50 protein-coding genes and 5 pseudogenes (2 of these 55 running past the window's edge) are annotated in these 57,671 nt (G+C 58.8%); 25 read left to right on the top strand and 30 right to left on the bottom strand.

All coding sequences use genetic code 11. The features are described from left to right. The 9 genes and pseudogenes from CKV99_RS00830 to hpt form a co-directional block, all read right to left on the bottom strand. On the bottom strand, positions 1–554 hold the 5' portion of the coding sequence (locus tag CKV99_RS00830) for a 6PGD fold domain-containing protein (RefSeq protein ID WP_092259950.1). It extends 139 nt beyond the left edge of the window; only the first 554 of its 693 coding nucleotides appear in the window; its start codon is at positions 552–554; the stop codon falls past the left edge of the window. After that, on the bottom strand, positions 551–1,561 hold the full coding sequence (locus CKV99_RS00825) for a DUF6779 domain-containing protein (RefSeq protein ID WP_092259948.1): 1,011 nt from the start codon (positions 1,559–1,561) through the stop codon (positions 551–553). The genes CKV99_RS00830 and CKV99_RS00825 overlap by 4 nt, the downstream gene beginning before the upstream one ends. Before the next feature lie 10 nt (positions 1,562–1,571). Next, positions 1,572–2,039 carry a DUF3180 domain-containing protein gene (locus CKV99_RS00820; protein ID WP_092259946.1) on the bottom strand — a complete coding sequence of 156 codons (468 nt, stop codon included), beginning with the start codon at positions 2,037–2,039 and terminating at the stop codon, positions 1,572–1,574. Next, on the bottom strand, positions 2,036–2,524 hold the full coding sequence (gene folK, locus CKV99_RS00815) for a 2-amino-4-hydroxy-6-hydroxymethyldihydropteridine diphosphokinase (RefSeq protein WP_092259944.1): 489 nt from the start codon (positions 2,522–2,524) through the stop codon (positions 2,036–2,038). The genes CKV99_RS00820 and folK overlap by 4 nt, the downstream gene beginning before the upstream one ends. A gap of 18 nt (positions 2,525–2,542) precedes the next feature. Next, positions 2,543–2,944, bottom strand: coding sequence for a dihydroneopterin aldolase (folB, locus tag CKV99_RS00810; protein ID WP_092259942.1), 402 nt, complete (start codon positions 2,942–2,944; stop codon positions 2,543–2,545). Beyond that, the gene (gene folP, locus CKV99_RS00805; RefSeq protein ID WP_231910122.1) at positions 2,937–3,863 is read right to left on the bottom strand and encodes a dihydropteroate synthase; all 927 of its coding nucleotides are present in this window, start codon (positions 3,861–3,863) and stop codon (positions 2,937–2,939) included. Before folP ends, folB begins: the two co-directional genes overlap by 8 nt. A gap of 3 nt (positions 3,864–3,866) precedes the next feature. Then, positions 3,867–4,370, bottom strand: a pseudogene (folE, locus tag CKV99_RS14620) (GTP cyclohydrolase I FolE); the annotation flags it as partial. A 228-nt stretch (positions 4,371–4,598) separates the two neighbouring features. Further along, positions 4,599–7,013 (bottom strand): annotated as a pseudogene (gene ftsH / locus CKV99_RS00800) (ATP-dependent zinc metalloprotease FtsH); the annotation flags it as partial. Between the two features lie 94 nt (positions 7,014–7,107). Then, positions 7,108–7,698 (bottom strand): hypoxanthine phosphoribosyltransferase, encoded by a 591-nt coding sequence (gene hpt, locus CKV99_RS00795; RefSeq protein WP_092259982.1) that lies wholly within the window; start codon positions 7,696–7,698, stop codon positions 7,108–7,110. A 580-nt stretch (positions 7,699–8,278) separates the two neighbouring features. Between hpt and CKV99_RS14915 the strand changes: the two genes are divergently transcribed. After that, complete coding sequence (locus CKV99_RS14915; protein ID WP_256232256.1) at positions 8,279–8,401, top strand: hypothetical protein; 123 nt, start codon at positions 8,279–8,281, stop codon at positions 8,399–8,401. A gap of 32 nt (positions 8,402–8,433) precedes the next feature. Here CKV99_RS14915 and tilS read toward each other — a convergent pair whose 3' ends face one another. Both tilS and CKV99_RS00785 read right to left on the bottom strand, forming a co-directional pair. Further along, on the bottom strand, positions 8,434–9,330 hold the full coding sequence (gene tilS, locus CKV99_RS00790; protein WP_092259938.1) for a tRNA lysidine(34) synthetase TilS: 897 nt from the start codon (positions 9,328–9,330) through the stop codon (positions 8,434–8,436). 14 nt (positions 9,331–9,344) lie between these two features. Further along, positions 9,345–10,715 (bottom strand): D-alanyl-D-alanine carboxypeptidase/D-alanyl-D-alanine-endopeptidase, encoded by a 1,371-nt coding sequence (locus tag CKV99_RS00785; RefSeq protein WP_231910121.1) that lies wholly within the window; start codon positions 10,713–10,715, stop codon positions 9,345–9,347. Between the two features lie 65 nt (positions 10,716–10,780). Between CKV99_RS00785 and CKV99_RS00780 the strand changes: the two genes are divergently transcribed. The 3 genes from CKV99_RS00780 (at position 10,781) to CKV99_RS00770 (ending at position 13,156) form a co-directional block, all read left to right on the top strand. Continuing rightward, positions 10,781–11,269 carry an inorganic diphosphatase gene (locus CKV99_RS00780; RefSeq protein ID WP_092259934.1) on the top strand — a complete coding sequence of 163 codons (489 nt, stop codon included), beginning with the start codon at positions 10,781–10,783 and terminating at the stop codon, positions 11,267–11,269. Between the two features lie 487 nt (positions 11,270–11,756). Continuing rightward, positions 11,757–12,851, top strand: a complete 1,095-nt coding sequence (locus tag CKV99_RS00775; protein ID WP_092259932.1) for a tyramine oxidase subunit B — start codon at positions 11,757–11,759, stop codon at positions 12,849–12,851. Positions 12,852–12,862: 11 nt separating this feature from the next. Continuing rightward, on the top strand, positions 12,863–13,156 hold the full coding sequence (locus tag CKV99_RS00770) for a rhodanese-like domain-containing protein (RefSeq protein ID WP_092259980.1): 294 nt from the start codon (positions 12,863–12,865) through the stop codon (positions 13,154–13,156). A 127-nt stretch (positions 13,157–13,283) separates the two neighbouring features. On the opposite strand, the gene CKV99_RS00765 is transcribed toward CKV99_RS00770, so the two are convergent. After that, positions 13,284–13,586 carry a hypothetical protein gene (locus tag CKV99_RS00765; protein WP_092259930.1) on the bottom strand — a complete coding sequence of 101 codons (303 nt, stop codon included), beginning with the start codon at positions 13,584–13,586 and terminating at the stop codon, positions 13,284–13,286. Between the two features lie 38 nt (positions 13,587–13,624). On the opposite strand from CKV99_RS00765, the gene CKV99_RS00760 reads away from it, so the two are divergent. Beyond that, positions 13,625–13,849, top strand: coding sequence for a DUF2283 domain-containing protein (locus CKV99_RS00760; protein ID WP_092259928.1), 225 nt, complete (start codon positions 13,625–13,627; stop codon positions 13,847–13,849). Between the two features lie 220 nt (positions 13,850–14,069). Here the strand turns inward: CKV99_RS00760 and CKV99_RS14165 are convergent. After that, positions 14,070–15,296 (bottom strand): annotated as a pseudogene (locus CKV99_RS14165) (IS3 family transposase). A gap of 279 nt (positions 15,297–15,575) precedes the next feature. Between CKV99_RS14165 and CKV99_RS00740 the strand changes: the two are divergent. From CKV99_RS00740 to CKV99_RS00730, 3 genes and pseudogenes are all read left to right on the top strand, one after another. Next, positions 15,576–16,018 (top strand): annotated as a pseudogene (locus CKV99_RS00740) (ATP-binding protein); the annotation flags it as partial. Positions 16,019–16,503: 485 nt separating this feature from the next. Further along, positions 16,504–16,947, top strand: coding sequence for a MarR family winged helix-turn-helix transcriptional regulator (locus CKV99_RS00735; RefSeq protein ID WP_177178131.1), 444 nt, complete (start codon positions 16,504–16,506; stop codon positions 16,945–16,947). Beyond that, positions 16,947–20,834: a Pls/PosA family non-ribosomal peptide synthetase gene (locus tag CKV99_RS00730; protein WP_092259918.1), complete on the top strand. Its 3,888-nt coding sequence runs from the start codon at positions 16,947–16,949 to the stop codon at positions 20,832–20,834. Before CKV99_RS00735 ends, CKV99_RS00730 begins: the two co-directional genes overlap by 1 nt. A 143-nt stretch (positions 20,835–20,977) precedes the next feature. Here the strand turns inward: CKV99_RS00730 and CKV99_RS00725 are convergent, their stop codons facing one another. The 4 genes from CKV99_RS00725 to ppk2 form a co-directional block, all read right to left on the bottom strand. Next, positions 20,978–22,201 (bottom strand): alpha/beta hydrolase, encoded by a 1,224-nt coding sequence (locus CKV99_RS00725; RefSeq protein WP_092259916.1) that lies wholly within the window; start codon positions 22,199–22,201, stop codon positions 20,978–20,980. A 158-nt stretch (positions 22,202–22,359) separates the two neighbouring features. Next, positions 22,360–23,625: an alpha/beta hydrolase gene (locus CKV99_RS00720; RefSeq protein WP_092259914.1), complete on the bottom strand. Its 1,266-nt coding sequence runs from the start codon at positions 23,623–23,625 to the stop codon at positions 22,360–22,362. Between the two features lie 101 nt (positions 23,626–23,726). Next, positions 23,727–24,482 carry an enoyl-CoA hydratase-related protein gene (locus tag CKV99_RS00715; protein ID WP_092259912.1) on the bottom strand — a complete coding sequence of 252 codons (756 nt, stop codon included), beginning with the start codon at positions 24,480–24,482 and terminating at the stop codon, positions 23,727–23,729. After that, entirely contained in the window at positions 24,475–25,374 is a 900-nt protein-coding gene (ppk2, locus tag CKV99_RS00710; RefSeq protein WP_092259910.1) for a polyphosphate kinase 2, read from the bottom strand. Before ppk2 ends, CKV99_RS00715 begins: the two co-directional genes overlap by 8 nt. Positions 25,375–25,535: 161 nt before the next feature. On the opposite strand from ppk2, the gene CKV99_RS00705 reads away from it, so the two are divergent. Next, complete coding sequence (locus CKV99_RS00705; protein ID WP_092259908.1) at positions 25,536–25,991, top strand: hypothetical protein; 456 nt, start codon at positions 25,536–25,538, stop codon at positions 25,989–25,991. Positions 25,992–26,099: 108 nt separating this feature from the next. Here CKV99_RS00705 and CKV99_RS14525 read toward each other — a convergent pair whose 3' ends face one another. From CKV99_RS14525 to groL, 3 genes are all read right to left on the bottom strand, one after another. Next, positions 26,100–26,231 carry a porin gene (locus CKV99_RS14525; RefSeq protein ID WP_197697201.1) on the bottom strand — a complete coding sequence of 44 codons (132 nt, stop codon included), beginning with the start codon at positions 26,229–26,231 and terminating at the stop codon, positions 26,100–26,102. 100 nt (positions 26,232–26,331) lie between these two features. Beyond that, positions 26,332–26,550, bottom strand: a complete 219-nt coding sequence (locus CKV99_RS00700; RefSeq protein ID WP_092259906.1) for a PorH family porin — start codon at positions 26,548–26,550, stop codon at positions 26,332–26,334. A gap of 449 nt (positions 26,551–26,999) precedes the next feature. Then, the gene (gene groL, locus CKV99_RS00695) at positions 27,000–28,637 is read right to left on the bottom strand and encodes a chaperonin GroEL (RefSeq protein ID WP_092259904.1); all 1,638 of its coding nucleotides are present in this window, start codon (positions 28,635–28,637) and stop codon (positions 27,000–27,002) included. Between the two features lie 196 nt (positions 28,638–28,833). Here groL and CKV99_RS00690 point away from each other — a divergent pair, with 196 nt between their 5' ends. The 7 genes from CKV99_RS00690 to CKV99_RS00660 all read left to right on the top strand — a co-directional run bounded on the left by CKV99_RS00690 (position 28,834) and on the right by CKV99_RS00660 (position 37,008). Further along, the gene (locus CKV99_RS00690) at positions 28,834–30,159 is read left to right on the top strand and encodes a dipeptidase (RefSeq protein ID WP_092259902.1); all 1,326 of its coding nucleotides are present in this window, start codon (positions 28,834–28,836) and stop codon (positions 30,157–30,159) included. 326 nt (positions 30,160–30,485) lie between these two features. Continuing rightward, a complete protein-coding gene (locus tag CKV99_RS00685) occupies positions 30,486–33,503 on the top strand; it encodes a Na+/H+ antiporter subunit A (RefSeq protein WP_092259978.1) in 3,018 nt (1,005 codons plus the stop codon). After that, the gene (locus CKV99_RS00680; protein ID WP_092259900.1) at positions 33,504–33,995 is read left to right on the top strand and encodes a Na(+)/H(+) antiporter subunit C; all 492 of its coding nucleotides are present in this window, start codon (positions 33,504–33,506) and stop codon (positions 33,993–33,995) included. Next, positions 33,988–35,820, top strand: a complete 1,833-nt coding sequence (locus CKV99_RS00675; protein ID WP_092259898.1) for a Na+/H+ antiporter subunit D — start codon at positions 33,988–33,990, stop codon at positions 35,818–35,820. The genes CKV99_RS00680 and CKV99_RS00675 overlap by 8 nt, the downstream gene beginning before the upstream one ends. Before the next feature lie 2 nt (positions 35,821–35,822). Continuing rightward, complete coding sequence (locus CKV99_RS00670; protein WP_092259896.1) at positions 35,823–36,332, top strand: Na+/H+ antiporter subunit E; 510 nt, start codon at positions 35,823–35,825, stop codon at positions 36,330–36,332. Beyond that, on the top strand, positions 36,333–36,608 hold the full coding sequence (locus CKV99_RS00665; protein ID WP_092259894.1) for a monovalent cation/H+ antiporter complex subunit F: 276 nt from the start codon (positions 36,333–36,335) through the stop codon (positions 36,606–36,608). Between the two features lie 10 nt (positions 36,609–36,618). Then, entirely contained in the window at positions 36,619–37,008 is a 390-nt protein-coding gene (locus tag CKV99_RS00660) for a monovalent cation/H(+) antiporter subunit G (protein WP_408607566.1), read from the top strand. Positions 37,009–37,053: 45 nt separating this feature from the next. Here the strand turns inward: CKV99_RS00660 and CKV99_RS00655 are convergent, their stop codons facing one another. The 4 genes from CKV99_RS00655 to CKV99_RS00640 form a co-directional block, all read right to left on the bottom strand. After that, on the bottom strand, positions 37,054–37,965 hold the full coding sequence (locus CKV99_RS00655; RefSeq protein ID WP_092259890.1) for a hypothetical protein: 912 nt from the start codon (positions 37,963–37,965) through the stop codon (positions 37,054–37,056). A 465-nt stretch (positions 37,966–38,430) separates the two neighbouring features. Beyond that, on the bottom strand, positions 38,431–39,567 hold the full coding sequence (locus CKV99_RS00650) for a glutamate--cysteine ligase (RefSeq protein ID WP_092259888.1): 1,137 nt from the start codon (positions 39,565–39,567) through the stop codon (positions 38,431–38,433). Beyond that, positions 39,567–40,403, bottom strand: a complete 837-nt coding sequence (locus tag CKV99_RS00645) for a LytR C-terminal domain-containing protein (RefSeq protein ID WP_143063457.1) — start codon at positions 40,401–40,403, stop codon at positions 39,567–39,569. Before CKV99_RS00645 ends, CKV99_RS00650 begins: the two co-directional genes overlap by 1 nt. A gap of 10 nt (positions 40,404–40,413) precedes the next feature. Then, positions 40,414–40,647 carry a DUF3263 domain-containing protein gene (locus CKV99_RS00640; protein ID WP_231910119.1) on the bottom strand — a complete coding sequence of 78 codons (234 nt, stop codon included), beginning with the start codon at positions 40,645–40,647 and terminating at the stop codon, positions 40,414–40,416. A gap of 16 nt (positions 40,648–40,663) precedes the next feature. On the opposite strand from CKV99_RS00640, the gene CKV99_RS00635 reads away from it, so the two are divergent. From CKV99_RS00635 to cls, 6 genes and pseudogenes are all read left to right on the top strand, one after another. After that, positions 40,664–41,236: a peptide deformylase gene (locus tag CKV99_RS00635; protein WP_092259881.1), complete on the top strand. Its 573-nt coding sequence runs from the start codon at positions 40,664–40,666 to the stop codon at positions 41,234–41,236. 23 nt (positions 41,237–41,259) lie between these two features. Beyond that, positions 41,260–42,288 carry an N-acetylglutamate synthase, CG3035 family gene (locus tag CKV99_RS00630; RefSeq protein WP_092259879.1) on the top strand — a complete coding sequence of 343 codons (1,029 nt, stop codon included), beginning with the start codon at positions 41,260–41,262 and terminating at the stop codon, positions 42,286–42,288. Positions 42,289–42,844: 556 nt separating this feature from the next. Beyond that, complete coding sequence (locus CKV99_RS00625; RefSeq protein WP_408607546.1) at positions 42,845–43,408, top strand: ATP-binding cassette domain-containing protein; 564 nt, start codon at positions 42,845–42,847, stop codon at positions 43,406–43,408. Positions 43,409–43,745: 337 nt separating this feature from the next. After that, a pseudogene (locus CKV99_RS00615) lies at positions 43,746–44,289 on the top strand (response regulator transcription factor). Between the two features lie 89 nt (positions 44,290–44,378). Beyond that, complete coding sequence (locus CKV99_RS00610) at positions 44,379–45,176, top strand: exodeoxyribonuclease III (RefSeq protein ID WP_092259875.1); 798 nt, start codon at positions 44,379–44,381, stop codon at positions 45,174–45,176. A 1-nt stretch (position 45,177) separates the two neighbouring features. Further along, positions 45,178–46,659 carry a cardiolipin synthase gene (cls, locus tag CKV99_RS00605; RefSeq protein WP_231910118.1) on the top strand — a complete coding sequence of 494 codons (1,482 nt, stop codon included), beginning with the start codon at positions 45,178–45,180 and terminating at the stop codon, positions 46,657–46,659. A 112-nt stretch (positions 46,660–46,771) separates the two neighbouring features. On the opposite strand, the gene CKV99_RS00600 is transcribed toward cls, so the two are convergent. The 5 genes from CKV99_RS00600 to CKV99_RS00580 form a co-directional block, all read right to left on the bottom strand. Beyond that, entirely contained in the window at positions 46,772–47,695 is a 924-nt protein-coding gene (locus CKV99_RS00600) for an HAD family hydrolase (RefSeq protein WP_092259871.1), read from the bottom strand. A gap of 48 nt (positions 47,696–47,743) precedes the next feature. Next, a complete protein-coding gene (locus CKV99_RS00595) occupies positions 47,744–49,513 on the bottom strand; it encodes a glycoside hydrolase family 3 protein (RefSeq protein ID WP_092259869.1) in 1,770 nt (589 codons plus the stop codon). 175 nt (positions 49,514–49,688) lie between these two features. Next, on the bottom strand, positions 49,689–50,423 hold the full coding sequence (locus CKV99_RS00590; protein WP_092259866.1) for an ABC transporter permease: 735 nt from the start codon (positions 50,421–50,423) through the stop codon (positions 49,689–49,691). Next, positions 50,424–51,383, bottom strand: coding sequence for an ABC transporter ATP-binding protein (locus tag CKV99_RS00585; RefSeq protein ID WP_092259864.1), 960 nt, complete (start codon positions 51,381–51,383; stop codon positions 50,424–50,426). Beyond that, complete coding sequence (locus CKV99_RS00580) at positions 51,376–51,843, bottom strand: NUDIX domain-containing protein (RefSeq protein WP_092259862.1); 468 nt, start codon at positions 51,841–51,843, stop codon at positions 51,376–51,378. The genes CKV99_RS00585 and CKV99_RS00580 overlap by 8 nt, the downstream gene beginning before the upstream one ends. Positions 51,844–51,924: 81 nt before the next feature. Here CKV99_RS00580 and CKV99_RS00575 point away from each other — a divergent pair, with 81 nt between their 5' ends. The 3 genes from CKV99_RS00575 to CKV99_RS00565 are packed head-to-tail and all read left to right on the top strand — an operon-like array spanning position 51,925 to position 56,856. Then, positions 51,925–53,439 (top strand): hypothetical protein, encoded by a 1,515-nt coding sequence (locus tag CKV99_RS00575; protein WP_092259860.1) that lies wholly within the window; start codon positions 51,925–51,927, stop codon positions 53,437–53,439. Then, complete coding sequence (locus CKV99_RS00570; protein ID WP_092259858.1) at positions 53,439–54,428, top strand: glutamate ABC transporter substrate-binding protein; 990 nt, start codon at positions 53,439–53,441, stop codon at positions 54,426–54,428. The genes CKV99_RS00575 and CKV99_RS00570 overlap by 1 nt, the downstream gene beginning before the upstream one ends. Continuing rightward, positions 54,421–56,856, top strand: coding sequence for a serine/threonine protein kinase (locus tag CKV99_RS00565; RefSeq protein ID WP_092259856.1), 2,436 nt, complete (start codon positions 54,421–54,423; stop codon positions 56,854–56,856). The genes CKV99_RS00570 and CKV99_RS00565 overlap by 8 nt, the downstream gene beginning before the upstream one ends. A gap of 61 nt (positions 56,857–56,917) precedes the next feature. Here the strand turns inward: CKV99_RS00565 and CKV99_RS00560 are convergent, their stop codons facing one another. Continuing rightward, positions 56,918–57,671: the 3' portion of an acetate kinase gene (locus tag CKV99_RS00560; RefSeq protein ID WP_092259854.1), read on the bottom strand. The gene runs 443 nt beyond the window's last position; only the last 754 of its 1,197 coding nucleotides appear in the window; the start codon falls outside the window, past its right edge; its stop codon occupies positions 56,918–56,920.

Genomic DNA, 57,671 nt, shown 5'->3' with positions numbered 1-57,671 from the left:
TCTTCCACAGCAACAACAGGCCGCAGCGGGCTAGAGTCGGCAGGAATCAACACCTCAGCCAACTCCGGGTTGCCCAGCGTATCGACGAGCATTGCGCGCGCATCATGTGCCATCTCCACAGCCAAATCGTGGTACTCCAACGCGGTGCGGATAGCCAGGCGCTGCGCATCAGAAACAGGGATAGACGTGCCACCACACTCCCCAACAAGCAGCTCGATGATGGTCTCACCGAGTTCATCGGTGGCCGCGGTGAGCCACTTATTGTCACCAATGTCATGTGCCGCCAGCACGATCGCGCCAGAAACTTCGATCGGGTCAAGTACCTGCACGCCAGCTTCAAGGCTTGTGTGAATATACATTTGGCCGTGGCGCGCATGGGGAGCGATCGCTTCGACCACCTGTTCAAGACCTCCGTCAACGTCAATCACAACCAGGTCAAACAGCCCTGAATCATCCGGATCGATGCCACAGGTGATGGTGTGGCCGGCCGATTCCAACTCGTTTGCTAACGTTTGCCCACCAATCACGCCTACGTTGAGGCGGGGTGCGCTCACTCTTGTTCAGCCTTCCTCACACGCTCCATTAGTTCAGCCACAGAGATGCCACCCGCGTTTTCATCACTACGGCGACGGCGTGGGCGCGCTGGCTGCGGGTCCGGTTCCGGCTGGGGTGCGGGCATATCGACGATTGGCTCACCCCACGGCTCAAACCGCTGCGCTGGCTGCGGGTCCGGTTCCGGGTGCGGTTCCGGTTCCGGCTGGGGTGCGGGGTCCGGCTGCTGATGCCGGGGTTGTGACTTGCGCTCGCTGATCAGCTGAGCCAGTGGATTCGACTCGCGATTCGACGGCTGTTCATAACCACCAACTCGCCCGGCCACCGCCTCTGCGGACGGCGCACGATGAGCAGGAGGATGCTCTACGCTGTCACTAGTGCCTGTTTTATTTTCGTCGTCCGCCACGTCCTCTACAACGCCGATCTCAGTCGTATCCACCAGGGAGGGTCGCGTAACAGGCTCCTTCTTCGGGGTTTCATCCTCTGGGATGAGTTCAGACTCGACAGGTGTGTCGTCGATAAGCGAGGCCGTCTCTACAGCCTCCGCCATCGCCTGCAGCTCATGCACCCGACGGGCATCCGCCTGCAAAGTTGCAGGTTGTTCTCCCCACTCCCGGCCAGCAAGCTCCTCAAGCTGGGCTCGCAGCGCTGAAATCTCTCCCTTGATTTCCCTGAGCAGCTCGCTCTCAAGGGAAGGTTGGCCTGTCTGAACGCGCACTAGTTCCAGGGAGGTCTGACTATTTTCCAATTCGGCGGCAGTGGCTTTCAGTTCGGCCTCGTGTGCCCGGTGAGCAAGCTCTAGCTCACGCTCTGCCACTAGTTTGTCCTTGCGGTAGCGGGTCACCATGAATGCGCCGAGGGCCGCCGCCCAGAGTGCTGCAATGAGCGCTAGTTTCAACCCTGCGTTGGAGTCCGTGAGCAGCATGACGACGGTCGCTACAACAGCCAAGCCCACGAGCACCCAGATCAGCAGGTGCACGGGGTCTTTTGAGCGATTGTACTCAGTCATAGTGACAACTCTATCCAATAACCTCGCCATCGGCGGGAGGCGACACCTCGCACGCCCGTTCCAACATGACACCAGCGATACTTAAAGCCACCCCACCGATTGCCCCAGCAAGTACTCCTGGAAGGTCGGCCTGGGCTGCTGCCAGCATCCCGGCGTTCGGGATCACGTATGTGGCCACGCCAGCATATCCCCCTCCAACGATCGCGCCGGTCCACGCGCTGGCTTTGCCGATCACCATAAAATTGGCCACCATCATCGGGTTGAGCTGCGAGCGATCAAGGCCGATTAATCCTTCGTCGCGGCGCCTTTTCACCCAATAAGTGAGGAAGGCGCACACTACGGCCATGATCCACAAGGCCGCGGACGCCACCGGGGAAATCGAGGTAAAACTGCCGTAAAAACCCCATGTCAGAATGGCAGCGGCGGCGGCGGTGAATAAGCCCGCCCCGATAAGTCCTGAAATAGGTGTGCGTGTCACCGGTGTACCAACCTAATCTGTTCGACTTCGTTGGCATCCAGCGCTTCAATCAGTTCTGCTACTGGCCTGCCGCCTAGTGTGGCGTCTGGCTGCGCGTCCAACCACGGCACGAGCACGAAAGCACGCTCGTGGGCGCGCGGGTGCGGCAAGGTGAGGTCTGGATCGTCGCTGGTGATTTCGCGCTTATCGACGACCACCTGAACAATGTCTACGTCAAGGGTGCGTGGACCCCAGCGGACTTCACGGGTGCGGTTGGCCTCGTTTTCTAGTTCTTGGCAGCGGGCCAATAATTCCTCGGGGGTTGCGTCGAGGTCAACGACAAGGATTTGGTTGAGAAAATCGCTCTGCTCTACGGGCCCCCATGGCGGTGTGGCGTACACTCCTGAACGGGCGACGATCGCATCACCGAATCCTTGGGTCACCCTTTCAAGGTGTACCCAGGAGTCTTCCAAGTTGGAACCGATCGACAATACTGCTCGTATCATTCTTCGCCCCTTTCTGCCCTAGCCGCGTGCTTTCGCGGGCACGAATGTTGGCCCCGTTTTGCGTGACCGGCGAGCGACCACCGCCACATCATCGAACACCAGTGGGATCGGGGCGTGTGGCTTATGCAGTGTGACCTCTATTGAATGGAGCTGCCCGTAGCGTGCGATGGCGGTTTCTGCGATCTCGGTGGCTACCGTCTCGATGAGCTGGCGCGGGGTGCCTCCTGCGATATCGTAGGCAAGCTGCGCTAGTTCGGCATAGTTGATGGTTTTGTTCAGGTCATCGCCTGCTGCGGCGTCAGCAAAGTCGAGCCAGCAGGTGATATCGATCGTGAACGCTTGGCCATGTTTGGTCTCGTGTTCGATCACTCCGTGGTGTGCGTAGACTTTCAGCCCTGTTAGTTGGATGCGGTCAGCCATTGTTACCCTCTGTTCCCGTGCGCACGCCAGCCACGCTTTCTTTTGTTCCGGTGCGCGCGCTAGCGCGCACGCCAGCGCGCACGCTTGCGGCTACATCAACCGCATCGCGCGAGACAGCTACTTCGTGTACACGCACACCCCATGCGCCAAGGTGGGCGGATATCGTGGTGACTGCTGCGGTTGCCGGGTCGGCATCAAGGGGGCCATGGTCGAGGCCACGGGCAGCGCGGATTTCGGTGAGGAACCGTTTCCGGCTTGCACCTACCAGCAGAGGGAATTCGCCTGCGATAAATTCAGGTAGTGCGTTGAGAAGCGCCCAGTTATCAGCCGCGGTTTTTGCAAAGCCGAGGCCCGGGTCCAGCACGATCTGGTCATGTTCCACACCGGCTGCCAGAGCATTATCGACGAGGCGCTGGAGTGTTTCGTGGACATCACGCACAACATCCCCACCATGGTCGGCTGCACCTGCTGCATCACCGAATTCACCGGATTGCACTGTCCGCCAGTGCATCAGGCACACCGGCAAACCGGTGTCAGCCATGACCTTGTACATCGCGGGATCGGCCAGGCCCCCTGAAACATCGTTGATCATGTGCACTCCGGCATCGGCAGCTGCTTGGGCGGTTGAGGCCCGCATTGTGTCCACAGACGTGGAGATGCCTTCGTCGTTAAGCGCCCTGATCAAGTCCGATGCACGCTGCGCCTCAAGCTCGGGCGGGACGCGTGTGGCGCCGGGGCGGGTGGATTCCGCGCCTACATCAATCATGTCGGCACCTAGGCGGATAAGCTCGCGTGCGTGCTCAACGGCCTTGTCCAGCTCAATCCACTTTCCGCCGTCCGAAAATGAGTCGGTGGTGACGTTCACGATGCCCATCACCATGGTGCGGTGAGGCGGGGTGAGATCGGCTACTGTAATCATGCTTTACCTCCGGATTAAGCTGAGAACCTCGGCGCGTGAGGCCGCGTTTCGTTTGAATCCTCCGCGCACCGCACTTGTTGTTGTGATTGCGCCTGGTTTGCGAATTCCACGCATGCCCATGCACATGTGTTCACATTCAATGACCACGATAACGGATTGCGCATCGAGCTTATCGACGAGGGCGTCAGCGATTTGGCTGGTCAACCGTTCCTGCACCTGGGGCCGTTTTGCATACAAATCCGCTAAGCGAGCCAGCTTTGACAAGCCGGTCACTTTGCCCTCTTTGTTGGGGATATAGCCGATGTGGGCCTTGCCGTAAAACGGTACAAGGTGGTGCTCACAGGTGGAATATATCGGGATGTCACGAACGAGCACCAGCTCTTGGTGGTCCTCAGCAAACGTGGTGCCAAGCACCTCGGTGGGATCTTCGTGGAGTCCAGCGAAGATTTCCGCGTAGGCGCGGGCGACTCGCCCAGGAGTGTCCTGCAGACCTTCACGTTCTGGGTCCTCCCCAATAGCGATGAGCAGTTCCCGCACGGCGGCTTCGGCCCGAGCATGGTCGAACTCGGCGATCGCAGGAATATTGGTGCTGTTATCCACTCTATCCATTCGGTCAGTCCTTCCGATGCTTTCCTGGATCGCCATAACCGGCGGGATCAGCGTGGTCCCCATCGGGAAGCTGTGGCTCAGGCTCGTTCGGGCGGGCGACATCGGCCGGGTCAACCTTTGGCATCTGTGTGGTTTTTCCTCAGACGGCCACGCATGGTCGGGGCGTTCGTGCTCCGGCAGGCGGAACCCGATCTGCTCCTCCGGCTCCAGAGTGCTGGATTGTTTCGGTTGGCCTGCGCCGTAATTCTTGATACCTGGGTGCTCCGCGGGGCGCTGCGGCGAATTCGGTTGGTCCGGCTGGGCAGGCTGGACCGGCTGGACCGGCTGGTTCGTACCATCCTGTCCTGGCCAGGCTCCGCCGGGCACGTGCCAGTTCGCGGGTGGTTGCTCACCGCCGTAACGCGGTGGGACCTGCGGCCCCGCAGTACCGGGCTGTCCGGGCTGTCCGGGCTGGCCCGGCTGGCCCGGCCAGCTGCCCGCGTTTATGGAGGTCGAGCCTGTACCTGCCCACTTCGGCGCGGTGGAGTCACGCTTGGCGCGCTCGGCACGCTCCTTTTCACGCTTGGCTCGAGCTGCCCGTGAGGCCTCCAAGAGAGAGAACTGCTTCGGTGGCTCTTCCCCACGCTCCTCGGCCAGCTCCACCGGAGTCTTTACAGGCTCATAACCGGGTTGCTGGGGGAAGCGCTCGTCGAGAAGCTCCAAGCCCGAAGGCTGCGGATCAATATCGTCGAAGATCACCTCGAGGTCAGGCCGGCGCAACGTCTCCTTCTCCAGCAGTTTAGTAGCCAAAGTATCCAGGTAATCGCGGTGATCACGCAAGATGGCGTAGGCGCGCTCATGTGCGGCGTCGATCAGCGCGTGGACTTCCCGGTCGATCGTCTCCGCAACATGTGGCGAATAGTCCAACGCACCGCCGGCACCATGGCCAGAGAAAGGATCACCCTGCTCCTCGCCGTACTTCACGGTGCCCAGCGTAGAGCTCATGCCATACTCGGTGACCATGGCCCGTGCAATTTTGGTGGCCTGCTCAATGTCAGCGGAAGCACCCGTGGTCACTTCACCGAAAACAAGCTCCTCTGCCGCGCGCCCACCCATGGCGAACACGAGGCGGGCATAGAGCTCATCGCGGTTGTACATGCCCTTATCGTCCTCAGCGGCAGTCATCGCATGCCCGCCGGTGCGACCACGGGCAAGAATGGTCACTTTGTAGACGCGTTCAATATCTTTCAGCGCCCACGCCGATAGCGTGTGGCCGCCTTCGTGGTAGGCGGTAATCTTCTTCTCGCGCTCCGAGATCACGCGCGAGGAGCGGCGTGGGCCACCAATCACGCGGTCGGTCGCTTCCTCCAGCGCGTCAGCAGTAATCACGTTGCCACCAATGCGGGCAGTAAGCAGTGCCGCCTCATTGAGCACGTTCGCAAGGTCAGCACCACTCATACCGGCAGTACGTTTTGCAAGCGAGTCGAGGTTGGCGTCGTCGGCAAGCGGTTTGCCCTGCGCATGCACCTTGAGAATCTGCGCACGCCCAGCCAAATCCGGATTAGTAACAGGAATCTGGCGGTCGAAGCGGCCAGGGCGCAACAGCGCAGGATCCAAGATATCGGGGCGGTTCGTCGCCGCCATCAAAATCACACCCTCGCGGTCACCAAAGCCATCCATCTCCACCAACAACTGGTTCAGGGTCTGCTCGCGCTCATCGTGGCCACCGCCCATGCCGGAGCCACGCTGGCGGCCCACGGCATCAATCTCATCGATGAAGATGATGCACGGCGAGTTCTCACGCGCCTGCTTAAACAGGTCACGCACACGCGACGCACCCACGCCCACGAACATTTCTACGAAGTCAGAGCCCGAAATCGTGTAAAACGGCACCCCGGCCTCACCCGCAACCGCTCGCGCTAATAACGTCTTACCCGTACCCGGAGGGCCGTAGAGCAACACGCCACGCGGAATCTTCGCACCCAGCCGTTCGTAAATCGTGGGGTCTTTGAGGAAGTCAACAACCTCTTGCAGCTCGTCGACGGCGTCGTCGGCACCTGCGACATCCTCAAATGTGGTGTCAGGGTTGTCCTTGGTCATTTCCTTGGCTTTGGACCCACCAATTCCAAATATTCCGCCAGACTGCATGCGGTACATGAAGAAGAACAGCAGGCCGAAGATCAGGATCATCGGCAGCATGAAGCCCAACATGCTCATCAGGAAGGATTCCTGGGTCACATTAGTGGTGTACTTCTCAGCGCCAGAGTTAGCCACCGCGTCAAAGACCTGCGGGGTGGTGCGCGCCGGGTACTGCGCCATGATCTCCTCGACGCCCTCACGTTCTTCTACCGTGATGGGTTCATTCAGGGTTATCCGCAGGCGCTGCTCGCGGTCATCAATCTGCACCTCCTTCACGTTCTGGTTCTTGAGTTGCTCCATGGCAACCGAAGTTTCCACGCGCTGGAAGCTGCGAGTTTCATCCCCAAGCAGGGTGAAGAGGTACAAAATCATCAGCACTACGGCTGCGATGATGCCGTAGCGCACCACTTTACTGTTTTTCATTGATTACTTTCGTTAACCGGAAAAGTAGCTATTGGGTCTAACGCAGATCTCCGGTGATTCGTTCCCGTGTCTTGCGGTGCGCGCACGCCCCTGGTTAATCATTGTCGCTATACACACGCGGATGGAGCGTGCCGACGAAAGGCAGGGCACGATACCGTTCCGCATAGTCCAAGCCATACCCAACCACGAACTCGTTAGGAATGTCGAACCCAATATCCAGCAGCTCCACGTCCGCTGTTTGGATCTCTGGTTTGCGCAGCAACGTGATCGCCCGCAGGGAGCGCGGATTACGGCCCCGCAGGCTCTTCATCAGCCAGCTCAGCGTGAGGCCAGAGTCGATGATGTCTTCAACGATGAGCACATCGCGATCTTGGATATCTTTGTCCAGGTCTTTCAGAATGCGAACCACACCAGACGAGGTGGTGGAATTACCGTACGACGACACCGCCATGAACTCCACCTCCGACGGAATTGACAGCGCGCGAGCAAAATCGGTGAGCATAAACACCGCACCTTTAAGCACACAGACCAAGATCAAATCTTTTTCGCAGTCCCGGTACTTCTCGCTGACTACGTCGGCAAGCTCCTGGATGCGTTTCTGAATCTCTTCTTCGGTGATCAACACTGCCTCAATGTCGTCGCCGTAGTAGTTGGCCGGTACGTTGAAGTCTTTCTTGTCATGCATCTTAGTCATGGGCGCCCTCAATTATCGCTGCTTAGGTGCTGGTGAGAACCATCCGGATAATGCCACCCGGATCGTGGCTTTCAGTGTAGTGATTACCATGTGTATTCTCCCAAAGGGCGCTCCGCACAGCTGGGGCTGACTCGTGTCCGGGTGGCAGGTTATTCTAAAGAATATGACCGACTCGCCACAGATGGCATCCCCATGTACCCCGACCATGTACCCCGCTTTTCGCCACCACAGTCGCCCATACCGACCCTGATACAACCACCCGGGTTCCCGCTCTCAAGGAGGGGGTTCCGCGATTTTTGTTTATTGCCCCATTACAGCGGATTTCTAGGCGGCGCTGCTACTGAGACACTCCTCGACGTGGACTCTATCCAAAAACTCTATCGAGAAACTCTATCGAGAAACGAGGCTACCATGCCCGTGATCCGCGGAAAGACAAAGTGGGCCCGGGATTCCACTTCCGCATCGTTGCATTGATTGCCGAGGTATCGCGGATCAGAGATGGAAGTAACGATAGGTTGGCAGAACCGTGATAAAGGTCTCGAAAGCCTATTTCGATCAGATACATTCCCTGATGAACACCAGTTTCCCGCTGGCACAATCCGAGTCCCACATGGTCGAAGACGCCAGCGACACTGCCTTGGCTCGATGGCGCATCCTCAACTCGGGATTGCGCAAGGAGTTCTGGCCGCGCTGAATTCGGAGCCTAGTCAGCTCCATAATTTCGCCCTACCTACGTAGCGCAACTAGCTGCCCGTTGCGGCGTACAACGGCCAGGCCCCCACCCACAGGAATAGGGCCTTGCCCGCGCCAGTCGGTGCACAACCGCGCGATATCGCTTATCGACGACGCACTGGGCGCTGCCCCCATTTCATGCAGCCAGGCCGCAATTTTGCGGTGGCGAAGTGCTGGGTGGTCGTCGGCAAGCTCGGAGCAATCGGTGGTGGGGGCAACCAGCGGGGCCAGGAAATCCTCCGTGGCGGCTAGCTGGTGGGCTGCCCGTGCGAGCGGGGCTGTGGCGTCGCCGCCGAGGATGTCTGCAAGGAGGGGCAGAACCTCGTGACGGATGCGTACTCGGCGGTAGGCGCGATCTTGGTTCATCGGGTCGTCCCAGAAGTCCAGGCCTAGCTCGTGGCATGCGCCCACGGTGTCGGCGCGGCGTAGATCAAGCATGGGCCGTACGATCTGGCCGGTGCGTGGGCTCATGCCGGCAGGATGGGAGCGCAGCGCTGTGAGCAGGAGCGTTTCGGCTTGGTCGTCTGCTGTGTGGCCCACCCAGACATCGCGTCTGTCAGCCACTTCGTGCAACGCGGCGTAGCGGGCTGTGCGGGCCTGGGCCTCCACGTTGCCCGGCGCGACGGTAACACGTATGACCTGGGCGTCGACGCCTAGAGCGCGGGCCTGATCGGCGGCATGCTGGGCAACTTGCGCCGAGTTTTCTTGCAGCCCGTGGTCGACAACAACGGCCTCCACGTTTTTGTTTTCGGCCGCTGCTGCCGCCACGAGTGCCAGCGAGTCCGGCCCGCCCGACAGTCCGATCACCGCGGGTGTGTCCCAGGGCCGCACGGCGCGTCGACACGCGAGGAAGTGGGGCGAGTGGCGGGGCCAAAACGGTGTGTCGGGCACGTGGGGCTCCGCTTCTAGAAGTCGCGCAGAGCGGACGCCATGGTGTCCATCGCCCGGCGCGCGGGGTCAATCTCCACACCATTGGAGAGGAAGGCGAAGGTGTACACGTTGCCTTTGTCGCTGGTGACGGTGCCGGCCAGCGCATTAACACCGGTGAGTGTGCCAGTTTTGGCGCGTACCCAGCCTTTGCCTTGGAGGTCGCCATAGCGGGTGGTTAGGGTGCCTTCGCCGCCGGCGACGGGCAAGGTAGTTAGCAGGAGTGCGAGGGTGCCTCTTTCTCCGCCGACCGAGCTTGCGAGGGCGCCTCCTTCGTCGGCGCCGGAGGTTGCGACGTCGCCTCTTTCTCCGCCGACCGAGCTTGCGAGGTCGGCGCTGCGCAGGAGGATGTCGTCGATAAGCGCGGGTGTGATGTTGTTGAGGGTGGACAGTCCGGAGTTGTCGGCGAGTGTCACCCCGGTCAGGTCGTAGCCGTGTTCTCCCAGAACATCGAGGGTGTGTTGCGGGGCGTTGAGTACGGTTGCGTTTCCGCCGACGCGGGCGGCTGCGACTTCGCGCCCGATGGCTTCTGCCATGACGTTGTCGGAGTTTTTCATCATCACGCGCAGCCGCTCGATCAGCTCAGGCGAGTGCACTTCGGCGATCACTTCGGCACCCTCTGCTGCCTCGGAGTAGCCCACGGTGGCCGCGCCTACCTTGCCCGCGACGGCCTGTGCCACATCGAGTGCTGGGGTGTGGGAGCGGGGCACGTCGCCCTCTGTCGCGCCGATGCGTCCGGCGTTTATCATCACGGGCTGCAGGGGTGCCACGTAGCCGGCATCGACGTTGCCAGGGTCCCATTCGGGCATCATTTCTTGCTGTCCGGACCATGCTCGCGTATCGACGAACACAGCGTTTGCCTGCCCGATCTGCTCGGCGAGCTGCGCCACTGTGTCCTCGGTCAACCACACGTCGCCTGCGGCTTTGATTACTACGTCGCCCTCGTTGGCGCCGCGTACCACCTGGGTGGTGATCCGGTCGGCCGGGTCCAAGGTGTACAGCGCGGCCGCTGTGGTGAGCACTTTCGTTGAGGATGCTGGGGTGAGCGGTTGGTCGGAGGAGGCGTCGAAAAGCACTTCGCCGGTGAAGGCATCGGAGACGCGGGCGTGGAATGTTCCCAAGGCGGGGTCGTCGGCAAGTGCTTGCAATGTGGCGGTGAGCTGATCGCGGTTGATGGTTTCGGGGGTGGCGGGGACCAGCACGTCGGCGGCTTCGGGCATGGCGTAGGCGGGTGCAACTTCGAGCTGGGAAAGCTCGGAATGCACGTAGTACCCGGTTCCGGCGACCGCGCCGACGGCGCCGAGTGCGACTACTGCTGCGATAGCTGTCACTGTTTTCTTGCCACTCACAAGCAACCAGCATACGCAAGGTAGGCTTGGAGTTGATTTTGCACCTACCAATGAAGGAGTACGGCATGGCCGTTGAAGTCACCATTGAGATCCCGAAGGGCTCGCGCAACAAGTACGAAATCGATCACGAGACCGGCAGGGTCCACCTCGACCGCTACCTGTTCACCCCCATGGCCTACCCGGCTGACTACGGCTATATCGAGAACACGCTTGCCGACGACGGCGATCCCATGGACGCTCTGGTCATTCTGCCGGAGTCTGTGTTTCCTGGCGTGATCGTTGAAGCTCGCCCGATCGGTGTGTTCAAGATGACCGACGAGGCCGGCGGTGACGACAAGCTGCTCTGCGTTATCGACGATGTGCGCTACGAAAAGTACCAGGACATTTCTGATGTGGACAAGTTCCTGCTGGATGAGATCGAGCACTTCTTTGTCCACTACAAGGACTTGGAACCAAATAAGGAAGTTTCTGGTTCTGGCTGGGGTGACAAGGCTGAGGCCGAGAAGATCCTGCAGGCTTCCATCGACGAATTTAAGCGCGCCGGCGACAACTAATCCGACCACGAAGTTTTCGTCGCTTTTCGACGAGCACAGCTCCGGCGACGGCCCTTGTCGACGAGCACCGCTGCGGCCCTGGTTTATACCGGGGCCGTTTCTTTTGGCCTGCCCCGTTTTGCTCCCCCTTCCCCTTTCTGCGCCCCCTTCCCCTTTCTACGCCCGCCCCCTTTTTTGCTTCCCCTGTCGTAAAAGGAAGTAATCACACTTTGAGGTTTGTCACTCCGGCCCCAAAAATCAGCCGAATCTGTGCATCCTCAATGTGTGATTACTTCCTTTTACGCTGTTGCAGTAGGCGGCGGGCCGCCACCGCGCCGCCCCCGCCTCGCCATCGATGATCCCCAACCGGACTGGCGTGTCTCTCACAGGGCAAATGAGGAGTAGGTAGCCTCACGCTTATACCAAATTTCAACCATTTACTTTGTGGTAAGAGGTCTTAGCTGTTTCTGATACTTCCATCGATTTTCTCTACCTCGACGAACAAGACATGATTGATGCCGGCGTGACAGATATTGCGCGCTGCGTGGATGTGATGGAAGAAACCCTGATCCTGGTGCGCGATGGAGACTTCCGCATGGCTGGGGCTAACGCCATGTCTCATGGTGCAATGATCAGTTTCCCGAAAGACCCAGCGCATACGAATATGCCTGCCGACGGGCCGGACCGCCGCTTTATGGCGATGCCTGCTTATCTCGGCGGCCGTTTCGGCACCACAGGCGTAAAGTGGTACGGCTCGAATATCGCCAACCGTGGGAAAGGTCTGCCGCGTTCGATCCTGATGTTCCAGCTTAATGACACTGATACGGGCGCGCCCCTGGCATATATGTCTGCCAACCTCTTGTCGGCGTATCGCACTGGCGCAATCCCCGGTGTTGCTGTGAAGCACTTAGCGCGCGAAGATGCCCAAACCATGGGTGTGATTGGCCCGGGCGTAATCGGCCGTTCGGTCACCCAGACCACCCTGACACTGCGCCCGAGCATTACCCGCATTGTGGCTAAGGCGCTTGACGACGCGGACGTGCAGCGCTTCGCCGACTACATCACACCTCGCTTCCCGCAGGTCACCGAGATTGTCTCCGCCGCATCTTATGAGGAAATCGCCCGTGAATCCGACGTCTTGACCGTCACTGTAACCACCAACGGCTCCGGTTCATCCGCCTACCCTTTCTTAAAGAAGGAATGGATCAAACCCGGTGCGCTTCTGCTGCTGCCTGCCGCAGTACGTTTCGACGACGATGAACTCATCCAGGGGGATGCCCGCATGGTGGTTGATGCGTGGCGCTTGTACGACGCCTGGGCCGAAGAGTACGGAGTGGAAGCATATGAGCGACTGGGGATCGTCGGCACGCACTGGCATGATCTAATGCGCGCCGGCCGTCTTGCCGCAGACCGGATTGAGGAGATAGCAGATATCGCGTCGGGGCGTCGCCTCGAACGGACTAGTGCTAACCAGATCTTCCTCTATTCTGCTGGCGGGATGCCCGTGGAGGACGTAGCGTGGGCAACCGACGTGTACCGTAATGCGGTGAAAAAGGGAATCGGTACCAAGTTAAACCTGTGGGATAAGCCCGCGTTGGCATAAACTTGGCGGACATGAAAGAAGTAACCGTTAAAGAAGTCCCCGACAATGCACAGCTGATCGATGTCCGCGAGGTTGACGAGTTCGCCGAGGTCCACGCGAAGGGTGCGGTGAATCTGCCACTGAGCAACTTCGCCACTCTCTCGGACAAGATCGACCCTTCCCAGCCGATCTATCTCATCTGCCGTTCCGGCGGCCGCAGCGCGCAGGCCGCCGAATACTTGGAGAGCGTTCGCGGTTGGGAGAATATCCACAACGTTGTCGGTGGCACCACCGAGTGGGTGCGGCAAGGCCTTCTCACCGAGTAATGCCATCAGCGTAATCCCCTCCGTACAGCCGCTACAGACCGCAGTTGAGCACTGCGGCCTCACTTCATGGGCGCGGGCTGTCCGGGGCAGACTAAAGGCTGAGCTTAAAGCAGCTCAGGTGTGATCATCACTCCAACACCTGGAACTTCTCGTTCCTGGTCACCGGTACTATCCGAAGCCCGTCTGTCGGAAGATGATCAGCTATCCACTTAGCAAAATCCTCACTATACAACGTCTCCAACCACATCGTCGGCTCCTGTGGTGATTTACGAATCCGGAAAAATGGTGCGTCAGGAACATCCTCATACAAAGAAAACGGCTTAAACCCAACATAGGTGCCGTACTGGGTGGTAATCCGACACTCAGCAAACGCACCTTCATGCTGGGCCAAATAATCCCGCACACGCTGAGCGAACGACGACTCAACCACGAGACTCTCCAGATTACAGTCACGAAAGGGTGATCATCATGAAGATGACCTACGACAGAGAAGCCGATGCCGCATATATTACTTTTGGTAAAGATATTGAACCGAATGAATCAGCGCAACAGGTTTCTCTCATAGAAACACCAAATGGGCAAACGCAAGTGACGATTGATGTTGATAGTGAAGGCTACCTTCTAGGGATTGAAATACTCTCAGCGTCAGTTGGTTTACGTGATGACGTTCTTGACGAAGCACATCACCTATGACAAGTGCCCTTTATTCAACCCCTATGGACAACAAATAGAGTTTGCGAGATTTTCTAGCAATTTTCGAGAGTCGTCCCTGCCACATAATCAGCGGCAGGGACGACTTGTTTTCAGGAGAAGAATCATGAGTTGGTTTATTGACCTTTTCAAGAAGCGCACTGCCGAGGATAAGGCGCTCACGCACTCGGGTTGAAGCGTCCTGGGTTTAGTTCCGCTTCTTTTACGACCCTGTGTTGATGGGCTCGGTGAGATAGTACTCGGTTTCTACTTCTTGTGGGGTGGCGTAGTCCAATGCTTGATGGAGACGCTTGGTATTCCACCAGTAAACCCACCGCAAGGTGGCCAGTTCAACTTCTCCTACTGATGTCCACGGGCCTTGCGCGTGGATGAGTTCGGCCTTGTAGAGCCCGTTGACGGTTTCAGCCAGAGCGTTGTCATAAGAATCGCCAACTGTTCCCACACTCGGTCGGATCCCGGATTGCGCCAATGCCGTGGAGTATTTTCAACGACACATACTGACTTCCCCTATCACTGTGGTGGATCAGCTGGTTTCCATGGATTCGACCAGCAGTAGTCAGAGCATGCTCTAAAGCTTCCATAGGAAGTGCATCTGTACGCATCGTAGAGCGTGTGGCAACGCCGACAATCTTCCGATTGAATACATCAATAACAAACGCGGTGTACGCGAATCCCGAAAGGGTGCGTACGTAAGTGATATCAGCTACCCACAGCCGCCCAGGAGCCTGGGCACGGAAATTTCGCTGAACTAAATCTGGGCGATGATCCGGGACTTTCGCACGGATCGTTGTCACCGGATTACGCCCACGACGCCGGCCGCTCACACCTGCTAGTTTCATCAAACGTGCGGTCTTGTCTCGTCCAATTGGGTAGCCTTCACGGTTCATCGCGTGCCACATTTTGCGGATGCCGTAGACCGAGAAGTTCTTGTGCATGCACGCGTTGAATTTCTGGAACCAGCAAGCTATCACTCAAGGCTCTAGCACTGGGGATGCGTGTCCTGGCTTTCCGGTAACCGCGGGACGTGATGAAACCACGATCTGTCTGTGAAAGAACGCGGCAGATGGCCTCGACCCCAAACTGCTCCTTGTAAGCGCCGATGTAGGAGATCATCTGGTTGTGGGTCGGTCGAGTTCCGCCGCGAAAAAGCCGATGCGGTCTTAAGAATCCCGTTGGCTCGCTTAAGCTCGCGGTTTTCCCGACGTAGCCGCTTGAGCTCTTCTTCCATGGATTCACCACCAGACGGTTCGCCATTGTCGCGGGCTGTTATGCTTTCGCGGTACCAGGCTCGTAACGTGTGGTGGGATACCCAGAGGAGTTCTCCGACTTTCTCGTAGGCGCGTTGCAGTGAACAGGACTCCAGGCGGACCATTTCAACGATCTGATGGACCGCCTTCTCCTTGAACTCGACAGAATACTTCTTGGGCATAGTGCTCAATCCTTCCTTAGTTGAGGTAGGAACTAAACCCAGGACGCTTCACGTTACAGCTTTTTCTTTGGGCCCACGAGCGCGGGTAAGCCGGTGACGGAACGCAGTGCGATGCAGATGACTGCGGCACATAGGTCTTTTGGGTTCGTGCTGACCATTCGTCTTTCATCTCGGGCCATTGCGCAATAACTCTTGACCCCTTGAGAAAGAAAAACTCCTGGCCTGAGACACGCATATGGGCATCAATGCCTTTAGATTTCACTTCTAACCTGAATTCTGGAAGCCCGGGGAATTAGCGAACGCCAGATCAAACGCCTAGCGGCCACTAACTGGCGCGAGCATCCCAGCAACCTGCACATCTATGCCCCGACCAGCTTGTTGCCAAGCTAGCGGCCTATTCACCCAGCGACGACCAGTACGAGGCAATGATGCGCACATTAACAAACGTCGATGTTCTTATCCTCGACGACTTTTGCACCATCAGCGTGGACCTGCGCGGACAAGAAGACCTGACCAAGATCGTAATCGAGCGAGATGGCCGACTGCCGACCATTATCTGCTCACAATCAACCGCCGCCTACTGGGTCAAAGTCTTTCCTAGCCGCATCGGCGCGGAATCACTCGTCAGCAGGCTCAACAACGGACGTCGACTCAAGATAGGCGATTTCGACATGCGGAAGCATCTAGCAAAGCAGGCCGCAGCAGCCCAAGACAGCGACTAACCCCCCACAACCCCACATCAACACCCAGCGCCGACCACAAACCCGGAAGCCGACAGTACCGTCTCACCGGAACCGCAGTACCACCAACCCGCTCCTGGCAGCCGGAGACTAAAACTCGCGATAAATCAGTAAATTTATAACACTTGCAAGAATTAGAATTATCGTTTTAAATTCAACTCTCATGCAACGAAAAAGCTTTTGAGTCATCTCCGAAACCTCAATGGGGGTTGCATATGGGTGCGCTTTAGACTGCCAGATCATATGGGCAACGGGACCAATTTCGCCCTTGTTTAGTAGACCGCAGCACGCGCGACCATTAGTTCTGCGACCAATAGCTGGGCTGTATCAAGGTGTAGTGCTGGTGTGGAGTTGCTACGCTGAGCCCACTCCGCATCACCTATTGCATTAAAAACACCACGCTATACAGTTGATGGGTAGCAACCTATCGTTTTATTTTCTAACGATGGCCATTTACCATTGTGGCTATGTCACAGTCGCTTAGTTTACCGCCAGCGTTGCTGGCCTCCCCGTCGTTCCAGATTGAGCGCGTGCGCCGCCGCACCCGCGATGAGGTTGAGGCCGTCCTGGCAAGCCAGGACACCAATATGCGTGAATTTTGGGTGCTCACCTGCATCGTTGAGGAAGACGCAGCCAGCCAAACGCACTTGTCCGACACTCTGGCCATCGATGCCTCTGATATGGTTCGCCTCATCGACGCGTTGGAAAAACACGGCTGGGCCAGCCGCGAGCGGGACCCTGATGATCGGCGCCGTCAGATCATCGCTCCAACAAAAGACGGTAAGAAAGCCCAAGCCAAGCTTGCTGAACTTGTCACTGCGGCCGAGGACCGCGCCCTGGATGCTTCCACCACCAAGCAGCTCAAGCACCTAAAGAAGCTGACCAAGGCGATCCTCAAGGACGAGGACTAGTGCAGCAGTTTCTCGCCAGTGAGAAAGCTCCTGCGCCACGCACTCTGATCGACATTTTTGTCGCCACCGCTACCACCTACCCGGAGGCGGCGGCGATCGACGACGGTGACGTGATCACCTACGCCGAGTTACTCGAGGAGGTTCAGGCGTGGGCCAACGAGCTGCACCGCAACGGCATCCGTCGCGGTGACCGCATTGGTATCCGCATGACCAGCGGTTCGCGCGAGCTCTACACCGCCATCCTGGCCACGCTTTATGCCGGTGCCGCCTATGTGCCGGTTGATGCCGATGACCCGGATGAGCGCGCCGAACTCGTCTTTTCGGAGGCCCGCATCGACGGGCTTTTCGACGACGAGGGCTTCCGCATGCTTTCCGACGACCACGGCGACGACTCCGGTACTTCCACCAGCCAGGGCGACCATCTGCCCACGCTTGACGACGACGCCTGGATCATCTTCACCTCTGGCTCTACCGGCACCCCGAAAGGTGTGGCAGTCCAGCACCGTAGTGCCGCTGCCTTCGTCGATGCCGAGGCGCGGCTCTTTCTAGCCGAGTCACCCCAGGGCCCGCTTGGCCCCGAGGACCGCGTGCTTGCAGGCTTGTCTGTCGCTTTTGATGCCAGCTGTGAGGAGATGTGGTTGGCGTGGCGCTCAGGCGCATGCCTTGTTCCCGCGCCGCGTTCGCTTGTGCGCTCTGGCCAGGACTTAGGCCCGTGGCTGATTCGCCGCGATATTACCGTCGTGTCCACGGTTCCCACACTGGCGGGCCTGTGGCCTGCGGAGGCTTTGGATCACGTGCGCCTGCTTATCGTGGGTGGTGAGGCCTGCTCCCAGGAGCTGGTTGACCGTTTGGCCACCAGCGAGCGTGAAATGTGGAACACCTATGGCCCCACAGAAGCTACCGTGGTGGCATCGGCTGCCCAACTTTTCCCCGGCCAGCCAGTGGGCATCGGCCTTCCGTTGGATGGTTGGGATCTGTGGGTCGTCGATAAGCACGATCAACAGGTGGGCGTTGGTAAGGTCGGCGAGCTGATCATTGGTGGGGTCGGCCTGGCACGCTACCTTGACCCGGTAAAGGATGCGGAGAAGTACGCACCGATTAAATCGCTTGACGTGAGTCGCGCCTACAGGTCTGGCGACCATGTGCGCTTGGAGGAAGATGGCCTGTACTTTGTGGGGCGTGTCGACGACCAGGTCAAGATCGGTGGCCGGCGCATTGAGCTTGGTGAAGTTGATGCCAACGTGGCGGCCCTGCCGAATGTGTATAACTCGGCCGTTGCTGTGCAAAAGACCGGCGCGGGTGACTCCGTGCTGGTGGGCTATGTGTCCCTGGACAACCCGGAGGAAGGGTTCGACCATGAGGCCGCACACAACAAGCTGGGTGAAACAATGCCCGCAGCCCTGGTCCCACGCATCTGTGTGATGGATGAGCTGCCGGTGACTACCTCCGGCAAGGTGGACAAGAAGGCGTTGCCGTGGCCACTGCCTGGTGTGGGTGTGGAGGCCACCGGTTTGACCCCGACTGAGGCGTGGCTGGCCGGGATCTGGGTGGACGTGCTGGGTGTGTCGGTGGACAACAAGGATGCTGACTTTTTCGAGCTCGGCGGCACCTCGCTGGCCGCAGCGACCCTGGTGGGGCGTGTGCGCGAGAAAATCCCCACCATGGCTGTGCGCGACCTCTATGATCACCCACGTTTGGAGAAACTGGCCGAAACCGTGGACAGGATTGCCGCGGACACAGGCATGTCGCTTGCCGACGATCGCCCTGCCGAAACCCGCGACGTCACCCCAGTTCGTGGTGGCACACGTATCGCACAAACCCTGTTCAATATCGCTGCGATGACACTACAAGCAGCCAGCTTTGTGTCACTGTGGCTTGTGGTCTCCAACGTGCTGCACCTGCTGGGCATTGGCTGGGCCGTCCACACGAACTGGTGGTTGGTGCTGGGCCTAGTTGTCATGTTTGCCACCCCGCTTGGACGTTTGCCAATCGGTGCGGTGGGAGCGCGACTGCTCACAGGCTCGATTGCACCTGGCGACTATCCGCGAGGGGGTGCCACTCACGTGCGGATCTGGATGGCAGAGCGCTGGGCCGACGCGTCCGGCTCGCGGGCCATTTCGGGTGCCACCTGGGTGAACTACTACGCCCGCATGCTGGGCGCAACGGTGGGCAAAGGTGTGGACTTACACTGCCTACCACCGGTCACCGGCCTACTCACGCTCGGTAATCATGCGGCCGTGGAACCCGAAGTGGACTTAAGCGGCTATTGGGTCGATGGCGATGTGGTGCACGTCGGCGAGATCAGCATTGGTGAGAATGCGCGCATTGGTGCGCGCTCCACACTGCTGCCAGGTGCGGTCGTCGGAACGCGTGCCCACGTGGAAGCTGGATCAACAGTCACCGGCGACAAGCCGGTAAAGAAGGGGGCGCGCTGGTCCGGTTCACCAGCCAAAAAGGTAGGCCGGTCAAAGCACCGCTTCCCCGACGAGTTACCCCCGCGGCGTTCGTACTGGGTGTGGAGCTACGGGTTGACCTCGATCGCGTTAGAGCTGCTGCCTGTCGCAGCCGCGGCGGTTGCGGTAGCCGTCACCGTTGGCCTGACCGAAGCCACGGGCAGCAACCCCTATATCGGTGCGCTGTTGTTTGCTCCACTAGGAGGGCTGGCTATGTTTGTTTTCACGATGGTGGCCACCTGGATCGGTGTGCGCGTGCTACAGATCGGCATCAAACCCGGTGTCACTGCCGTGCGCTCCTTCGGCGGCTGGCGACTGTGGGCCATTACCCGCCTGATGGATGACGCCCGCACCCGCCTATTCCCGTTATACGCCGGGGCGATCACACCGCTGTGGCTGCGCAGCCTCGGTGCAACTATCGGCAAGAACGCCGAGGTCTCCACTGCCGTGATGGTGCCAGCGCTGTCGGACGTCAAAGAGGGCGCTTTTCTTGCCGACGACACCATGATCGGCGGCTACGAACTCGGCGGCGGCTGGATGATGACCGGCGATACCACCGTAGGTAAACGCTCCTTCGTGGGTAACTCCGGCATTACCGCACCGGGACGCAAACTTGCCAAGAACTCGCTGGTGGCCGTGCTGTCATCAACGCCGAAGAAGGCGAAGGCTGGATCCAACTGGTGGGGGTCCCCACCGGAGCGGATGCGCCGCGTCGAGGTCGAAGATGCTGCTGGTGAGGCACGCACGTATGCCCCGTCGCTGGGTTTGAAGTTCGCCCGTGGCCTGGTGGAAACGATGCGCCTGCTCGCACCGATGACTTTCGCGCTGATCGCCGCCGCGATTGCCGGCGGGTTCCACTACCTCCTCCAAGCTGTAGGCACGTGGGCACCATTCGCATTCGGCGGACTCATCCTCATGGCGGCCGGTCTGCTCGCGATGGCAATCACAGTAGTTGTGAAGTGGGTGTGCGTCGGCACGCACCGCGCCGGCGACCACCCGCTATTCAGCTGGTTCGTGTGGCTCAATGAGCTGCAGGACGCCTTCGTCGAAGCCGTCGCAGCACCATATTTCTTAAACCCCACCTCCGGTGCCGGTGAGCTCAATGTGGCACTACGGGCACTTGGTGTGAAGATTGGGCGTGGCGCGTGGATAGAGTCCTACTGGTTCCCCGAAACAGACCTGTGTTATGTCGGCGACGCCGCTACTGTCGGCCCCGGCACCGTGGTGCAAACGCACCTGTTTCAGGACCGTGTGATGAGCCTGGACACCGTGGAGATCGGTGCGGGTGCGACGTTAGCCGCGCATTCGGTTGCGCTACCGGCATCATCGGTCGGCGACGGTGCCACCGTGTGGCCGGGTTCGCTGATGATGCGCGGCGACCAGGTGCCTGCCGGCACCGTGTGGCAAGGCAACCCCATCGAGCCGCGGATGTAGCACAAAATCTACTCGCCAGAAAGAATTCCAATCCTGATGGTGCGCACACCCAACCACTCACCTGTCCGGCCAATAACTCCCCTTAAAGTTACTACATTAAGTAAACGGGCGAGCCTAGTGTCCGGTAGCAGTGAGGCGCAGCACTAAAACAACGCTGGGCGGATGTGATCCCAGGCGGGCTGGAGTTCTTGTTCAAAGTTGCGCCAGTTGTGGCGTCCATCGCCCTTGTAGTGCACCTTGTGGTGGTTCATCCCCTTGGCTCGCATGGCCTTATCAAGATCGCGGGTGCATTCCAGCACACCGTTTTCTAGAATGTAGCCGATTGCGAGATCTTCGGTGGAGGTGTCCTGCTCAGATGGCACAGGCGAGATGCCCCCGTCAGCTGCAGAGAGGTAAACCGGCATCGTCGCTAAGCCCTCTGGATGTGCCACGGTGTTGTGGCGGTGCCACCGCTTAGAGCCATAAGGCCCGTACATGTTCTCCACCGTGCCACCGCGCGATTCCACAACAGTGCTGGTGATTTGGTATCCAATGGGGTCCAGTGTCGAATAGCACCCGGAGATGCCGAACGTGGCGTCGAAAAGCTCGGGGTAGGTCGCGGCCAGGTGCACCGCAGCTGTCGCCCCCATCGATAAACCACCGATGGCGCGTTTTCCGTTGAAGTAGATGTCTGGCTGCGCTTCGACCAGCGGGAGCAGCTCGGCCATGATGAAAGTCTCCCACTGCTGGCGGCCGAGCACCGGATCATCCTCAGCCCAGTCTACGTACCATGTGCCGTTGGCGTCGAGAGGGAATACGAGGGTGACATTTTCATCACCGAAGGTCTCGTCAATCTCTTCCTCGCCGGGGCCGTAGAGCCAACCGGAGCGAATGGGGGCCTCGACCCCGTCGAGCATAACGACGATCGGGCCTGTCGGGTTGGCGGCGGGGCGGACGTCGACAAGCATAGTCCTGCCCATCGACGGCGACGCCACCGTCCACCGCTCAATGCGGCGTCGCTCCGCACTTGACGATTGTGGAGAGATTTCACGGTTGAGCAGCTTAACCTCGGTGATGGTGTCGTCGAATGGGTAGGGCCAGCCCTCAGGTGGCGTCACGAAGGAGTCCGGGATACCCAGCGCACTTGAGCCCGGCAGGCCGACAGAACTCAGCACCGCCTGCATCGCAAGCAGCGACGAGCCGGGACGCTGGCTGGAGTTGGCGATAGCTTCGCGAAACGCTTGGCTTGACCCGCCCTCACTGGACAGGCTGGAGCCGATGGTGGAGAGGCTTGGTTCGCTAGACTGGGCGTGAGCTGGTGAAACCGCAGCCAAGGTCAGGGCGAGTGCCATAAGCCCGGCACAGGAGGCGGTGAAAAGTGATTTCATACTAAGTATTAGAACCCAACTCAGCCAATTCCGTAACTTAGATGAACAAAATTTAACCTACGGTGCCGTCTTCAGGATCCGAGGTGAAAGGAGCTAGCTCAGCAACAGTCGAAGCTAGCTCAGCCGGAGCCTCGTCGCCACGCTTATCGGCGGGAGACCTAGTACAGCGCTGGACGGATGTGGTCCCAAGCGGGCTGAAGTTCTTCCTCAAAGTTGCGCCAGTTGTGGCGCCCAACGCCCTTGTAGTGCACCTTGTGGTGGTTCATCCCCTTGGCTCGCATGGACTTATCCAGGTCGCGTGTGCAGGCATTCACACCAACTTCTAAGCCGTATCCCACCAGGAGTGTTTGGGTGTCCATTTCGTCGATCGGTGGTACCGAGTCGATGCCACCGTCAGCCGTGGAAAGGTACACCTTCATCGTGCGGAGGCCTTCGGGGTTGCTTGCGGTGTCGTGGAACTTCCACTTCTTTGAGCCTGCTGGGCCGAGCATATTTTCTACACTGCCCCCGCGGGACTCAGGCACCGAGGTGATGATCTGCTTGCCTATCGCAGAGCTTGTGGAGTAGCAGCCGGAAATACCGAAGGTAGCTGCGAACTTGTCCGGGTTAGTATTCGCTAGGTGTATCGCACCGGTTGCGCCCATTGAGAGCCCACCGATTGCACGCTTGCCGTTAAAGTTAATCCCTTCGGCACTTTCCACGGTGGGCAGCATTTCCTCCATAATGAAGGTTTCCCACTTGTGGCGGCCCAACTTCGGGTCGTCTTCTACCCAGTCGGCGTACCAGCTGCTGTTCGCATCGAGTGGGAACACGAGTGTGACATTCTCGTTGCCGAATGTTTCATCAATCTCTTCTTCGCCGGGGCCGTACAGCCAGCCGGACCGGATCGGGGCCTCAATACCGTCGAGCAGAACGACGATCGGTGCGGCCTCATCAAGGTTCTGCGCGGGCCGAACGTCCACCAGGATATTGCGACCCATGGAAGGCGAGGAAATCGTCCACCGCTCGATGTTGCGCCGTTCGGCACTGCTTGATTGTGGAGAGATTTCACGATTGATCAGTTTGACTTCTGTAATGGACTCATCAATCGGGTGCGGGTAGTTTGCTGGGGGTTCCAGCATGCCGGCTGGCACTTTGAAAGCGCTGGAGCCAGGCATCCCCACGGAACTGAGCAGGGCCTGCAAACTAAACTTCGAGGATCCAGGAAGTTGGCTGGATCCCGCAATGAAGGATCGAATGCGATCTTCGCTGGACAATCCGCCTTCGGAGCTTAAGGAACTACTCTGCCCCTCTTCCGCTGCCTGAGACGTATCTGGGTTGTTTGGGGAAGGTTCTGCAGTAGCAACGGGTAAGGTGCCAGCCACTAGGGTTGCTGCAAGGATGCTTGCAATTCCAACTGTTTTGATAGGTTTAATAGGTTTCATGCCCCCCTATCATAAACTAACTTTTCGTTTCAAACATAACTAGTGGCCAATTAATATATCGATTTAACGGCATGGATACCTATTTTTTGCATTATGCCACGTTATCGCCCGCGAAAAGTCGGCGGTCGTCGCTCAAGTTTCGCTGTGGCCACTTCACCGCGATCTGCGGAATTCCACGCAGCCTCACGCGCCTTGTCACGCTCTGCGTTGCTAAAAGGTCGGGCGCAGGCGTGGGCGAACTCCATTTTCACGTTACGCAAGGTCAGGGGAGCAAGCTGCGCAACATTCCCAGCAAGTTCGGCCAGCGCTTCGTCGCCACGCTTATCGACGATAAACCTGCACTCGTGCGCTTGACTAACGTCCAAGGGAGCTGCCCCCAGGAGCATCTGCCGTGCGCGCGAACCGCCAATTAACTGTTCAAGGGTGCGTATGCTGGCAGCATCCACGCCGATTGCCATCTTCGCCACTGGCAGAGAAAAGTAAATCTCTTGCCTCTGTCCAGCAACGCGCAGGTCGCAGGCCATCGCCAAGAGCATGCCAGCCCCAATTGCAGGGCCTTCGATAAAGGCGATTACTGGCACCGGTAATCGCTGAATGTGGGTAAAAAGCTTCTCCAACTCAGGGTAAAGTTCGCCCGCAAAATCAGGTTCGTTAAGGTCCGCTCCTGCACTAAAAACGGGGCCTTCCGCAGCGATAACAATCACCCGTGCGCCATTCGCCACGCACCGCTCAACCGCACCGGTGAGTAGCTGGCACATCTCCACGTTGAGTGCATTGCGTTTATCAGCACGCCGCATTATCACACGCCAGATCCAGCCGGCGTCGTCGTCACGCGTAATTTCGACGAGTTTAGTCACCGATCTGCTCGCGTCCACGCATCACGATCAACGGATCAGGCTCACCAACTACCTCGTGATCCTTGTTCGTGTACTCAAACTTGCTCAAGATGTAGCGCATCGCATTGAGGCGTGCTCGCTTCTTGTCATTCGACTTGATAGTCACCCACGGCGATTCATCGGTGTCGGTATAACGGAACTGTTCTTCCTTGGCGCGGGTGTAATCGTCCCACTTGTCCAAGCTGGCCAAGTCCATCGGGGACAGCTTCCACTGGCGGACCGGATCTACCTGACGAATGGCGAAACGGGTGCGCTGCTCTTTCTGCGAGACAGAGAACCAGAACTTTGTCAGCGAAATGCCGGAGCCTAAAATCATGTTCTCCAGCATGGGAACCTCACGCAGGAACTCAGCGTGTTGCGACTCAGTACAGAAGCCCATGACACGCTCGACTCCGGAGCGGTTGTACCAAGACCGGTCAAAGAAGATGATCTCACCGGCAGACGGAAAGTGCTCAATATAGCGCTGGAAGTACCACTGGGTAGCCTCCTTCGAGGTGGGCTTTTCCAGCGCTATGGTGCGCGCGCCACGAGGGTTGAGGTGCTCGTTGAAACGCTTGATGGTGCCACCCTTGCCCGCAGCATCGCGGCCTTCAAATAGGATGATGTGGCGCTGACCGGTGTCCTTGGTCCAGTTCTGCCACTTTAGTAGCTCGATTTGGAGCTGGCGCTTTGTATGCTCATACTCGTCGCGGCTCATGCGCTCGTCGTACGGGTAATTCTCGCGCCACGTCTCAATAGGTTTCCCCTCAGCGGTCAGCAGGACCGGGTCATCCTCGTCAGAATCGTCGACCGTGTAACCTTCAGTAGCGGCCAGATCGATCATCGGCAATTCGTCATCCTTGTGGTCAGCCATACCTCAAATGGTACAGTCGCAGCCCGGCCAACGCTCGACCGGCCTGCATCTTTTTGCCACCAGGTCTTTGCCACCAGATCTTTCTACCTCAGGTTGCACTTAACTCATTTTTATATTTAGCTTGAAGAATCCCTTTACGATCTACATAAGGAGAACACAAGTTGAAAACAACCCACCGTTCCATCCTGGCCGCCACCGTAGCAGCCGCCACGCTGTGCAGCCTTCCCGTCGCTCAAGCACGAGAATATGATCTGGCGGAGGGACACGAAGGCTCCGTGCGCGGGTTCGGCTCATCCCTCAAGGCAGGCAAAGATAGTGGCGTCCTTGACCAGGGACAGATCCGTAGCTCCATTGATACCGCCAACGACATTGTCAAAAGCTCCTACCTGAACGACCGCGAGAATAACCATCCTTACGGCACCACCGCCGACGTCATCGTCGCAGCTGGCATCATTACCGCAGTTGTTGTTGCAGGAGCGATGGTTGTAGGTTCACAGTATATTGATCTGCCCGCTGTTGATCTGCCCGCAGCGCCGTCGATTCAGTTGCCACAGATCCCGTCTCCAGGTCAGCTACCTGAAGTGTCCTCCCAGGTATCAGTGCCAACACTTCCGTAGCTAAAGAACAACGAGCATCGCCCAGGATTACTGGCAAAATTAAAACCCACCGCACGGTTCAACCTGAACCGTGCGGTGGGTTTTAAGGTTACGCGTTAAGCGTAGAGGCTATTTGCTAGCCAGGCCGATCAGCTTGGAAGCTGCGCCTGACCACTTGCCAACGTTTTCGAAGAAAGTGATGAATTCGCCAACCAGGCCGGTGGAGGAAAGTGCGTTCCAGGTCTCAAATGCGTCAGCCATGCTGTACTCCTTAATTAGGTGATGTGCACGTTTGGGCACATCGAAGTTAGTTGATGTATGTGGTGGGCCTAACGCGCGTCAGGCCACAGTTAGCGCGGACTTACTTAGCAGGCGCGTCTTCCTTAGAGCTGCCAGCTGCCTCGGAGGAGCCAAGCAGAGAAGAGGTGGTATTGGCATGGTCGTCAATGTCTGCACCCTTGCCGTCGAACCAGCCGAAGAGCTGACCCAGGATCTGAGCAGGCTTCTGGAGGAAGTCACCGATGGCGCCACCGAAGGTAGCAAGATTGTCAAGAATTTCCTGGATTGCGGAAAGATCCATTACGTCTCCTTGTGCAAGGTGCCACTTGTTCAGGGTGGCCCGAATTGTCTAGTACGCGATGCCCGTTGACATCACCGAAGAATATAGTGCCACAGTTCTCGCCCGGTCAACCCCCATTCCAACTGGAATTTTGAATCGGGCTTAATCTCGCCGTTATCAATCTGTTGCCAATCTTCAATTCAATGAACATCGGCAACTAGCTCTACCAGCATAAACATTCACAGCTAAGTTAACTCTGCATTAAAAGCTCGCATTGCCTGTAACGCTATTGCCACCAAAAACGATGAAGCGCGAATCCGAGGGATCCAAGAAAATCCACACACCCCCGAAAGGGGGGAAGCCCCGCTTCTCGGCGAGTGACTCGTCGAAAAGCGGGGCTTATAGTAACGCGCAGATTGCTCACGCGCAGACGCAAGCCCGCGCACGCCACAATCCAGCAGGACGAAGTCCTACATCATGCCGCCCATGTCACCCATGTCTGGTGCAGCTGCGCCTGCTGGCTCAGGCTTGTCGGCAACGACAGCCTCAGTGGTCAGGAACAGTGCCGCGATGGATGCTGCGTTCGCTAGAGCGGAGCGGGTCACCTTTGCTGGGTCGTTGATGCCGGAGTCCATCATGTTGACGTACTCACCGGTTGCCGCGTTCAGGCCCTCGCCATCTGGGAGGTTTGCCACCTTGTCGGCCACCACGCCTGGCTCTAGGCCAGCGTTCAGGGCGATCTGCTTCAGTGGTGCAGACAGTGCTTCGCGCACGATCTTCACACCTGTCGCCTCATCGCCTTCTAGGCCAAGATCGCCCTCAAGACCCTTCGCAGCCTGCAGCAGAGCAACGCCGCCGCCTGCCAGGATGCCTTCCTCAACAGCTGCCTTAGCGTTGCGCACAGCGTCCTCAATGCGGTGCTTGCGCTCCTTCAGCTCAACCTCGGTTGCTGCACCAACCTTGAGCACTGCAACGCCGCCAGCCAGCTTGGCCAGGCGTTCCTGCAGCTTCTCGCGGTCATAGTCAGAGTCAGACTGCTCGATCTCCGCGCGGATCTGCTTCACGCGCCCGTCGATCTGCTCCTTGTTGCCAGCGCCGTCAACGATGGTGGTCTCATCCTTGGTCACCACAACCTTGCGGGCCTGGCCCAGCAGGCCAAGGTCAGCGGTCTCAAGCGACAGGCCGACCTCTTCTGCGATGACCTGACCGCCGGTGAGCACCGCCATATCCTGCAGCATTGCTTTACGACGATCACCAAAGCCCGGTGCCTTCACAGCCACGGACTTGAAGGTGCCGCGAATCTTGTTCACAACCAGGGTGGACAGTGCTTCGCCCTCAACATCTTCAGCGATGATCAGTAGAGGCTTGCCGGACTGCATGACCTGCTCCAGCAGGGGCAGCAGATCCTTCACATTGGAGATCTTGGAGGAGACCAGCAGGATGTAGGGGTCTTCCAGAACTGCCTCGCCACGCTCCATGTCGGTGGCGAAGTAAGCAGAGATGTAGCCCTTGTCAAAGCGCATACCCTCGGTCACTTCGAGGTCTACGCCGAAGGTGTTGGACTCTTCCACGGTAATGACGGAGTCCTTGTTCACCTCGCCGTTGCCCACTGCGTACATTGCCTCGGCGATCTTCGCGCCAATTTCTGGGTCGGCAGCGGAAATGCCAGCGGTGGCAGCGATCTGCTCCTGGGATTCCACTTCCTTTGCCGCTGCGAGCAGGTCAGCGTTGACCTTTTCTACTGCAGCCTCGATGCCACGCTTGATGCCCATCGGGTTGGAACCTGCAGCAACATTGCGCAGCCCCTCGCGCACGAGCGCCTGGGCCAAAACGGTTGCGGTGGTGGTGCCGTCACCGGCGACATCGTCGGTCTTCTTGGCTACTTCCTTGACCAGCTCAGCGCCGATCTTCTCATAAGGATCCTCAAGATCGATTTCCTTCGCGATGGAAACGCCGTCATTAGTAATGGTCGGCGCGCCCCAGGACTTCTCCAGGACCACGTTGCGGCCCTTTGGGCCCAGGGTGACCTTGACTGCTTCAGCCAGGGTGTTCAGGCCGTCTTCGAGACTGCGGCGTGCTTCCTCGTCGAATGCGATCATTTTTGCCATAGTGTTTGTTGCTCCTCTTTATCGTGGAAAAAGCGACGACACTCTACGTCTGTGTCCAAGCAGGCGCCCGCGACGGCACGGCTGATGAGTGTTCTTCAGCCTCATCCCACTCGGTGATCAGTTTTTAGCACTCTGATCGTTCAAGTGCTAACACCTTTTCTAGCACTCAGCGCCAACGAGTGCAAGAATTGGGCCTATGCAACCTAATCGCGAACTCCTATTTTCCAATCTTTCCCAGATCGTCTCCTACAATTCCGTGCATTCAGTGCCCGAGCTTGCCGACGATCACTCCGCCGCCGCCCAGTGGGTCGTCGATAAGCTCACTGAAGCTGGGCTCGACACCACGGCCTACGCCACCAGCGACGGAACCAAAACCATCATCGGCACGAAAGACGCCGTCGGCGACGCACCAACCGTCCTGCTGTATTCGCATTACGACGTCGTGCCCGCCGGTGACCGCGCCGCCTGGACCACCGACCCATTCACACTGACCGAACGCGACGGCCGCTGGTACGGGCGCGGAGCCGCAGACTGTAAAGGCAACCTCGTCATGCACCTCGAAGCGCTGCGCCTAGCCAAGGAAGCCGGCGGCTTCGATGCCGGTGTCAAGGTAGTCGTCGAAGGCTCCGAGGAAGTAGGCGGCGAAGGGCTCGAAGCGCTTATCGACGACCAACCCGACCTTTTTGCCGCCGATGCCATCTTGATCGCCGACTCCGGCAATGCCGCCGTAGGTGTACCAACACTCACCACCATGTTGCGCGGCGGGGCGCAGGTCAACATCACCGTCGACACCTTGCAGGCAGGCGTGCACTCCGGCCAATTCGGCGGTGCCGCCCCCGATGCCGTCGCAGCGCTGATGCGCATCCTGGATTCCTTACGCGACGAACACGGCCGCACCACTATCGACGGAGTAGAAGCAGACCAAAAATGGGACGGCGAACCCTATGACCGCGCACAATTCCGCGCGGATGCGGGTGTGCTAGAAGGTGTGCAACTGATGGGCACCGTCGAGGACGAACCTGCCGACATGGTGTGGTCACGCCCCGCCATCACCGTCATCGGGTTTACCTCCACCCCGGTTGCCGAGGCCGTCAATGCGGTACCCGCCACGGCGTCGGCGCAGCTCAACCTACGTGTGCCACCGCTGATGGACGTGCGAGACACCGTCGACAAGCTCCTGGCACACCTGGAAAACCATGCGCCATGGGGTGCGAAGGTCACCCTCGAGGCCAGCGAGGTCAACGAACCTTTCTCGACCGATCCCGACAAGCCCGCAGCTGCACTACTGGGCCAATGTCTGATGGAAACCTATGGGGTAAGCGAGTTGGCCGTAGTCGGATCCGGCGGGTCCATTCCTTTGACCGCAAAGCTGCAGAACCAGTTCCCAGAGGTAGAAATCGCCCTGTTCGGCGTAGAGGAGCCACAGTGCACAATCCACTCCCCTAACGAATCCGTCGACCCCACCGAGATCGAGCACATCGCCGTGGCCGAAGCACGTTTCTTGCAGCGCTACGGGAAGTAGATCACTGCTGCGGGCTAGCGCGGGCTGGCAAGAGCGCCAGAGCGCGCACTAGCCCTATATAAAACAGTCACTTCGCGGATCGAACTTTTTATGGGTAAGGTGAGAAACGTTGGCCGCGCCACTTTTGACGCCGCCGTTTTGGGTGTTTCTCAGTTCCACACAGCGTCCGTTGCCGTTATGTAGTCTGGAAATTCCGCGAAGAGTTCTCAATGCGGAGTTCTAAAACAAGGTCGGGCAAGTAGACGCTGGGGCAGCACGCAGGGGCGTTGATTGAGCACGGCTTGATGTTCGTGTCCGTCACTGCAAACCAAGAGGAGCTGCCCAACGTGCTCACCCTGCTTGTTGCCTTGGCCATCGCGACGATTGTGGCACCCTTGCTCATCAGAGCGATGGGGCGGATTGCTTTCTGTTTGTTGGCTTTAGTGCCAGCTGCCGGCTTCGTCTGGATGGTCACCCTGTTCACCACCGGGGCTTTCGCTCAGGGTGTGGAAATTCGTGCCGCCTACGAATGGATGCCTGCGGCACACCTCAACCTCGAATTACGCCTCGACCCACTCGCTGGACTATTCAGTTTGATTATCTTGGGCGTCGGCGCCCTAGTCCTTGTATATTGCTGGGGATACTTCGACTCGAACCCGCGGCGCTTGTCTATGTTTGGCGCCCAGATGGTGTGTTTCGCCGCCGCAATGTACGGCCTGGTCATCTCCGATAATTTCTTCCTGATGTACATCTTCTGGGAGATCACGTCGGTACTATCGTTCCTGCTGGTGGGGTACTACGGCGAACGTGCGTCGTCGCGACGTGCTGCTGGCCAAGCCCTGATGGTTACCACGCTCGGTGGTCTCGCCATGCTCGTGGGCATTATCCTGTTCGGCCGTCAGACTGGTGTCTGGCGCCTCAGTGAGGTGGCCCTGTTTGACGCTGTGGGACAAACCCCCTATGCCACCGCCGCTGTCATCCTGATCCTGGCGGGTGCACTGTCCAAGTCGGCGATTGCCCCGATGCACTTCTGGCTGCCCGGCGCGATGGCCGCACCGACCCCGGTGTCTGCCTACCTGCACTCGGCCGCCATGGTGAAGGCGGGTATTTACCTGGTCGCACGCTTAGCGCCGGACTTTAACGCGATTGCCACCTGGCACCTCGTAGTGATTCCATTGGGCGTGCTCACCATGCTGCTGGGCGGGTGGATGGCTCTGCGCCAGAAAGACCTGAAGCTAATCCTGGCCTACGGCACGGTGTCCCAGCTCGGCTTTATCATTTCGATCATCGGCATTGGTTCCGAGGAGGCACTACAAGCGGGTCTCGTGCTTACCTTCAGCCACTCCCTCTTTAAGGCCGCTTTGTTTATGACCGTCGGCGCGATCGACCACACTACCGGTACGCGCGACATCCGCGAGCTGTCTGGGCTTGGGCGCAAGCAGCCGTTGATCGCAGCTTTGGCGATCATTTCTGCGGCTTCCATGGCCGGTATCCCTCCACTGCTGGGCTTCATCGCGAAGGAAGCGGCCCTGACCACAGCACTTAATGAGCCACTGCTGGTGGGCATGCCCGGCCAGCTCTTACTGCTCGGTGTGGTGGTCGGTTCCATCTTGACCATGGCCTATTCTTTGTACTTTCTGTGGGGTGCCTTTTCGACGAAGAAACTTCCCAGTGGAGTGCCCAATGCGGTGGAAACCATGGACCCGGTCGGCCCATCGTTGTGGTTCTCTCCTGCCGTGTTAACTACCCTGACGGTGTTCTTCGGATTGTTCCCGAGATGGTTGGATCACGCGATTACCACGCACCTCAATGTGCGTTACCCTGAAACAGAGCCGGCACACCTGGCACTCTGGCATGGGTTCACTATCCCGCTGCTGCTCACCGTGGTGATTATTACCTTGGGTGCGCTGTTGTTCTGGAAGCGCGATTTGCTGCAGTTCTTCTATGATGAAAAACCTGCCCTGGGCTCAGCAGATGACGTGTACGACAACACGTTGCGTGGCCTGTCTCAGCTCTCGCTGCGCTTGACCGCCTCGACTCAGCGTGGCTCCCTCACCATCAACTTGGGCGTGATCTTTAGTGTGCTTATCCTGGTGCCACTGATTTCACTGATCGTGGGTGAGCGCACCGATATTCGCATGGTGCTGTGGGACACTCCCTGGCAGGCGATCGCGTCGATCATCATTATTGTCATGGCGTTTTCTGCCACGCAGATGGAAAACCGCCTCTCAGGCATCATCGCCGTGGGCATGACTGGCTACTCACTGGCGTTTATCTTCGCGCTGCACGGTGCACCTGATCTTGCTCTGACCCAAACTCTGGTTGAAACAATTGTCATGGTGGTGTTCATGCTGGTGCTGCGCAAGATGCCCACCCAGATCGAACCGCGCCATCACCAGGACAATCGCTTCCGTGCGTGGCTGTCGGTGGCTGTGGGCTTATCGGTGTCGATCATGGCAGTCTTTGCCATCTCTGCGCGCACCCACCGCCCGATCTCAGATTTCATGCCGGACTTGGCCTACGAAATCGGCCACGGCGCCAATACGGTGAACGTTTTGCTGGTGGACCTGCGTGCCTGGGATACCTTCGGCGAGATTTCCGTGCTGGTAATCGCCGCAACAGGTGTGGCCAGCCTGATCTTCCGCACCCGCTCGTTCGTGCGCCCGTCGCGACGCCCCACTTTGTCCACCACTTCTCGACGCTGGCTTGCCGCCGACGTGGACTCAGAAAAGGCCCAGAACCGCTCGCTGATGGTGGATGTGGTCACCCGTGTCCTCTTCCCATCGATGGTGGCGCTCTCGCTGTACTTCTTCTTCGCGGGCCATAACGCCCCGGGTGGTGGCTTCGCGGGTGGGCTTGTGGCTGCGCTTGCGATTACGCTGCGTTACCTCGCGGGTGGCCGCGACGAGCTGGAGGAAACCCTGCCGATCGACCCAGCAAAAATTTTGGGCACGGGCTTGATTGTGTCGTCGATCGCCGCCGTGGTCCCGATGTTCCGTGGCCAGCCACCGCTGACCTCGGATTTCGCGCAACTGACGCTTCCGCTGATCGGCGAGATCGCCATCCCGTCGGCTTTGCTTTTCGACGCCGGCGTCTACCTCATCGTTGTCGGCCTCATCCTGCACATCCTCACCTCCATGGGCGGCCACCTGGACCAGGAGGAAGAGGTGCGCAAGCAGCGTGCACGCGACCGTGTTCGTTCCATGAAGCGCAAGGCGGAGTTCCGGCGCCGCGAACAAGAGATGCGCAAACAGCAGCTCCAGGAGCACGTCTCTGCACACCACAACGCGCCAGGCTCGACACCCAACACAAGCTTAGATACCGCTGGCAGCACGGTTGCCACGATGGAAAGCGAGGAGAAGTAAATGGAAGCCAATCTCTTTCTGATCCTTGCCTCGGGCACGATGATTGCCTGCGGAACCTACCTGATGCTGGATCGTGCGATGACGCGCATGCTCATGGGCATCCTGCTCATCGGCAACGGCGCAAACCTGCTGATTTTGCAGGCGGGTGGCTCGGCTGGTTCCCCACCGATCATGAACCGCGACTCGGAAATTTACGGCGAGCAGATCGCGGATCCACTGGCTCAAGCCATGATCTTGACTGCCATTGTGATTTCGATGGCGATGACCGCATTCATCCTCGCGTTGGCGTACCGCCAGTATCGTTACCGGACGGCCGACATCATCGAGGATGACACGGAGGACCAGGCAATTGCTGCGCGCCCGGCGACCGCATCGGCGGCACCGGACCACGACGCCTCCGATGACCCAGAAACCGGGCGCCTGACCGCCGAGGGTGACTCCTTCGGCCCGCGTTCGTTTGAAGACCCAGTGACGGAGGCCGACGATGACTAGTGTTGCTGCTCAATACGTCGACGCCATCATGCCGCATATGCCCTATCTGATCCCTTTGCCGATCCTGCTTCCAGCGATCGCAGCAGCTTTGGCATTGCTCGTCGGCAAGCACGCTAATATCCAGCGCGCTATCGCGATCATCACGCTGATAGTGCTGATGGTGCTCAACGGGTCGATGATTCTGGTCACTGACTTTGAAGGCATCCAGACCCTCCAGTTGGGCGGTTGGGACGCGCCGATCGGCATCACGCTGGTCGCTGACCGCTTATCGACGATGATGCTGTTCGTCTCAGCCATCGTGTTGTTCTGTGTGATGTGGTACGCGATCGCGCAGGGTATCCGCGACGGCACAGAGGAAGAACCTGTTGCCGTATTCCTGCCGGTGTACATGCTGCTGACGATGGGTGTGAACCTCTCATTCCTCGCCGGCGACCTGTTCAACCTGTATGTGGGCTTCGAGGTATTCCTCGTGGCGTCGTATGTGCTGCTGACCTTGGGTGCCTCACCGGACCGTGTGCGCGCCGGCATCGGCTACGTGATGGTATCCATGCTGTCGTCGATGATTTTCCTGTTCGCCCTGGCCGGCATTTACGCCGCCGTCGGCACAGTAAATATGGCGCAAGTGAGCTTACGCATGGAAGATATTCCAGACGGTACCCGCACCGCGATCTTTGCAACCCTGCTGGTAGCCTTCGGAATCAAGGCAGCTGTATTCCCGCTTGATGCCTGGTTGCCAGACTCCTACCCCACCGCGCCGTCGCTGGTCACCGCCGTGTTCGCGGGCTTGCTGACGAAGGTGGGCGTGTATTCGATCATTCGGATGCGCTCGGCGGTGTTTACCGACGGTTCCCTGGACACATTGTTAATGTGGGTGGCATTGGCCACGATGATCGTGGGTATTTTGGGTGCGCTGGCACAAAACGATATCAAACGATTACTATCATTTACCCTGGTCAGCCACATCGGCTACATGATCTTCGGGATCGCCCTGGGGTCTGCGCAAGGTTTATCAGGCGCGATCTTCTACGCCGTGCACCACATTCTGGTGCAAACCAGCCTGTTCCTCGTGGTGGGGCTTATTGAGCGCCAGGCCGGCACGTCATCACTGCGCCGCCTCGGATCGCTGCTGTACACCGCGCCGGTGATCGCCATCTTGTACTTCATCCCCGCGATCAACCTGGGCGGTATCCCACCATTTTCCGGCTTCCTCGGCAAGATCCTATTGCTTGAAGCTGGTGCCAACGAAGGCTCGTGGTTATCGTGGGTGCTCATCGGCGGCGCGGTGGTCACCTCATTGCTCACCCTCTACGTCATGGTGTTGGTCTGGTCGAAGGGCTTCTGGCGCGACCGCAAAGACGCGCCCGAGGGCGAGCTTGTCGACGCCCAACCCTCCCCCTTAGTGGACGTCACCGACACGGTCACGCTCAAAGAGCGCGGCGATGTAGGCCGCCTGCCCTTCGGCATGGTTGGGTCCACAGCCACGCTCGTGATCGCCTCGTTGTCTGTGACAGTGCTGGCTGGCCCCATTTCGGGCGTCACCGGCCGCGCGGCTGAATCCGCACAAGACGTGAACATTTACCGCACAGCGGTGCTGGGCGACCGGGCCGACAACCCCACCCGCAATATTGACCAGGTGCGCCTCGACGACGGCACCGACACTCTCCGCCAGCGCAAACATGAACTGCCAGAGCCGGTGCCGGGGATCGTCGAAAGCCACACTCCGGGTGTGCCGCTGGAAACCCGCACGGAAGAAACCCCGACCATGTCTGGTGTAACAACAGAACCCATCCCGCTGCCCGCCGCCACCGAGGAGGTGACCCGCTAGCCATGACCGGACTACGTAACCGCTTCCGCCCCTCGTTCATAGTGTGGATCACAGTAATGTGGATTCTGCTCATGGGAGAGATCTCCTGGGCGAACTTCTTTGGGGGCCTCGCGGTAGGATTCCTCGTCGTTATGCTCCTGCCCCTGCCAGCCATGCCGATGGACAACTTCCGCATCTACTGGCCTGCGGCAATCCGTTTCGTATTCACCTGGGTCGCCGAGCTGATCGTCGCCTCCGTGAAGGTGTCGTGGTTGGCGATCCGTCCGCAGGATCCGCCGAAGACCGCCATCCTGCAAGTACCTATGCGCGTATCAAATGAGCTGGTCCTGTACTTCGCCACATCAGCATATAACCTGCAGCCGGGCGGATCAGTCAGCGATATCGATATCGCCAACCGCATGTGGACGATTCACGTGCTCGACGCCGACGACCAAGAAGACATCGACCGCGAAATTGAAAACGTGGCCACCTTGGAACGTCGCATGCTGGCCATCTTCGAAAGGGGACTATAAATGGATCCCGAACTGTACAACTCATTCCTACTAATCGCAGCCATTTTCCTCACAGCCGGGTTCTTCATCATGACCTGGCGCATCATGGTCGGCCCCGACTCCATGGACCGCATGCTCGGCATGGACGGTGTCGTCGCAATGCTCCAATGCGCGCTGGCCACCTACATCTGCTGGACTCTAGATACCACCGTGGCCAACGCCATGATCGTGATTGCTCTGCTCGGCTTCATCGGTTCCCTGTCTGTCGCACGCTTCCGGAAGAGGGATGGTTCCTAACATGCCCGACATCACCTACGCACTCATTGCCGACATTATTTCTCTGATCCTGATCATTTCAGGCTCATTCCTCGTGTTCTCCGCGGCCGTGGGCGTGATCCGGTTCAAAGACACCATGAGCCGCATCCACGCCATCACCAAACCGCAGACCACCGGCCTGATCCTCATGGTCATCGGCACTATATTGCGGCTGACTGGCTCCCCCGAGTTTGGCCCCGCCGAAAAATCCGACATCGGCGTGCTCGTCCTTCTTATCCTCTTTGCGCTCATGACCAACCCGGTCACAGCACAACGCTTGGGGCGCGTGTCGCGTCGAGAAGCGCTCTACGGCTCGAAAAAGGCCATGTCGCGTAACGACGCCCCCGCCGACCACCGTCCCCGCCGCGCCAAAAAGGGGTAGGGTCGCGCGGTTCAGCGCTCGTCGTAAAGCGCTCGTCGTAAAGCGTTAAGCGGCCCGCTGCTGACGCACAATCGCGCGCCGCACGTCATCGACGAACTTCGCCGGCGCCTGGTGCAACTCCTTCGGCGTGGTGCGCACAACGGCGAAACCCGCGTTCATCATGCGCCGCTCGCGGGCCCGCTCCTCCTGGATCGTAAACTCGGGGGTGTCCTTATATTTGCCGTCGCCGTCCACTTCGACACACACCGACGGATCAGTAAACAGGTCCGTGCGCACCCCGCCGAGCACCCACTCCTGCGTCCGCAGAACCAAACCCGCCTCAATCAAAATGGCGCGCGCGAAACTCTCATACGGTGACTCCGACGTGTCCACCGCATACTTCAGGCACCGGCGCGCAGTATTGATCCCCTTCGCCCGGCCCAACGAATTGATGCAGGCTGCAACGTTCTGCTTAGAGTATTTCGTGGAACGCAACAACCAATCCAACGCCACCAGCCCCTCCCGGAAACCGTGTAACCGCGCAATATCGACCGCGGTGCGCACCGGTGACGTCACACGCACATCGTGCTTAACGACGACATCCCCCTGAGCCAACTGCGCCTTCCTTTGCACAGAGCCTGGAGCCCACTTGTGCTTCGGCGACGGCGACATGTTCGGCGTGGCAATCTCTACCACTTCATCAGGCCACGTGCCGATCACCCACATGCCAAGCACGCGACCGGCCGAACGCCCCATGAGCACCCTGCTCTTACCACTGCGACCATGAGCGACCGCCGTCGCCCAACGGCGCTGGTACCACGGCATGCCCTCAACAACGAACGACGGCAACGCCCACTGTGTCGACACTTTCACCAGCTTGTCGCCCGGATCCGCGAAGCGGTTTCCCACCCGAAAAGCGTGAGAACGGGTGCTGACAAACTGGGACAAAATATACTCCCCCGAGAATTTCTCCCCCATGTGTTCTAGAGTGGCACACTTCGTGCGAGTGCGCTACTCGAGCCGGGAAACCAGGCACTTCTGGGTGGTGCTGGGTGGTGAGTGGCGCTGCTTGGTGCTGCTTGGTGCTGCCGGGTGCTGCTGGGTGCTGCTGGGTGCTGCTGGGTCTGTGAGTAGGCTCGGTTCGAAGTCCTCGGTTCGCATTCCTGGGTTCGCATTCCTGAGTTCGAAGTCCTGAGTTCGAAGTCCTGAGTTCGACGTCCTTGCATGCCAACTCCCCTGCCCACACCCTCTAGCAGCACAAACGTTAATGGAAACCGTTGCAAAAGGGCTAGAGTTCGAACCGAGGAATGCGAACTCTAGATTGCGAACTAAGGAATTCGAACACTGCTATCCGCGACACGAGCCGCGCGCTATCCAGGGCACGAGCCGCGCGCTATCCGGGCAACTAGACAAGCAACTTCAGAAGGCACGATCTCGTTGCCCCTACGGCCGCCAGACCAGCTGCTCCATCTCGTCGCAGGTGGCGTCCACTACTGCACGCCAGTCGCCGGTCACATCGTGAATGCGGCGTTGGCGCTGGTAGCCGGCACCGCGCTCTAAAATTTCCAGGACCAGCCGGAGCTCCTCGACACAGCCCAAGCGCTCGGCAACCGGCGCCAGATCATCGACTAACTCAACGAGTTCTTCGGTGACCCAGCGCTCATCGGTGTCACGCGAGGTGATCACCAGCGCTTCCAGCCCGTACCTGGCGCCGCGCCACTTGTTTTCGGTGTTGTGCCAGGGTTGCAGCACGGGAAGGTCCACGCCGTCGTCGATAAGCGAATCGTAGTAGACCACCAGGCAGTGGGTTAAGGCCACGATGGCGGCAAGCTCGCGCAAATTCGAGGTGGCATCACTAATGCGCACCTCGATGGTGCCCCATTTGGCGGCCGGCCGGATGTCAAAGTGCATGGAGCCGGTGTGGTTGATCACCCCGCTGGTGCGCTGGTCGGTCATGAATTGGACCCACTCGGCCCAGCTGCCAAACTCGTACGGCATGCCGGCGGTGGGAAGTTGCTGGTAGAGCATGGTACGGTTCGAGGCGTAGCCGGTGTCTAGCCCGTCCCAGCCCGGCGAGGAAGCGGACAGCGCCAGCAGGTGGGCGTACTTTGTCATTAGGGCGTTAATGATGGGCCACACGCGGTCTTCGTGGCGTACACCAACATGCACGTGGATGCCCCACAGCAGCATTTGCTGGCCCCAGTACTGCGTGCGGTTGATGATTTCCGCATACGTCATTTTCGCGCTGACGGGCTGTTCGCGGAAGTCGGAAAACGGGTGGCCGCCGCTGGCCCACAGGCGCAGGCCGCGTTCGTCTGTAACTTCACGGATTTTGCCCAGCGTGTTATCCAAGTAGGCCACGGCTTCGGGCACGGTGTGGCACACCGGGGTGACTAGTTCGATGGTGTTTTGCAGGAACTCGCGTTCTAGGTGGAGGCCGGGGTTGCGTTGTTCAACTTCCTCGATGACTTCGACGGCGAACGGCACGAGGTCGCGTGTGTCGGGGTCGATCAGACAGATTTCCCATTCCACGCCTAGTGTTGGTTCAGGTGAGCGCGCAAAGTCCCGGTATGGATCCACTAGAGGTTTACCTGCCTTGTCAGTACGAGGGTCAGTGCTCCACCCTCAGTTGCTTCTTGAGGCAGAGTATCAACATTGGCGCGGGCAACTCCACCGACCCGGTCTGCCAGTTCGCGAGCTTTATCTTCAGCGCCTTCGACGGCGGGGTCGAAGAACACGGTTGTCTCCGCCAGCACCATTTGGCTTTCGGGGATGTTGCCGGATTCTACGCCCACGTCTACTCCGTCGGCGCGCAGGCTTTGCGACACATTCGCAGCCAACCCCGTGATCGTGGAGTTGTTGTACACATTCACCACGTCAGCTTTCGGTGCGGCTGCGGCGCCTGCGTCTTGGTTGCTTTCCGACGCTCCGTTGGTGGCGTTGCCGTCGCGCGCACCATGAGCTGCTGCACCTTCAGGGGCGGTGTGTGAGGCTCCCTCAGCGCCCGGGGCGCCGTTAGTGTTGTGAGCGCCAGGTTGGCCAGGCTGGGCGGGGGCGTTCGGGTCTTGGTTGGTGCCTGGTTGGGCAGCACCGTTGCCAGCTGCGGCACCGGGGTTTTTGTCTGCGGTGGCGGTGGAGTTGGACTGGCCGGAGGCAGCATTATTTTCTGCGCCACCACCTTGGGTTAAGGCGTAGAGCGCCCAGAGGCCTAGGGCTACGGCCACGGCGATCAGGATCATGGCGAGGCCACGGTAGGGGAAGGTACCCGCCGCAGCACCAGCAGAGCCACCTGCCGCAGCACCGGTGGAGGCGGATGCGGTTTCGTGGGAGGCAGCTACGCCATCGTTGTCGCCGCCGCTGTCAACGTCATAGTCAGCATTATCGAAGAAGTCATCAATATTGTTCTCTTTAGTCACACACGCAACATTAATCACTCTCGCCTCTGTTTCCGTCGCGGACACGCTGTAAGCGCCGCACTAATTGCGGGCGAGCGGCCAGGGCCAGTGGATCGTCGATAAGCATGTTCAACCGCTGGTAATACCGCACCGCACTCATGCCTAGCTCGCGTCGGATCGCATCTTCTTTCGCCCCCACGGAACGCGGAGCCCTCGCTTCGAAGTCGAGCAGGGAGAGGTCATCGTCGTTAAGCTCATTCGGCATGCCTAAACTGTAGGGCATGACCATTCGACCAATCGTGATCCACGGCGACCCAGTCCTACACAATCGCTGCGAAGAAGTCACCGAACCTATCGCGGACCTGCAGGAACTCATCGCGGACATGCACGAGACCATGGACGCCGCCAATGGTGTCGGCTTGGCGGCGAACCAGATCGGTGTGAACAAGCGCATTTTTGTCTACGCTTGCCCTGATAACGGTGAAATCCGCCGCGGCACCCTGATTAACCCTGTGCTGGAAACCAGTGAGATCCCCAAGACCATGCCCGCCGACGACGGCTCCGACGACGAAGGCTGCCTTTCCGTGCCGGGCGAGGGCTTTCCGACGGGCCGTGCCGACTGGGCAAAGTGCACCGGCCTCGACGAAAACGGCAACGAAGTAGAAGTGGAAGGCCACGGCTTTTTCGCGCGCTGCCTGCAGCATGAAATGGGCCACCTCGACGGGTTCACTTACCTTGATGTACTCACCGGCCGGTACAAGCGGCAGGCGAAAAAGATGGTGAAAGCCAACCAGTGGACCGAACCGGGGCGGACGTGGATGCCGGGGGTCGATAAGGACCCCTTCGGACACTAGAACCTTCGGTTCTGGAGAGATTAATGTCGCGAATTTTCCGCTCCGACGAGGTCGCCGTCGGCGAACGCGTGGTGGTACGCCGCAAGATCGGCGAGCATTTTTCTGATGTGATCGGCCACGTCGAGTCTGTGGACCCGCTGGTCATCCGACCGCAGGAAGTCGGGGGGTTTCCTTCGAGCTTGCCGACGATTGCAATCACCCCTGAAGAGCTGCACATTATTAAGCGGTTGAGCCCTCGGCGGGTCCGCAACTCCGATATTCGTGCTGTTGAAACTGCGACCGCGCTGGCCTTTCCGGGCCGCGAACAGCAGTGGTGTGGCGGTTGGCTGGCGCGCGCTGGCCACGAGATCGCTGAGCGCTCCAACTCTGCCACACCCTTGGGCAGGTCGGTAGGATTCCAGCCGCTGCCGATCGATGAGATCACCGAGTTCTACCGCGCCCGCGACATGCCCGTCCAACTGCTGATCCCTGAACGCATTGGGGCTGCTGCTGAAAAGTGGGTCACCCAGCACGAAGGGTGGACATTATCACCAGAGATCCTTGTGATGACGTGCCCGCTCGATCCTCGCGGGCACGATACCCTACCGCCAAGCGGGCACAATAACCAGCACTACACGTTCCGCATCGATGCAGAACCTGACCAAGACTGGCTGGGCATGTACCACTTCCGAGGCCAAAAACTGCCAGTGGAAGCGCTCCGTGAACTATCTCAAACCATCGAAGGCGAACTCGGCTTTGGGCGTTTGCTCAACACCGACGGCCACACCGTTGCCATCACCCGCGGCACCATCACTGAAAGCCCTGATGGTCGTCGCTGGCTTGGATACTCCGCCGTTGAAGTGGCACCGGACTACCGCCGCCAAGGACTCGGCACCCGTCTGGGCTCAGAGATGCTTCAGTGGGGTGTTCGTCGACAAGCAACTCATGCCTACCTACAAGTTATTTCCACCAACCAGGCCGGGATAGGCTTGTACGAAAAGCTAGGCTTTGTGGAGCACCACCGGCACCGCTACGCCAGCTTGGATGCTGATCACCTGGGCGCCGATCACTAGTCTGCACATTCTCGGTGGAAAACTGCAGGACGCCTGCAGCGCAGGACACAGGACACGAAAGACGCACGCTTCAAAAGTAGTGCGCCTGGATTAGGGAACTGAGGGAACTCTTCGGCCGCCAATTTGGCCGCCAAATCCGCAATTCAGCCCCAGCCCCCAAGACTGTTATGGCCACCCAGGACTTGACCTCCAGACTTTCTAAACACCACGGTCAGGACAGTAGAACGTGGGTGACGGTGCGTGCGCCCGGTTTGATCGTGTGCTTGGGTGTTTTGGTTAGCCGCTCAAGTGGGTTGTGCGCGTTGCTGGCGGGCATCGCCAGGCGAGCTGGGGTTGTCACTACGCTGGGCGAAGTTCGCAATCCTGGGTTCGCATTCTAACCAATTGGGACATATTGTCATTATCATTTTTGCAGGTCAAGTGGCATTCAGTCTAAAGTGCGAACCCAGGAATGCGAACTCAGGAATGCGAACCGAGCGGCGCGGCACAGGATCCCGCTTTCAACCATCTAAAAGCCCCAGAGCTGCCAGATCCCCTGGGTACCACGTAATGACAAATGTCATCTACACCAGTGACAGATGGCTCTACCAGGACAAACAGCAATCAAGCTCAGTGGAAACTATGCGAGATACCATCATCAAGGTCGACGACCTCACACGCACCTACGGGCGTGGAAAAGTGCTTTCACCGCAGTACACCCCATATCCTTCGAAGTGTACAAGGCGAAGTCTACGGTCTACTAGGAACCAACAGAGCAGGAAAAACCTCTACCCTAGAACTGATCGAAGGCCTAGCCCGCCCCTCGGGTGGAACAGTCACCATCATGGGCCTCGACCCGTTGAACGACCGACACCACATCCGCCCCCACTTAGGCATCATGCTGCAATCTGGTGGTCTGCCACAACAGCTCACTGTCGAAGAAACGATGCACATGTGGGCTGGGCTGTGTTCCAACCCACGCCCCATCACCGAAGTTTTAGAAAACGTTGAACTCACACACCGTACTGATGTCAAAGTAGGCACGCTCACTGACCAAGCTGCCGGGGATATGCGGCAAGTTGTCCAGGGGTACCAGCCCCTGACCTTGCAAAAGAACTTGCAAGCGCGATTTCTGTACTGAAGGAGGCCGGAATCGCGGTCACCTCTGAGGGGGCCGCGCCCGAGATTCCTGAGCACGCCCGGGAGGTTGCGGCGTGGTTCATCCGCGAAACCGCCACCAATGTGTTGCGTCACTCCATGGCCTCGTGGGTGAGAATCACGCTCACCTCACAGGGTATTGCTACCACCAATAATAAGCCGCGTGAGTCAGGCAGCGAAGGGCCACTCAGTAAGGCGCACGGCGGCTCCACACCGCACGGCGGCCAGGGTCTGGACAGTTTACGGCGCCAAGCACAAGCAATCAGCGCAACTATCGCAGTAGAGCACACTGCCACAACCTTTGAAGTGGAGCTTCACCTATGATCCGGTTCGCCCTAGTTGATGATGAGGTCCTTGTGGCTGACTCGCTGGCCACACTGTTTAGCCTGGAAGATGACCTACAGATAGCAGGAGTGTTTTATTCTGCGGAGGATTTTCAGCACAGCTCCATCCAAGCTGATGTTTTGGTCACGGATCTCCAGCTTGGTGGTGACCTCGACGGTATTGCATTAGCACAGCAAACGGACTTACCGGTAGTGCTGGTTACCTCACGCCGGAATCTTGCCCAAAACCAGCTCATCGGATGCTTTTGCTGATGCTATCCGCTCGGTCCACGCGGGTAGGCGCTATATCGACCCTGAGCTGGCGGCTTTGACCATTGACGCAAATGATTCTCCCTTGACTGAGCGTGAAGCGGAGCTTTTGTTACTGGCAGGTGAAGGCGCGTCGGTAGAAGAGATTGCTCACCGCGCCCACCTGACGCTAGGAACAACACGAAACTATCTGTCCTCGGCCATGTCAAAGGTGGGCGCAGCGAATCGTTTCCAAGCTTTTACCCTCGCCCGCGAGCGTGGTTGGCTGTGAGTTTCTCTGCTGCCACCACAGCTGCCACAGCCACCACAGCACACCAGAGCTCGCGCAAATCACCTCAGCGGGTAGGTAGAATACAGCCCATGCGCATAGCCACCTGGAATGTCAACTCTGTCCGCACCCGCGCCGACCGCATCATCGCAGCTCTTAAGCGCCACGACATTGACGTTTTGGCCATGCAAGAAACCAAAGTCGCCGACGATAAATTCCCCTATGCCGTTTTCCACGCCGCCGGTTATGAGGTTGCCCATGTCGGCTACAACCAGTGGAATGGTGTTGCCATTGCCTCACGTGTAGGCCTGGATAACGTCCGCGACCACTTCGACCGCCAACCCGGCTTTCACAAAGACCCCACACAAGAACAAGCCCGTGAAGCCCGCGCAGTCGGTGCAACCTGCGGCGGAATCGACGTGTGGAGCCTGTACGTACCCAATGGGCGCGAAATTGGTGACCCACACTATGACTACAAATTACGCTTCCTTTACGAACTGGCCAACACCGTTAACCCGTCACAGCTGCAAGTGTTCTGCGGCGATTTCAACATCGCACCACGCGACGACAACGTGTGGGATATCGGCTTCTTCGAAGGAAAAACGCACGTCACCGAACCCGAACGCGCAGCCTTCCAGATGCTGCTTGAGGCAGGCTTAGAAGAAATCACGCATAACGACGACTACTCCTACTGGGACTACAAAGGAATGCGCTTCCAGAAAAACGAAGGCATGCTCATTGATTTCCAACTAGCCACGCCACCATTGGCCAAGAAAGTCGGGGACGTGTTCGTCGATAAGCACGAACGGGAAGGCAAAGGTGCCTCAGACCACACACTGGTGATCGCGGATTACGATGTTTCCGCTGTACGTCTCGACGAGGTCCGCTAACGTGATACTCGATTTCTTCGCTAATTTTTCCACCTGGCAGTGGATTGGCTTCTTCGTTGAATACACCATCAAGATCGCCGCCATCGGCATCGTGCCGGAAGGCCGCAAACCCGGGTCAGCGAATGCGTGGCTGCTGCTCATCCTGTTCTTGCCAGTAGTGGGCCTGCCCCTGTACCTGATCTTAGGTTCAACCTATGTGAATCGCCGGCGCCACCGCATCCAGCACAAAGCGCAAGTAATGGTTGAAGACGTCCAACGCGACGTACCCGACGTGCCCGACGGCACCGCCTACTCCGATGAAATCGACGGCATCATCAAGCTCAACCGGCGCCTCACCGGCAACCCCGCACTGCACGGCCACGTCAAAGCGCTGTGGAGCGACTACGAAAAAACAATGCTGCGGATGGCCGAAATTATCGACACTGCCGAAGAATACGTCTCAGTCGAGGTTTATATCCAAGCGTGGGATGACACCACCGCTGCTTTCTACGATGCACTCGAACGCGCAGTGAAACGCGGAGTGAAGGTGCGCCTCATGTTCGACCACATCGGGTCATGGAAGTACCCGCGCCGCTACGCGTTCCGCAAGCACCTCGATAAGATCGGCGTTGATTGGAAACTCATGATGCCACTCCTGCCTTGGCGGGGTCGTTTCCGACGCCCCGACCTGCGCAATCACCGTAAGGTCGTGATTGTGGACGGGCGCGTGGCATTCATGGGCTCCTACAACCTCATCGACCGCTCCTACCTGATGAAAAACCATGTCAAAGCTGGGCGGCAGTGGATCGACGTGATGGTGGAGCTGACCGGGCCGATCGTCACCTCGCTCGAAGCGATGTTCGCCGTGGACTGGTACACCGAATCCGGCGAAACCATGAAGATCACACCGCCCCGCGACGAGGACCCTGGTGTCGCCGACCTCAACGTGCTCCAGCTCATCCCCTCGGGGCCTGGCTACACATCCGAGCCGAACCTTAAATTGTTCAACTCGATGATGTACCACGCCCGCGAGCGTCTGGTGATCTGTTCGCCCTATTTTGTGCCGGATGAGTCACTGCTCGGGGCGGTACAGACCGCCTGCCACCGCGGAGTGCGCGTGGATCTCCTCGTGGGTGAAAAGGCGGACCAGTTCATGGTCCACCACGCCCAATCCGCCTACTACCAGCAACTCCTGGAAGCCGGGGTGCGAATCTGGGAATTTCCCGAACCGTATATTCTGCACACCAAGTTTGCCATCGCGGACCCCGGGTTAGATTCGTGCGTGGCAGTAATTGGCTCCTCGAATATGGATATGCGCTCTTTCCAACTTAACTACGAAAACACGCTTATGGTTGTGGAAGGGTCATTGCTCAATGACATCGCTGAGCTTGCAGAGAACTACCTACGCGTGTGCGGTGAACTCACCCTCGACGAGTGGAACGCAAGGCCGTGGACCAGGCGCTACATCGACAACGTGATGAAACTGACTTCCGCGTTGCAGTAAGGCTCGGGCGCTAGAGGGCGCTACAGGGCGCTGCAGGGCGCTCGTTATTAAGCGAAACGCAAAGACCGCCCCGGAGGGCGGCCTTCTTACTAGTTGACGTTAGCGGTTGACGTTAGCGGTTGTTACCGGAAAACGTTGGCCAATCTGGGAGCTCAGGCAGCAAAGCGTTGTACTCGTCGACAAGCTTCTGCTGGTACTCGCCCTCGAACTCCTCGTTGAGGAACTTGTCTAGGGCCTCCTCGCGGAAGCGAGCCCACGATTCCTTCTCCTTACCCGGCAGGATTGGGTACCACAGGACACCCTCGGAGAATGCTGCGTCACGATCGCCTGGGGCATCGCCGATCAGCATGATGTGGTTATCCTTGTACTTGCCCTTCGCGGCGTAGCGGATGTGATCCGCCTTGGAACCCATCTCTTGGCCAGCGATAACCTTCATGTACTGGGCCAGGCCGTGCTCATTCCACTCGCGGTCGAGCGCCTCAAGCGGAGTAGCTGACACGACCAGCTGGTCCACGCCCTTCTCCTGCATCTCTTCCATGGCCTCACGAGCACCCGGGAATGGTGCCGCGTTCTTGACCATGAAAGCGATCATCTTATTCACCAGGTCGCCCCACTCGATGCACTTCTGGATCTCTGGCGAAACGTTGCCGGCAGCAGCATAATTGGCGATACCTGCGTCGGAACGCGGGTAACCAGAATCCAGGAAGGCTTTCAGGTCATCGCCCTGCGGGACCTCCACCCCTCGCTCCTTAACCTCTGGGCGGTCGCGCAGCAGGTCAAACAAGCGAGACAGCGCAACCCAACGGTTGGTGCCACGCGTGGTGGAGTACAGGTTCACAAACAGGGCGGTCTCACGCACAAGCGTGGATGCAGCCTGCAAATCAAAACCCTTGATATAGGACGGGGTGAAGCACTCGTAATGCTTGATGTCCATGGCGTCCATGGCGCAGCCATCGGAGTCAATACCTACGAAAAACTCGGAAGTTGGCTCCAGATCCAGGAGGACCTGTGCGCGCTCTGGCATCTTGTCAGACATATAATTGTGTCTCCTTGTCGTTGCGGGTGATCGTTGCGGGTGGTTGTTTTAGATATGAGAATCCGGCAGGCCACCGAACGCGTCGACAGGCGAGACACCGGTGAACTCAGACTTGCCCTCTAGTTTGTCCAGCACTGCGTCCAAGGTGTAGTCCTTGTCGTCGTAGGCGTTGATGAACGTCTTGATCTGTGGGACATCCGGCAGGTGGTTGGGGCACGCGAACGAGATGAAGATGGTGGGTACCTCGTGGACGTACCATGGGATATCCATGGTGCCCTTCGTGGATGGCCAGTACACACGCTCGATCGGCTGCATCAAGCCGTTAACCTTCGCGGCAGAGATGACCAGGTCGTAGTTGTCGGTGATATCCGAGATTGGAGCCTTGCCCTCGTAAGCGCTCATGACCAGCTTGGCCAGCTCGTCGTCGCCTTTGCCCTTAGCCTTATCCAGCAGGGTTTCGAAGACCTCCACCTCGTAGCCGCGCTCTTCCATTTTCTCGGCCAACTTATTGGCTGGACGGCCGGAGCCACCGCCAAGCGATGCCATCGGGTTCGGGGAGCCCTCGATTGGGACGATCAGCACACGCTTGTGCTTCTCTGGGGAGATGGGCAGAGGCTGGAAGCGCTTGTCCTGATTCTTGACCAGGGTAATCGCCTTGTCCGCAACCTCTTTTGCGACAGCCTCGGACTCTGGCAGGCCGATGGTGGCCATTGCCTCGTCCTTCGGCTTGAGCATGTCTTCGCGGCTCATCTTGTGCAGGCCGATCTTTGCTTTCAGGCCCAAAGTGCGGGTGATTGCCTCGTTGAGGCGCTCCTCGGTGAGTCGACCGTCCTTGTATGCCTCCATCATCCAGTTGAAGTCTTCCTCTGGGTCATTGAAGAACAGGAAGAGGTCGCAGCCAGCCATGATGGCGGTTGGCAGTACTTCACGACGAGGCATTGCACCGGTCATCGCCACCATGTGGGATGCGTCTGTGACCACAACACCCTGGAAGCCAAGCTTCTCACGCAGCAGCTGGGTGGTGATCTCGTAAGACAGGGTTGCCGGCATGATGTCCTCATCGGTCATCTCCGGGTTGTAGTGCTTCTGGTAAGAAGGCAGAGCGATGTGGCCAGCCATGATGGACGGCAGGCCAGCGTCGATAAGTCCCTTGTACACCTTGCCGAAGGTTTCGTCCCATTCTTCCATGGACAGCCAGTTCGGAGCCGATGAGAGGTGCTGGTCGCGTTCGTCGATGCCGTCACCAGGCCAGTGCTTCGCAGCAGGCATGATGTTGTGCTCCATGATGCCTTTCATATAGGCCTTGGACATCTCGAGTGTCATGTCTGGGTCTTGTCCCCAGGTGCGAACGGAGATGATTGGGTTGCGCCAGTTATTATTCAAATCAACGATCGGCGCGAACGACCAGTTACAGCCGATAGCGGATGCCTCGAGCCCGGAGATGCGGCCCATCTCGTAGGCGTACTTTGGATCGTCGGTAGCAGCAATCTTGACTTCCCAACCAACGTAAGTGCCGTCGTTAGCAGCACCGTCGCCGCCTGCCTCGGTGTTCGCTGCGATCAGCAGAGGAATTTTTGCGTTATCTTGCAGGATGCGGTTCTGTTCCCAGATCTCGTCGGCCGGGCCTTTTTGGTAGCGGACACCAGCAATGTGGTAGTTATCCAGGACATCCTTGAGGTATTCCTCGGTGCGCGAGGAACCCATGTTGATAAAGAGCTGACCGATCTTTTCTTCGTCGGTCATGTTTGCGAGAGTTTCTTCAACCCACTTCACAGCCTCGTCATCGAGGTTATAGGGGGTAGCTTTCAAATCGACCATGTGACAAACTCCTTGAGTTGTGTGTTCTAGGACGGGTTTCATCCCTAAGTGTAATGATAATATCCGACACTTGGGTGCCTTCACTGTGAATCGTATCACTTTATTGGCTTTGGTGTGGCGGTTCATGCGTTGACCAGCGGGAAACCCAATCCGCTCGTCGCTTATCGACAAAGCCCTAGGCGTCGCGCTTTTCCAGCAGGATCAGGCCAATAACCCAGAAGACAGCGGCAAACGCGGAGAAAATCCCAAACGAGGTCCAGATACCCCAATCGGTGCTGGGCAGATCCATAACAAACTGCCTGAGGTTATTGAAGGGTGCGTACTTGTAGATGTCTCTGCCAACCTTGGGGATGAGGTTGAACATGCCCTCGAGGATGAGCCACCACACCAGCACCAGTGACACAGCGCCGGCGGTTTGGCGGATGATCCAGGCGATGCCCTGACAAAAGACCACAACCATAGCCACAGCCAACGGCAACACCCACAAGCTGCGCTGAGCTGTTTCTTTGCTGGTCCATTCCACGGAGTGTTCTGCAATTGCATCTCCTGCCGTGTAGGAAATCACCAGTGTGATAAATGTGAGCGCCATCGCGATGATGACGTAGAGCAGCAGTTTTGCCACCGCTACTTCCCACCGCCGTGGGGTGACTTGGTAGTTGGTGCCGGAGACTTTGAAGCGGTACTCGGTGGTGACAATCATGATCGCCTGGATCATGATCACAGCCAGCGAGAAGGTGTAGAAGCCAGAGCTGACCAGCAATATTTCGTAGACCGGCATTTCCGCACTGTCGAGCGCGGCGAACAGGATGGTCCAGCCGATCGTGAACGCGAGGATGAGTGCGGTGGTCCACCAGAACGAGGCGGTGGTGCGCAGTTTTGTCCATTCAGCAAGCATGTTTCGCACGATCATTTACTTGGCCTCCCCTTCGGTCTGCGTGGTTGCAGGTAGCTGTCCAACTCCGCCTTGGTACTGGACGGAATCCTCGGTGGTTTGGAGGAATGCGTCCTCGAGCGATGCTTGGCGTTCTGCCAGTTCTGCCAGCATGACTCCAGTGGAGTAGGCAAGGGCACCGATCTCGTCCGAACCGTGGTCGGCGATCTCGAGGGTGGGGCGGTTTTCCGCGTCGCGGGCCTCCGTGAAGGCGATGCCTTCAACACTGAGGGCGTACTTGAACTCTTCGTAGTGCTGGGTGCGCACCACGGTGGTCACGGTGGAGTGATCCTTAATAAACTCGCGCACCGAGGTATCGGCTACCAGTCGGCCACGGCCGATCACCACGAGGTCTTCGGCAGTCAACGCCATTTCGGACAGCAGGTGGGACGACACCAAGACGGTGCGGCCTTCCTTCGCCAGCGACTGCAGCAGGCCGCGGACCCACCGAATCCCTTCGGGGTCTAGACCGTTGACCGGTTCGTCGAGGATCAAGATTTCTGGGTCGCCCAGCATTGCGGCGGCTAGCCCAAGTCGCTGGCCCATCCCTAGCGAGAAGCCACCCGCTTTTTTCCTGGCGACATCGGACAGCCCCACGAGGGCAAGTACTTCGTCGACACGCGAGGAGCTGATCCCCGATGCCCGGGCCATCCACAGCAAGTGGCTGCGTGCAGAGCGGTTGGGGTGCGTGGCTTTTGCGTCGAGTAGCGCTCCCACGATTTGTAGTGGTTTGCTCAGGTCACGATACTTTTTGCCGTTGATGGTGGCGATGCCCGCGGTGGGAGCATCCAATCCCAAAATCAACCGCATCGTGGTGGTTTTACCTGCACCGTTGGGGCCCAGAAAGCCTGTAACCACACCCGGATTCACATCAAAAGTGAGGTTATTGACCGCCTGGACCTGACCGTATCGCTTTGTCAGGCCGCGTATTTCAATCATGGGTACTAGCGTGCCATAAAACTTGCTTCAGCGAGCGTTCAAACGCAGGTAATAGCGGTAATTCGTTAATATTTTCCAGGTCAACCCAACGCAGTTCCAAGGATTCTTCGTTCGCAGTGAGCGGAATCTGTTCGTCGTTTCGTGTGCGCGCGGTTACTGTGGTGTAGCTCCAGCCTGATGCGAACGGTCCGGCCGTGATGAGCGCGCCGGTGACTCGCACTAGATCCTGGTCGAGCGCGGTCTCCTCCTTGGCCTCCCGGAGGGCAGCCTCCACGGGTGTTTCGTGGCTGTCGCGGGCACCACCGGGTAGTGCCCAGGTGCCCCCGTTGGCGGTCCATTCAGCGCGGTGTTGCAGCAGCACTTGGTTCCCAGCCTGCAGGAATAGCCCGGCGGCACCGTAGCGGCCCCACAGCCGCGCACCACCTGGACCGTCAAGCCAGCCATTGCCGTCACCAATCATGAATTCCAGAGTAGCCTTAAATGAGGTTTTGCAGGAACCTCCAAGTGGTCATCACCGACTAGGTCACGATAGGGTACAAGTATGAGGCGCAGCACACCAGATCATGCGTCGAGCCCAGACAGTGAGCTCGACAACGTTATCGCTGCTGCGCTTCACGACGACGCACTTGCCGACGGCCCCGACGGGCCGGACGATTTCCACGAACACGAGATCGGGGAAGACGCTTGGCTGGACCGGATTCATGACCGACCGCAGCACAAATCGTGGAAAGATCGGCTCGGCGAATCGTTTAGCATGCCGGCGCAATGGGCGTGGCGCACGTGGTCTTTTGTGTCCACCACACCAGGCACGATGGTGGCAGGTACCGTCTTTTTGACGCTTGCCCTGTTCGCTGCGGGTTCAGCGATGTCGCAGTCATCGGCGGCGCGCCAAGCGTCTCTGGACACGTTGGTCACAGCAACTGAACCGATGAGTAATTCCACGCACGTGCTGTACACCTCGCTCTCACAGGCCGACACCGTTGCTACGACCAGCTTCGTGGACAGCGGGGTAGAAACTGCGGAGGAGCGCGCTGCCTATAACGCTGCGATCGACAGAGCCGTCTTGGCTGCGAACTTGGTGCTTTCTTATGCGGCAGATTCGGAGATTGAAGCAGCTGACGAGGTCCAGGGTTTGGTGGTTGAAATTCAACGCCAAGTGCCGATATATACCGGCATGATAGAAACAGCGCGCACTAATAACCGGATGGGCAACCCCGTTGGCGCGGCCTATATGTCTGATGCCTCGGCATTGATGCGCGAAGAGTTGCTCCCGATGGCGTCGCGCTTATTCGACATCACGCGCGGCCAGGTGTCCACAGAGCAGCGCCGCTTAGCATTCCCGCAGCTGTTCCCACTTTCGGGCTTGCTTGCAGCGATCTTTTTCCTGGTGCTGGCACAAGTGTGGCTGGCACGCGTGACACACCGTCGCCTCAACCGTGGTTTCTTGGCGGCCACCGCGCTCATGAGTATTGCTGTGCTGTGGGTGGTGGTCTCGAATGTGGGCACCTGGGTGGCTGGCAACCGCGGATTCGAGCAAGCTGCCCAACCGTGGGATGAGCTGACCACCAGCCGGATTGCGGCGCAGCAATCGCGTACCGAAGAGACGCTGGCCTTGGTGCGTCGCACCTCTGTGGAGGGCCAGACTACTACCTCATTCGATGAGACGTATGCCGCGGTGTCGCAGGCGCTGTCCAATGCCGAAAATGACACGAACACTAACCTGATTCGCATCGCACGCACCAGCCTGGACGATTGGCGGGCAGCACACGAAAGATTAGGTGTTGCCATGGATCACGGCGATTATGAAGAAGCCGTCTATGTGGCCACCAGTGAGGTCTCCCCGCCTCAAGAGGAACCGACGGCTGCACAGTCTTACCAGCGGTTGGATGCCATTTTGTCCGAGCTGATCAATGATTCCCGCGAGTCGCTGCGTAATTTTATTAATGATGGGCTTGCCGCAACCAACTTGGTGGCCGCGTCAGTGATGGTGCTGTCGTTGTTATCGATTGTTGCGATTTGGTTGGGTATTCACCCTCGGATCCAGGAGTACATGTGATGCGACGGTCCATGTGTGCGGTCCTGGCTGGTGTGCTCGTCGGCACGCTCACGCTGACTTCGTGTGTTGCCGACACCCCGTCCGCCCCACCTGAGCCCCTACCGGTCAACCGCTCTGGCCCACCATTGCCCGCCGGGTCCCGGCTGGAGCCTGCCGACGCCACACCACCCGAACCTGAGCCGGATGAAAAGCCGTATGGTTCCTTACGGCCTGATGATGCCACACCGCAGGAGCGGATTCCTGAAGTGTATGAACGCGGTCGGCTCATCGTGGGTGTTGACCAGTCGCAGCATTTGCTGAGCTTCCGCGACCCGGTGACCGGCGATTTGGAGGGCTTCGAGGTGGATTTGTCACGAGAAATCGCCAACGACATTTTCGGTGCTCACCAACCGGTGGATTTCCGCTTCGTCGATTCGGCCGACCGCGCTAGTGCACTGCGGGAAGGGCGTGTGGATATTGTGATCCGCACCATGACGATTACGCGCCCCCGCCAGAACATAGTGGCCTTTTCCGCCCCGTATCTGAACGCTAATCTGCGGCTTTTGGTGCCACGCGGCTCGGACATTTCGACGGTGGACTCCGTTGGCGATGGCATCTTGTGTGTGGCTGACGGCTCCACTGCCGTCAACACCGCCCGCACGGAAGCACCGAATGCACAACTGTTGCTCACTACGAAGTGGGCCGACTGCCTGCTCGCGTTACAGCAATTCCAGGCCGATGCGGTGCTTGCCGACGACACCATCCTGTCGGGCATGGCAGCACAAGACCCCTCCACCACCATCGTCTCCCTGCCACTTGAGCGGCAGGCCTATGGAGTGGGTGTGGCATTAGGTAATGACGGCATGGTGCGCCAAGTCAACTCCACCCTTGAACGGATCCGCCGCGACGGCACGTGGTGGGATATGTACAACCAATGGTTCGGCCCCTACCTCCACTCGCAAGGCCCACCGCAGCTGACTTACCGGGAGGAAGAACCCGACGATGAATAAGCCCAACCAGCCCATCCGGCCCGAGGAGCAGGGCACTGAGGCTGTCGCCTTCGACCCATTCGCAGACGACGATGACTGTGGCACAGAGCTTGGTGGCACAGAGCTTGGTGGCACAGAACCCGGCACCGCCGCTGTTGCTTTCGACCCATTCGCCGACGATGAATACGGTGACGATGATGACGAGTACACCGATTTGGGCGAGCTATCCCACCTGCTCAAAGACCTCGACTCCTTGCGTGATTCACACGGATCGCAGGAGCAAGAGGACACGTCGACACGGGCGCGTCGTCAAGCGCTGTCTACCTTCCGCTCGCGCAGGGGCACGCGGCGTACCTCCCGCACCGTCGCGGACGGCATGGTGGAACTGCCGTGGGTGCCGCCGACGAAGCCAACCGACGCGCTGATCGACCCGAAGGAAGCTCAGAGGGAAAAAGGGATTTCGGCGCCACAACTGCTGCCGGGCGACATGGTCGCGGGCCAATACGAAGTACTCGGCGTGATCGCGCACGGCGGCATGGGCTGGATCTACCTGGCGCAAGACCACTTTGTGTCCGAACGTGTAGTGGTGCTCAAGGGTTTACAGGCGGAAAAATCCGCAGACGAAACCGCCGCCGCCGAAGCTGAGCGGGAGTTTCTGGCGGATATCACGCACCCCGGCATCGTGAAGATTTTCAACTTTATCGATGATCCGCGTGTACCCGGCGGTTTCATCGTGATGGAGTTCGTGGGTGGGCCGTCGTTACGCGTACGCCGCAACGCCCAAGACAAAGGCGTGCTGCCGATCGACGTGGCCATCGCCTACATCCTCGAAGTGCTGCCTGCACTGGACTACCTGCACTCGCGAGGAGTGGTCTATAACGACCTCAAGCCGGACAATATCATCGTCACCGAAGACCAGGTCAAACTCATCGACTTAGGTGCGGTATCCGGCATCGGCGCGTTCGGCTTTATCTACGGCACCAAAGGCTTCCAAGCTCCCGAAGTATCCACCGAAGGCCCGTCGATCGCCTCAGACATCTACACCATTGGGCGCACACTCGCCGCACTGACCGTGCACCTGCCGCAACAAAACGGCATCTACCGGCAAGGCTTCCCCTCGCCCACCAAAGAACCCACGTTTAGGCGCTACCTCTCCTTTTATCGATTCCTCCAACGCTGCTGCCACCCCGATCCGGCACGCAGATTCTCGTCGATAAGCGAGCTTGAACCCCAACTCTTCGGCGTGCTGCGCGAAGTCATCGCACTGCGTGACGGGGTGACCTACCCGGCGCAACACTCCCTGTTCTCGCCGCAAAGAACCACCTTTGGCACCAAACACCTGGTGTTTCGCACCGACCAGCTGCTCGACGGCATCGACCGCACCGTCGAAATCACCGCCCAAGAAGTTGTCACCGCGCTGCCCACCCCCCTGATCAACCGCGACGATGTGGCCGCCCCCATGCTGTCCGGCTCCTCCTACGCCGAACCGCAGGAAACGCTCGAATCGCTGCGCCAAGCGATGCAGACTTCTGAGTATGAGCACTCCGCCGAAATCCCGTTCGCCGTGGTCCGCGCCATGCTCGAGCTCGGCCTGACGGCGCAAGCACGCAACTGGCTGGCCTCACTGTCCGACAAGTTATCCAACAACTGGCGCTTCCAGTGGTACTCCGGCATCACTGAACTGCTTCTCGACGACTACACCGGCGCCCAACAATTCTTCGTCCGAGTACTGGAAATCTTGCCCGGCGAGGCCGCCCCGAAACTCGCCATCGCGGCAGTCGACGAGCTGATGCTGCAGGCACACGGGATGGTTGGGCAGTCGCTTCTCGACGACGCCACAGCACGTGCCACCAGTGGTATTACCTCACACCTAGGCACCCTCGACCCAGAAACGTTTGAAGACCTCACTGCCGACTGGACCCACCTCACCACCAAACCCGTGGATCTACGTTTTAACGCCATGCGCCTGTACTCCATGGTGTGGCTGACTAACCCCACTACGGTCAGCTCCGCGTTCGGGCTGGCCCGGCAGTTGATGGCCGAAGGGCAAGTTGAGCTGGCTGTGATGGCGCTCGACAAAGTGCCACAAAGCTCCCGCCATCACCGCATGGCACAACTGACCTCCATACTGAACCTGATTGCCCACGAACTCACCGAATCCCGCATCCGGCGCGCAGCCCGCCGGCTGGAAGAGATCCCCACCAACGAGCCCCGCTTTCTCCAGATGAAGATCGCTGTACTCAGCGCCGGGCTGAACTTTCTGCGCGACGCCGGCGTCGATGCAGCCGCCTCACCCAACCAGCTCTTCGAGTTTGACTTCACCCAAAACGGGCTCCGCTCCGGCCTGGCCTACACTCTGCGCCAACAAGCCCGCCTCTCCCCCTACCCGCGCCACCGGTACGCGTTGGTTGATATGGCCAACCAGGTGCGCCCCACCACCTGGTTCTAAAGGCCTTTCAGCCCGGGCCTAATCCGGGCCGAGCCCGGGCCTAGTCCGGTTGAGCTAGTGCTTAAGCAAACTTGATCGCTTTCTGCGCGATCGCCAGCTCCTCATTGGTGGGAACCACGAACACGCGGATGGTCGAATCGTCAGTAGAAATCTGGCGGGCACCGTCGGCACGCGTCTCGTTGCGCTCCGGATCAACCTTGATGCCGTAGTGCTGCAGGCCGGCCAGCGCGTCACGACGAACACGGTGATCATTCTCGCCCACACCAGCGGTAAAGGTGATGGCATCAACGCGGCCTAACGCAATCATGTACGCGCCGATCATGCGTCGCAGCTGGTGAATGTACACGGTGTAGGCCAGCCAGGCGTTTTCGTCTTCGTCTTCTTCAATCATGCGGTGCAGGTCACGGAAGTCGTTCACACCGGACAGGCCCTTCACACCAGATTCGCGGTTGAGCAGCGCGTCGATCTCATCAATACTCATGCCACCGTTGCGGGCGAGGTGGAAGATGATGCCGGGATCAATGTCGCCACAGCGCGTACCCATCACAAGTCCCGCCAGTGGGGTCAAGCCCATGGAGGTATCGATCGGGTTGCCGTCCTTAATGGCAGATGCAGAAGCGCCATTGCCCAAGTGCAGCACAATCTGGTTGCAGGATTCCTTCGGTCGTTTCAGCAGTGGTGGCACCTGCTCCGAGATGAACTCATGGCTGGTGCCATGGAATCCGTAGCGGCGCACCTGGTTCTGGGTTGCAACCTCAGCATTGATGGCGTAAATCGCCGCAGCTGGTGGGAGATCCCGGAAGAAACCAGTATCA

This window comes from Corynebacterium cystitidis (assembly GCF_900187295.1).
GTDB lineage: Bacteria > Actinomycetota > Actinomycetes > Mycobacteriales > Mycobacteriaceae > Corynebacterium > Corynebacterium cystitidis.
Note: the sequence above shows the minus strand (reverse complement) of the source record. Positions and strands in the feature narration are given on the sequence as shown.

Bases quoted from the DNA above. Each gene is read 5' to 3' on its own strand.
- hpt (WP_092259982.1), bottom strand. From the start codon at position 7,698: ATGCATGACAAGAAAGACTTCAACGTACCGGCCAACTACTACGGCGAC.
- CKV99_RS00655 (WP_092259890.1), bottom strand. From the start codon at position 37,965: ATGGGGGAGAAATTCTCGGGGGAGTATATTTTGTCCCAGTTTGTCAGC.
- CKV99_RS00735 (WP_177178131.1), top strand. From the start codon at position 16,504: ATGTCACAGTCGCTTAGTTTACCGCCAGCGTTGCTGGCCTCCCCGTCG.
- CKV99_RS14525 (WP_197697201.1), bottom strand. From the start codon at position 26,231: ATGGCTGACGCATTTGAGACCTGGAACGCACTTTCCTCCACCGGCCTG.
- CKV99_RS00670 (WP_092259896.1), top strand. From the start codon at position 35,823: ATGACCGGACTACGTAACCGCTTCCGCCCCTCGTTCATAGTGTGGATC.
- CKV99_RS00690 (WP_092259902.1), top strand. From the start codon at position 28,834: ATGCAACCTAATCGCGAACTCCTATTTTCCAATCTTTCCCAGATCGTC.
- CKV99_RS00720 (WP_092259914.1), bottom strand. From the start codon at position 23,625: ATGAAACCTATTAAACCTATCAAAACAGTTGGAATTGCAAGCATCCTT.
- CKV99_RS00775 (WP_092259932.1), top strand. From the start codon at position 11,757: ATGATTGATGCCGGCGTGACAGATATTGCGCGCTGCGTGGATGTGATG.
- CKV99_RS00580 (WP_092259862.1), bottom strand. From the start codon at position 51,843: ATGATTGGTGACGGCAATGGCTGGCTTGACGGTCCAGGTGGTGCGCGG.
- CKV99_RS14915 (WP_256232256.1), top strand. From the start codon at position 8,279: ATGAACACCAGTTTCCCGCTGGCACAATCCGAGTCCCACATGGTCGAA.
- CKV99_RS00585 (WP_092259864.1), bottom strand. From the start codon at position 51,383: ATGATTGAAATACGCGGCCTGACAAAGCGATACGGTCAGGTCCAGGCG.
- CKV99_RS00570 (WP_092259858.1), top strand. From the start codon at position 53,439: ATGCGACGGTCCATGTGTGCGGTCCTGGCTGGTGTGCTCGTCGGCACG.
- CKV99_RS00575 (WP_092259860.1), top strand. From the start codon at position 51,925: ATGAGGCGCAGCACACCAGATCATGCGTCGAGCCCAGACAGTGAGCTC.
- CKV99_RS00780 (WP_092259934.1), top strand. From the start codon at position 10,781: ATGGCCGTTGAAGTCACCATTGAGATCCCGAAGGGCTCGCGCAACAAG.
- CKV99_RS00825 (WP_092259948.1), bottom strand. From the start codon at position 1,561: ATGACTGAGTACAATCGCTCAAAAGACCCCGTGCACCTGCTGATCTGG.
- CKV99_RS00665 (WP_092259894.1), top strand. From the start codon at position 36,333: ATGGATCCCGAACTGTACAACTCATTCCTACTAATCGCAGCCATTTTC.
- CKV99_RS00595 (WP_092259869.1), bottom strand. From the start codon at position 49,513: ATGGTCGATTTGAAAGCTACCCCCTATAACCTCGATGACGAGGCTGTG.
- CKV99_RS00700 (WP_092259906.1), bottom strand. From the start codon at position 26,550: ATGGATCTTTCCGCAATCCAGGAAATTCTTGACAATCTTGCTACCTTC.
- CKV99_RS00675 (WP_092259898.1), top strand. From the start codon at position 33,988: ATGACTAGTGTTGCTGCTCAATACGTCGACGCCATCATGCCGCATATG.
- CKV99_RS00625 (WP_408607546.1), top strand. From the start codon at position 42,845: ATGTCATCTACACCAGTGACAGATGGCTCTACCAGGACAAACAGCAAT.
- folB (WP_092259942.1), bottom strand. From the start codon at position 2,944: ATGGCTGACCGCATCCAACTAACAGGGCTGAAAGTCTACGCACACCAC.
- ppk2 (WP_092259910.1), bottom strand. From the start codon at position 25,374: ATGGCTGACCACAAGGATGACGAATTGCCGATGATCGATCTGGCCGCT.
- folP (WP_231910122.1), bottom strand. From the start codon at position 3,863: ATGATTACAGTAGCCGATCTCACCCCGCCTCACCGCACCATGGTGATG.
- CKV99_RS00565 (WP_092259856.1), top strand. From the start codon at position 54,421: ATGAATAAGCCCAACCAGCCCATCCGGCCCGAGGAGCAGGGCACTGAG.
- CKV99_RS00600 (WP_092259871.1), bottom strand. From the start codon at position 47,695: ATGTCTGACAAGATGCCAGAGCGCGCACAGGTCCTCCTGGATCTGGAG.
- CKV99_RS00770 (WP_092259980.1), top strand. From the start codon at position 12,863: ATGAAAGAAGTAACCGTTAAAGAAGTCCCCGACAATGCACAGCTGATC.
- CKV99_RS00590 (WP_092259866.1), bottom strand. From the start codon at position 50,423: ATGATCGTGCGAAACATGCTTGCTGAATGGACAAAACTGCGCACCACC.
- folK (WP_092259944.1), bottom strand. From the start codon at position 2,524: ATGATACGAGCAGTATTGTCGATCGGTTCCAACTTGGAAGACTCCTGG.
- CKV99_RS00610 (WP_092259875.1), top strand. From the start codon at position 44,379: ATGCGCATAGCCACCTGGAATGTCAACTCTGTCCGCACCCGCGCCGAC.
- CKV99_RS00630 (WP_092259879.1), top strand. From the start codon at position 41,260: ATGTCGCGAATTTTCCGCTCCGACGAGGTCGCCGTCGGCGAACGCGTG.
- CKV99_RS00640 (WP_231910119.1), bottom strand. From the start codon at position 40,647: ATGCCGAATGAGCTTAACGACGATGACCTCTCCCTGCTCGACTTCGAA.
- CKV99_RS00760 (WP_092259928.1), top strand. From the start codon at position 13,625: ATGAAGATGACCTACGACAGAGAAGCCGATGCCGCATATATTACTTTT.
- CKV99_RS00680 (WP_092259900.1), top strand. From the start codon at position 33,504: ATGGAAGCCAATCTCTTTCTGATCCTTGCCTCGGGCACGATGATTGCC.
- groL (WP_092259904.1), bottom strand. From the start codon at position 28,637: ATGGCAAAAATGATCGCATTCGACGAGGAAGCACGCCGCAGTCTCGAA.
- CKV99_RS00725 (WP_092259916.1), bottom strand. From the start codon at position 22,201: ATGAAATCACTTTTCACCGCCTCCTGTGCCGGGCTTATGGCACTCGCC.
- CKV99_RS00635 (WP_092259881.1), top strand. From the start codon at position 40,664: ATGACCATTCGACCAATCGTGATCCACGGCGACCCAGTCCTACACAAT.